At 52.2% G+C, this 57671-nt stretch carries 49 protein-coding genes and 1 pseudogene (1 of these 50 running past the window's edge); 23 read left to right on the plus strand and 27 right to left on the minus strand.

Annotated elements, in window-relative coordinates:
* The first annotated feature begins 34 nt into the window (after window positions 1-34).
* Window positions 35-814: an AraC family transcriptional regulator gene (locus SK35_RS12360; protein WP_048214153.1), complete on the plus strand. Its 780-nt coding sequence runs from the start codon at window positions 35-37 to the stop codon at window positions 812-814.
* A 119-nt stretch (window positions 815-933) separates the two neighbouring features.
* Here the strand turns inward: SK35_RS12360 and yncL are convergent, their stop codons facing one another.
* Window positions 934-1029: a stress response membrane protein YncL gene (gene yncL / locus SK35_RS12365; RefSeq protein ID WP_071524268.1), complete on the minus strand. Its 96-nt coding sequence runs from the start codon at window positions 1027-1029 to the stop codon at window positions 934-936.
* Window positions 1030-1221: 192 nt separating this feature from the next.
* Here yncL and SK35_RS12370 point away from each other — a divergent pair, with 192 nt between their 5' ends.
* A complete protein-coding gene (locus tag SK35_RS12370) occupies window positions 1222-1395 on the plus strand; it encodes a GhoT/OrtT family toxin (RefSeq protein ID WP_003020198.1) in 174 nt (57 codons plus the stop codon).
* Window positions 1396-1414: 19 nt separating this feature from the next.
* On the opposite strand, the gene SK35_RS12375 is transcribed toward SK35_RS12370, so the two are convergent.
* The 3 genes from SK35_RS12375 to SK35_RS12385 are packed head-to-tail and all read right to left on the minus strand — an operon-like array spanning window position 1415 to window position 7867.
* Complete coding sequence (locus tag SK35_RS12375) at window positions 1415-3577, minus strand: virulence factor SrfC family protein (protein WP_048214154.1); 2163 nt, start codon at window positions 3575-3577, stop codon at window positions 1415-1417.
* Window positions 3574-6555: a virulence factor SrfB gene (locus SK35_RS12380; protein WP_048216312.1), complete on the minus strand. Its 2982-nt coding sequence runs from the start codon at window positions 6553-6555 to the stop codon at window positions 3574-3576. Before SK35_RS12380 ends, SK35_RS12375 begins: the two co-directional genes overlap by 4 nt.
* A gap of 4 nt (window positions 6556-6559) precedes the next feature.
* Window positions 6560-7867: an SrfA family protein gene (locus SK35_RS12385; RefSeq protein WP_048214155.1), complete on the minus strand. Its 1308-nt coding sequence runs from the start codon at window positions 7865-7867 to the stop codon at window positions 6560-6562.
* 282 nt (window positions 7868-8149) lie between these two features.
* Here SK35_RS12385 and SK35_RS12390 point away from each other — a divergent pair, with 282 nt between their 5' ends.
* A complete protein-coding gene (locus SK35_RS12390; protein ID WP_048214156.1) occupies window positions 8150-9748 on the plus strand; it encodes an ABC transporter substrate-binding protein in 1599 nt (532 codons plus the stop codon).
* Between the two features lie 17 nt (window positions 9749-9765).
* Window positions 9766-9999 (plus strand): YdcY family protein, encoded by a 234-nt coding sequence (locus SK35_RS12395; protein WP_003020183.1) that lies wholly within the window; start codon window positions 9766-9768, stop codon window positions 9997-9999.
* Between the two features lie 64 nt (window positions 10000-10063).
* On the opposite strand, the gene SK35_RS12400 is transcribed toward SK35_RS12395, so the two are convergent.
* A complete protein-coding gene (locus SK35_RS12400) occupies window positions 10064-10513 on the minus strand; it encodes a DMT family transporter (RefSeq protein WP_048214157.1) in 450 nt (149 codons plus the stop codon).
* A complete protein-coding gene (locus SK35_RS12405) occupies window positions 10510-11028 on the minus strand; it encodes a GNAT family N-acetyltransferase (RefSeq protein WP_048214158.1) in 519 nt (172 codons plus the stop codon). Before SK35_RS12405 ends, SK35_RS12400 begins: the two co-directional genes overlap by 4 nt.
* Before the next feature lie 37 nt (window positions 11029-11065).
* Here SK35_RS12405 and SK35_RS12410 point away from each other — a divergent pair, with 37 nt between their 5' ends.
* The 4 genes from SK35_RS12410 to SK35_RS12425 all read left to right on the plus strand — a co-directional run bounded on the left by SK35_RS12410 (window position 11066) and on the right by SK35_RS12425 (window position 14407).
* Window positions 11066-11641, plus strand: a complete 576-nt coding sequence (locus SK35_RS12410) for a helix-turn-helix domain-containing protein (protein ID WP_048214159.1) — start codon at window positions 11066-11068, stop codon at window positions 11639-11641.
* 58 nt (window positions 11642-11699) lie between these two features.
* Entirely contained in the window at window positions 11700-12734 is a 1035-nt protein-coding gene (locus SK35_RS12415) for an NADP-dependent oxidoreductase (RefSeq protein ID WP_048214160.1), read from the plus strand.
* 252 nt (window positions 12735-12986) lie between these two features.
* Window positions 12987-14048 carry a 7-bladed beta-propeller protein YncE gene (gene yncE, locus SK35_RS12420; RefSeq protein ID WP_003833093.1) on the plus strand — a complete coding sequence of 354 codons (1062 nt, stop codon included), beginning with the start codon at window positions 12987-12989 and terminating at the stop codon, window positions 14046-14048.
* A gap of 137 nt (window positions 14049-14185) precedes the next feature.
* Window positions 14186-14407 carry a YgdI/YgdR family lipoprotein gene (locus SK35_RS12425; protein ID WP_003020157.1) on the plus strand — a complete coding sequence of 74 codons (222 nt, stop codon included), beginning with the start codon at window positions 14186-14188 and terminating at the stop codon, window positions 14405-14407.
* 41 nt (window positions 14408-14448) lie between these two features.
* On the opposite strand, the gene ansP is transcribed toward SK35_RS12425, so the two are convergent.
* Together ansP and SK35_RS12435 are read right to left on the minus strand one after the other, a co-directional pair.
* Window positions 14449-15891, minus strand: a complete 1443-nt coding sequence (gene ansP / locus SK35_RS12430) for an L-asparagine permease (RefSeq protein ID WP_003833088.1) — start codon at window positions 15889-15891, stop codon at window positions 14449-14451.
* 279 nt (window positions 15892-16170) lie between these two features.
* Entirely contained in the window at window positions 16171-17712 is a 1542-nt protein-coding gene (locus SK35_RS12435; RefSeq protein WP_048214161.1) for a methyl-accepting chemotaxis protein, read from the minus strand.
* Window positions 17713-18227: 515 nt separating this feature from the next.
* Here SK35_RS12435 and SK35_RS12440 point away from each other — a divergent pair.
* From SK35_RS12440 to SK35_RS12470, 6 genes and pseudogenes are all read left to right on the plus strand, one after another.
* Window positions 18228-19226 (plus strand): LLM class flavin-dependent oxidoreductase, encoded by a 999-nt coding sequence (locus SK35_RS12440; RefSeq protein WP_048214162.1) that lies wholly within the window; start codon window positions 18228-18230, stop codon window positions 19224-19226.
* Window positions 19226-20347 (plus strand): amidohydrolase, encoded by a 1122-nt coding sequence (locus tag SK35_RS12445; protein ID WP_048214163.1) that lies wholly within the window; start codon window positions 19226-19228, stop codon window positions 20345-20347. The genes SK35_RS12440 and SK35_RS12445 overlap by 1 nt, the downstream gene beginning before the upstream one ends.
* A 25-nt stretch (window positions 20348-20372) precedes the next feature.
* A pseudogene (locus tag SK35_RS26870) lies at window positions 20373-22631 on the plus strand (NtaA/DmoA family FMN-dependent monooxygenase).
* A 10-nt stretch (window positions 22632-22641) separates the two neighbouring features.
* Window positions 22642-23151 carry a GNAT family N-acetyltransferase gene (locus SK35_RS12460; RefSeq protein ID WP_003833076.1) on the plus strand — a complete coding sequence of 170 codons (510 nt, stop codon included), beginning with the start codon at window positions 22642-22644 and terminating at the stop codon, window positions 23149-23151.
* A 9-nt stretch (window positions 23152-23160) separates the two neighbouring features.
* On the plus strand, window positions 23161-24087 hold the full coding sequence (locus tag SK35_RS12465) for an amino acid ABC transporter permease (protein ID WP_048214165.1): 927 nt from the start codon (window positions 23161-23163) through the stop codon (window positions 24085-24087).
* On the plus strand, window positions 24071-24844 hold the full coding sequence (locus tag SK35_RS12470; protein ID WP_048214166.1) for an amino acid ABC transporter ATP-binding protein: 774 nt from the start codon (window positions 24071-24073) through the stop codon (window positions 24842-24844). The genes SK35_RS12465 and SK35_RS12470 overlap by 17 nt, the downstream gene beginning before the upstream one ends.
* A 35-nt stretch (window positions 24845-24879) precedes the next feature.
* Here the strand turns inward: SK35_RS12470 and SK35_RS12475 are convergent, their stop codons facing one another.
* Window positions 24880-25869, minus strand: coding sequence for a zinc-dependent alcohol dehydrogenase family protein (locus SK35_RS12475; protein ID WP_048214167.1), 990 nt, complete (start codon window positions 25867-25869; stop codon window positions 24880-24882).
* 89 nt (window positions 25870-25958) lie between these two features.
* On the minus strand, window positions 25959-26888 hold the full coding sequence (locus SK35_RS12480; RefSeq protein ID WP_048214168.1) for a LysR family transcriptional regulator: 930 nt from the start codon (window positions 26886-26888) through the stop codon (window positions 25959-25961).
* Between the two features lie 112 nt (window positions 26889-27000).
* Here SK35_RS12480 and SK35_RS12485 point away from each other — a divergent pair, with 112 nt between their 5' ends.
* The gene (locus SK35_RS12485) at window positions 27001-27618 is read left to right on the plus strand and encodes a glutathione S-transferase family protein (protein WP_048214169.1); all 618 of its coding nucleotides are present in this window, start codon (window positions 27001-27003) and stop codon (window positions 27616-27618) included.
* 69 nt (window positions 27619-27687) lie between these two features.
* Here the strand turns inward: SK35_RS12485 and SK35_RS12490 are convergent, their stop codons facing one another.
* Complete coding sequence (locus SK35_RS12490) at window positions 27688-28998, minus strand: MFS transporter (RefSeq protein WP_008784815.1); 1311 nt, start codon at window positions 28996-28998, stop codon at window positions 27688-27690.
* Window positions 28999-29072: 74 nt separating this feature from the next.
* On the minus strand, window positions 29073-30269 hold the full coding sequence (locus SK35_RS12495; protein ID WP_032943493.1) for an L-talarate/galactarate dehydratase: 1197 nt from the start codon (window positions 30267-30269) through the stop codon (window positions 29073-29075).
* 321 nt (window positions 30270-30590) lie between these two features.
* Between SK35_RS12495 and SK35_RS12500 the strand changes: the two genes are divergently transcribed.
* The gene (locus SK35_RS12500; protein ID WP_187426956.1) at window positions 30591-31595 is read left to right on the plus strand and encodes a LacI family DNA-binding transcriptional regulator; all 1005 of its coding nucleotides are present in this window, start codon (window positions 30591-30593) and stop codon (window positions 31593-31595) included.
* Between the two features lie 34 nt (window positions 31596-31629).
* Complete coding sequence (gene pptA, locus SK35_RS12505) at window positions 31630-31857, plus strand: tautomerase PptA (protein WP_048214171.1); 228 nt, start codon at window positions 31630-31632, stop codon at window positions 31855-31857.
* Window positions 31858-31894: 37 nt separating this feature from the next.
* Here the strand turns inward: pptA and SK35_RS12510 are convergent, their stop codons facing one another.
* Window positions 31895-33871 carry an alkyl/aryl-sulfatase gene (locus SK35_RS12510; RefSeq protein ID WP_048214172.1) on the minus strand — a complete coding sequence of 659 codons (1977 nt, stop codon included), beginning with the start codon at window positions 33869-33871 and terminating at the stop codon, window positions 31895-31897.
* A gap of 214 nt (window positions 33872-34085) precedes the next feature.
* Window positions 34086-34658, minus strand: coding sequence for a flavin reductase family protein (locus SK35_RS12515; RefSeq protein WP_048214173.1), 573 nt, complete (start codon window positions 34656-34658; stop codon window positions 34086-34088).
* A gap of 157 nt (window positions 34659-34815) precedes the next feature.
* On the opposite strand from SK35_RS12515, the gene nhoA reads away from it, so the two are divergent.
* Window positions 34816-35661 carry an N-hydroxyarylamine O-acetyltransferase gene (gene nhoA / locus SK35_RS12520; protein WP_048214174.1) on the plus strand — a complete coding sequence of 282 codons (846 nt, stop codon included), beginning with the start codon at window positions 34816-34818 and terminating at the stop codon, window positions 35659-35661.
* A 58-nt stretch (window positions 35662-35719) separates the two neighbouring features.
* Here nhoA and SK35_RS12525 read toward each other — a convergent pair whose 3' ends face one another.
* The 7 genes from SK35_RS12525 to SK35_RS12555 form a co-directional block, all read right to left on the minus strand.
* Window positions 35720-36613 (minus strand): PhzF family isomerase, encoded by an 894-nt coding sequence (locus SK35_RS12525; RefSeq protein ID WP_048214175.1) that lies wholly within the window; start codon window positions 36611-36613, stop codon window positions 35720-35722.
* Window positions 36614-36712: 99 nt separating this feature from the next.
* A complete protein-coding gene (gene narI, locus SK35_RS12530) occupies window positions 36713-37393 on the minus strand; it encodes a respiratory nitrate reductase subunit gamma (protein WP_003833047.1) in 681 nt (226 codons plus the stop codon).
* The gene (narW, locus tag SK35_RS12535) at window positions 37390-38085 is read right to left on the minus strand and encodes a nitrate reductase molybdenum cofactor assembly chaperone (protein WP_048214176.1); all 696 of its coding nucleotides are present in this window, start codon (window positions 38083-38085) and stop codon (window positions 37390-37392) included. Before narW ends, narI begins: the two co-directional genes overlap by 4 nt.
* Window positions 38085-39629, minus strand: coding sequence for a nitrate reductase subunit beta (narH, locus tag SK35_RS12540; protein WP_008784807.1), 1545 nt, complete (start codon window positions 39627-39629; stop codon window positions 38085-38087). The genes narW and narH overlap by 1 nt, the downstream gene beginning before the upstream one ends.
* On the minus strand, window positions 39626-43366 hold the full coding sequence (locus SK35_RS12545) for a nitrate reductase subunit alpha (protein ID WP_048214177.1): 3741 nt from the start codon (window positions 43364-43366) through the stop codon (window positions 39626-39628). Before SK35_RS12545 ends, narH begins: the two co-directional genes overlap by 4 nt.
* A gap of 96 nt (window positions 43367-43462) precedes the next feature.
* The gene (locus SK35_RS12550) at window positions 43463-44848 is read right to left on the minus strand and encodes a NarK family nitrate/nitrite MFS transporter (protein ID WP_008784805.1); all 1386 of its coding nucleotides are present in this window, start codon (window positions 44846-44848) and stop codon (window positions 43463-43465) included.
* A gap of 212 nt (window positions 44849-45060) precedes the next feature.
* Window positions 45061-45639: a TetR family transcriptional regulator gene (locus SK35_RS12555; RefSeq protein ID WP_048214178.1), complete on the minus strand. Its 579-nt coding sequence runs from the start codon at window positions 45637-45639 to the stop codon at window positions 45061-45063.
* A 117-nt stretch (window positions 45640-45756) separates the two neighbouring features.
* Here SK35_RS12555 and SK35_RS12560 point away from each other — a divergent pair, with 117 nt between their 5' ends.
* Window positions 45757-47241 (plus strand): MFS transporter, encoded by a 1485-nt coding sequence (locus SK35_RS12560; RefSeq protein ID WP_048214179.1) that lies wholly within the window; start codon window positions 45757-45759, stop codon window positions 47239-47241.
* 3 nt (window positions 47242-47244) lie between these two features.
* On the opposite strand, the gene SK35_RS12565 is transcribed toward SK35_RS12560, so the two are convergent.
* The 3 genes from SK35_RS12565 to yddG form a co-directional block, all read right to left on the minus strand.
* Window positions 47245-47625, minus strand: coding sequence for a GFA family protein (locus SK35_RS12565; RefSeq protein WP_088732456.1), 381 nt, complete (start codon window positions 47623-47625; stop codon window positions 47245-47247).
* A gap of 143 nt (window positions 47626-47768) precedes the next feature.
* Window positions 47769-48854, minus strand: coding sequence for a porin OmpD (gene ompD / locus SK35_RS12570; RefSeq protein ID WP_048214180.1), 1086 nt, complete (start codon window positions 48852-48854; stop codon window positions 47769-47771).
* A gap of 461 nt (window positions 48855-49315) precedes the next feature.
* A complete protein-coding gene (gene yddG / locus SK35_RS12575) occupies window positions 49316-50197 on the minus strand; it encodes an aromatic amino acid efflux DMT transporter YddG (protein WP_048214181.1) in 882 nt (293 codons plus the stop codon).
* A 288-nt stretch (window positions 50198-50485) separates the two neighbouring features.
* On the opposite strand from yddG, the gene fdnG reads away from it, so the two are divergent.
* The 4 genes from fdnG (at window position 50486) to SK35_RS12595 (ending at window position 55812) form a co-directional block, all read left to right on the plus strand.
* The gene (fdnG, locus tag SK35_RS12580; protein ID WP_095533095.1) at window positions 50486-53533 is read left to right on the plus strand and encodes a formate dehydrogenase-N subunit alpha; all 3048 of its coding nucleotides are present in this window, start codon (window positions 50486-50488) and stop codon (window positions 53531-53533) included.
* 13 nt (window positions 53534-53546) lie between these two features.
* The gene (gene fdnH, locus SK35_RS12585) at window positions 53547-54431 is read left to right on the plus strand and encodes a formate dehydrogenase N subunit beta (protein ID WP_003833024.1); all 885 of its coding nucleotides are present in this window, start codon (window positions 53547-53549) and stop codon (window positions 54429-54431) included.
* On the plus strand, window positions 54424-55080 hold the full coding sequence (fdnI, locus tag SK35_RS12590) for a formate dehydrogenase-N subunit gamma (RefSeq protein WP_003020054.1): 657 nt from the start codon (window positions 54424-54426) through the stop codon (window positions 55078-55080). The genes fdnH and fdnI overlap by 8 nt, the downstream gene beginning before the upstream one ends.
* Window positions 55081-55209: 129 nt before the next feature.
* Window positions 55210-55812, plus strand: coding sequence for an inorganic diphosphatase (locus SK35_RS12595; protein WP_003833020.1), 603 nt, complete (start codon window positions 55210-55212; stop codon window positions 55810-55812).
* A 39-nt stretch (window positions 55813-55851) separates the two neighbouring features.
* Here the strand turns inward: SK35_RS12595 and SK35_RS12600 are convergent, their stop codons facing one another.
* The 3 genes from SK35_RS12600 to SK35_RS12610 form a co-directional block, all read right to left on the minus strand.
* Entirely contained in the window at window positions 55852-56136 is a 285-nt protein-coding gene (locus SK35_RS12600) for a HigA family addiction module antitoxin (RefSeq protein ID WP_003833018.1), read from the minus strand.
* Window positions 56136-56414: a type II toxin-antitoxin system RelE/ParE family toxin gene (locus SK35_RS12605; RefSeq protein ID WP_048216313.1), complete on the minus strand. Its 279-nt coding sequence runs from the start codon at window positions 56412-56414 to the stop codon at window positions 56136-56138. The genes SK35_RS12600 and SK35_RS12605 overlap by 1 nt, the downstream gene beginning before the upstream one ends.
* Before the next feature lie 220 nt (window positions 56415-56634).
* Window positions 56635-57671, minus strand: partial view of an ABC-F family ATP-binding cassette domain-containing protein gene (locus tag SK35_RS12610; protein ID WP_048214182.1) — the 3' portion only. Its footprint extends 679 nt past the window's final position; 1037 of the gene's 1716 nt are visible here — the last part of the coding sequence; its start codon lies off the right edge, out of view — the gene reads right to left on this strand; it ends in the stop codon at window positions 56635-56637.

Genomic DNA, 57671 nt, shown 5'->3' on the forward strand with positions numbered 1-57671 from the left:
ATCAGGACTTTAAATATCAAATATCAGACAGATAATGAAAATTGCCCCTGATGATGCTTTTGATGCGGATAGCTTTGATAAACCGGTAATCGGTATTGCTGCCGATATGGGGGTACATGATTCCGGGCGGCACAGTCATCTTCGTCATCAGCTACTTTTTTCGGCAGCGGGAAGTATTACGATTGAGCTGGAGCAGGCCCTGTGTCTGCTACCGCCACGTCGTGCGGTTTGGATCCCGGCAGGCACGGTACATCGTGCCATAATGCGTGGTGTGATGGCTTATCGCTCTTTGTACTTTTCTACCGCATTGCCGTTATCTGAGTTACCGCTGCAGATAGTCGAAGTTAATCCGCTGTTTTTTGAAGTGATAGAACGTATGGCCTTCTGGCCATGGGAAATGCCTGCCGCACAGCAGTCCAGCCTCATTACCGTTTTTTGTGAGGAAATGCGTGCCGCCCGCACTGAAAACTGGACATTGCAGTATCCCTCAGATCCGCGGCTTAACGTGTGGCTCAAGGGATTACGCATGGGGGAATTGCCACCACGACTGAATCAATTGTCCCGACAGGTTGGGGCATGCGAGAGGACGATCAGCCGAATATTTATCAGGGATACCGGGATGAATTATCAGGACTGGCGGCAGCAATTTAGGCTGTTAAAAGCCATGGAGATGTTGGCTGACGGAGGCCATATCAGCCAGGTCGCGCAATATCTGGAGTTTGTCAGCGACAGTGCTTTTATTGCGTTCTTCCATCAACATACCGGCACAACACCTGGCCGATATTCGGGCAATATAATGCCGCAGAAGGATTAGGGGTATTACATATTAAGGATAATTTACCCAGTAATAGCAGAGTGGGAAGATCGTTTACTGATGGCAGAGAGAAGATCCTCTCTGCCAGCGGACGCTGCAATTAATCAAGAAGAGTTACATCAAGCAAACCAGCCGAACCTTGCGGATATCAGACTGAAAAGTCCTACAGCAGCAAATATATTTATCAGCACCACAGTTTTACTGGAAACATTCATTTTTGCCACCTTTCGTTTTAACCCTTATGGGTATAGTACGGCTTATAACTATCCGCAATAGTACGAATTCTGAACATAATGAAAATGGGTTGTTTTACAGCCGTTTTTCTTAAATTAATTAATAAAACTTGATGTGAGTCATGAAAAAGAGCATATTGCGCGCGATTTTCCCTTCTGGCCAGGATGCCTTAAATGTCCCTATACCAAAAAATGTTGGTTTTTTATGCGGTGATGGCCGTCATCACGGCAATCATCACCTGGTTTCTTTCCCGCGATAAAAAGCGGATCCGCTTTCTTAGCGCGGTATTAGTCGGGGCGACCTGGCCGATGAGTTTTCCCGTTGCGCTGATGTTTTCTCTTTTCTGATGACGGCGTATTCGCCGTTTCAGGAGAAAAGCAGGGCATTTAATCGTTTTTTGTCGGTTTCAGAGACATCCTGTGGGTGCTGATATCCCGCATTCTCATTCGCACGGGTGTACAAGGCAACCAGCCAGTCGTAAACGTAACGGCTTGCACCATGCGAGGGTTGTTCATCCAGCTTCGTCAGGCGTAACATCGGCGATTGCTTCGGCGCGCTAAAAATAGCCGATCCTTTTTGGATCCTGCTGGCAGGGCGCTGTTCCTCAGCAACGTCGGCAAATCCAAGCCAGGTAATAAAATCACCAATATCGGCGTGTAACTGCGCGGCACAGAAATTTTCGCGCTGCATAATGCGCTGTAAGCGTTGTGGCATCTCCAGGCGATAGCTGGTGGTGACGAGAATGTCGGCAACCTGCCTTAACGTACGGGGATCGAGTCGTAAACGGCGGGCATTATTTTCATCGCGACACCACTGGCGCACGTGGTTAATCCACATTTTGTGTGCCTGATATCCGGTCTCCTGACTTTCCGGCGAGTGTAGTGTGTCACGCACCTCGGCAAACAGGTCAATCTCTTCATTAAATAAACCGCTTACCTGCTCCTCGCGAGGTTGCTGAATACGCAGCAGCGACTCAAAAATGCGCATCGGCGGGAGCAAACCATCCAGCAGTTCGCCATGTTTTGCCGCTTGCGCCTGTAACTGGCGGATCACCGACTCGTGGCTATCCGATTCAGCTTGAGCGGGATTAATCCAGCTTTTCAGAGTTTCGCGGATGCGCTGTTGATGCTGCTCGCGTAGAGAAGTCAACCTGGCCTGGCGCTGCTGTGGTGAGGTTGCCTGAGTCAGCCATTCGACAAGACGTTGTAAGCTATGTTTATCCAGCGCCTGCAACGTACCCCAATGCAGCCCGGGCTTGCCCATTAATTGCTGCACGGATTCATCAAGGTTTTGCTGGGTACTAAAACGCGCATCCTGCGGGGTAATGGCCCAAACCACGCCCGGTAATGCGGCATCATGAACAGGTTGGGTATCGTTGACCCAGCCCAACAGCTTGCGGGTGATGGCGGGCGTCTGGGCGCGGGCAGAGACCGCGTTGCAGATTAAGAGCACATCCGGTTGCAGGTGCTGGCGATAATGTTCCAGCATCCAGCCTAATTTTGCCTGCCACAGTGGATGAGGATGAGCATCCGGGGCGAGGGGGATATCGAGCAGATCGACATTCTCCAGCACCGCGTCTTCAACCGTCAGGACCAGCTCGCGCGTGAGCAGCGCCAGTGACGACAAAGAAAGGCTGACCGCATTGAGCAACTGATGATTGTCAATGGGATGAACCACCACATCGCTTTGCGCCTCATTATTGCCGGTCAATGCCACCTGGGTCAGGAAACTTTCGGCCGGTAAACCAAAATGATCAACCAGCAGGCTCAGCGGGGCCGCTAATTCTTGCGCGTGTCCGGTTTGTTGCAACGTGTGCGCCAGCGCCAGCCACTGCTGCGTCAGCTCTGGTTGTTCTCCCCACAGTAACGCCCAGGCGTTTGCCCGGGTAGTCAGATCCAGTGCGGGCAGCAACGTGGCAAACTGATACCATAGTGCATCGTCAATTTGCTGCTGGTTTGCCGGTACGCAGGAGCGCCAGAAACGACCAATTGCCGCAACATCATGTGCGGTAATCCCCGGCACCGGGTGACGCTGACGCAGCGTTTGCCATTTTTCCAGGCGCGCCTCAATAATCGATTTCTCGACCTGTCGGTTGTCCGGGAGCGCGCTGAACTGGGCGATAAATAGCTGTACCAGTTCGGCTTCACTGAGTAACCGCAGACGCAACGGCCATTCGCTATCATGCGGATTTTCATCGCGCGTAAAACGGATCGCCATATTGGTTGGTGCATGGCCCGGATTAATATGCGAGAAATAATCAAAGCTGCGATCCGGGGTAACAATATTCACTTTGCCAGTGGCATTGCAGCACAATGCCGCCAGCAGATGTGCTTTTGCCGATTGTGAGTGTCCGTATAACCCTATACATCCTTGCGATGAAAAGGTCGTCTTCAGCGCAGATTCACTCACTGCGGCTAGCGTAAGCTGTGCCAGCAGGGCATCCGCTTCATCATCAAGACGCACCGCACGTTGACGGGTATCAGCGACCCACTCGATGGCGGTCTGCGCGGTATTTAACATCTTACTCATTTCAGGTACACGCTCCCGCTATCAATCCAGTAATGGCTTCCGCTATGGCGACGGTCTGCCAGCGTATTCAGTTTTAACGTTAAGGCATTGGCGGCAACGGGGGTGCCGTCCTGTAACCAGGCATCACTCAGGATGAAGAATTCCGGGCCACTTTCTTTGCTGCCGCCGCGTAGCTGCAGCCGAACATTCAACACGCCATCTCCGGCGATAGTTTTTGCCAGTTCGGCAGAGTTTATGCTGAGCGTATACAGCGGCGTGGCAGGCCAGCGGCTGTTTGCCAGTTGCCGGAATCCTAACGTCACGTTGCCACGTAACGGGAAATGCAACCGGGCATCCAGTTTCGCCCCGGGTTTATCCAGATCAATATCGTGATACCAGATGTTCTCATCACGCAGGGTATTGACCGTATTATCCAGCACACCGAGGAAGCGTACGGTCGAGTAAGCGCCGATATCGGCAGCTTTAAAGTTAAAACGTGGCAAACGCAAATCCAGCGCCAGGCTGCACAGCATAGCGCCTACAGCAGCGGTGGATTTAGGGTTACCAATCCGCCCCTGTTGGCTGAACGGATACCACTCATGCACGCGGTAGTTATCCATCCAGATCATACGGTTAACCGGAACAGGTTGCAGATGGCGGATCAACGCCTGTACACCCGGTAAACAGGCGGGCCTGCCGGTCACTAATAAGATATCGCAGCGATAATGTGAAATGGCCTCACAAACCGCGTGCAGCGGGGAAGTCAGGGTAAATTGCCCCGCCAATAGTGCTTCTTGTAACTGCCTGAACTGTACCTGTAACGGCACGCTCAGAACATCAAACGCTGGCGACTCTGCTGGCAACGCATGGTCGATAGCCTGTTGGATGTAGTTCATCACGTTGCGCGTGGGTTGTTGACTCAGGAGTTCGCCAAAGGTGGCATGTAGCCCGGCGACCGGATCGTTAATATCGCTTTGTTCCCAGGCAGAGAGGACCGCATGACCAAGCGGCATAAAGAGCTGCAACGCCGTTTGTTGACGTAAAATCGCCTGGGTATCAATGCGCCCGGAATCGCCAAACAGCGTGGCCAGCAATGCGGCGGCGTCGGTCACGCCAGCCTGTTGTAAGCGGGTTTGCAGCGCAGGCAACACGCAGCGCTGAATCACGTCCAGCAGCATGTCATCGCCCGCAACTTTAAAACCTTCACGGAACAGCAGATGCGGGGTAATTTTGACATTCGCGCCAACGCCGTCATCAAGCTGGTAATGAACGACAGCCATATCCGTTGTCCCGCCGCCAATATCGATCGATGCCACGCGCAGTGCTCGACCTTTAGTCTCACCAGGCTCCGGCAAACGGTCCGGGCGGGCAAGGGCGTTAAAGAACGATTCGGTGTGGCCATCGTAGTGTGAGATAGCCTCGTTATACAGCCACACCAGTTGCCCGCAGCTGGCTTCATCCCATTCCATCTGAATTTCAGGTACGGGAACCACACTCTTTTCCTGCTGCTTACGGGTGGTGAAGTCTTCATCCTGCGGGTGCCAGCCCATCGCTTTCCAGACCAGGGCAATAGCTTCAAACATGCGCAGGCGGAAAATCTCGCGCTCCTGTTTGGGCATCGCCGACGGTAGGGTCAGGATCAGCGTCCGCAACTGACGAGGAGACGCCGGGAATCCGAGGCGCAAACGCGTCGCTACGCTGTTAATTTGCCCCAGCGCCTGGGCCAGTATTTCGCACAGCATATGTGTCATCAGCGTGCTGCGGCTGTATTGTGGTGAGAACACTGGCAGACGATCGTCCTGCGGCAGGCTGAACAGCGGTTGCCCGTCATCGTTCATCAGGTTCATCAGCGGGAAGGCGGTAGCCAGCGGTTCGCGCTGGGTTTTGCCATTCATCTGGCTAAAGCGCCAGTCATGTAACACCGGCGTTTCATCCCACAGATAGCGGCGCGGGCTTGAGATCCCACTGTTGCCCTCGGTGCCCATACGCTGCATCGCCAGCTTACGGGCTTCATCACCCACACGCACAATCGACGGCCAGATAAAGGCGTCATCACGTCCGCTCTCAACGGAAAAGTGCTGCTTACCAAAGCGCGCTTCGGAAAACTCCAGCCGACTGGTGAATAGCGGATCGTTGAGGAACTGTGGCTCGCTTAACGAACGGACCTGCAATTCAGCGGTCTGACGCAGCCCGTCATTGGCATCCCCGTGATCTTCAATCAGGACACCACAGGTATGGGTATTACCGATATCCAAAATAAGATCGACGGGAATGGCGGGTGTGCTAAGGGTGTGCGTAACCAGTTTCACTTCCGGGACGGAAAGCTGCTCACCTAACAGGGTCAGCACATTCAGCCAGTGCGCCTGGTATTCAAAGTTACGCAGCGCCTGCTGGATCTCTTGTTCTGAGCGGTTCTCATGTTGGGTGACATGGTGCATAAAAGATTCGCGCAACCAGCCGTCAATCCAGGTCTGGTCAAGGAAATCAGCAATTTCGTTGTCATGCCAGGCCAGCGCAAACCGTGTACCGTTAAGCAGATCATTTTCGTTGGGGGTTAACGCCGCAGGGGCATTTTCCGTAAGTTGGCTGTCCAGCGCTACGGTAACACGGTGGGTGTTGCCCGCGCTGTCCGGCTGCGGCAGCTTTCGCACCTGCACGCGTGCCCAGTTATCCGGACCTTCAACAAACGTACGCGGCGGGTTAAAGCGCAAAAACGGCAGCGGCAGCCAGACGCCGTCGAGCACGTCCAGCGAATAGTGCAGCGTCTGAGTACTTTCCGGCTTCACCACTTCGGGTTGCGCGCCGGTGCTGCCCGGTAGGGTATAGCGTCCTGACGTCAGATCGAAGTCTAGTCTCAGTAGCGGACCGTTTGCCGTTTTGCGCACAAAGCGTCCGTGGTGCGCAGATTCCTGCGGCGTGAGGCCGAAATCCAGGAATTGCACACCGCTATTGGCGATGAGCGTCACGCTCTGTTTGTAATCACACAGATTCACCAACATAAAATCAGGCACCTATCTTTTTGATCGTCAGAGGGATTTCCGCGTGATCGTCATAACGCGCGGTACAGGCGGCGACGTCATTGGTTCCCGCTTTACAGGTAATTTCAGGCATCGGATAACGTGAACCGTCGGTACAACGGGCATTGCCGCGACTCTTAATCATTAATTCACCCGACTGGTGCAAACCAGAGAAAATCTCGGCACGACAAACAATATTGTCACCATGAACCACGCGCGCAGTGCCTTTATTGGCCTGAATCTGATAGCGCAGCGACGGCGCTTTGCCGCTCACCGGATCTTTAACATCGACCATGACGCGCCAGTTACCGTTGAGAAAACGCGTCGTTCCTGCCTTCATCTGGTTGGCATCCATCACCAGCGCATCTTTTGGAATTGCGGCGATCACCACCGGTCCTTCGACAGGTTTCTCTTTCTTCGCAGTTGGGGTCACTTCAGCACGATGCAGGGGCAGTGCAGATGTCAGTGCTGGCAGCGGTGCCATATCAACCTTAGCGACTTCAATAGCGGCTACTGCGGGTACGGGCTGGGTGGTCTGTTGCTTCCACAGCAGCGGCCCAACGATGGCTGCAATAATCACTGCGGCAACGGGGAGGCTCCACAGCGGCAGGCGGCGTATGGGCTTCTCCTGTACCGGCGACGCAGTGACTTCAGGTTCGTTAACAATAACCGGGGGTTGAGGTTCAGGTTCAGCCGGTTTTGGCTGATCAACGACCGGCGTCAGTAAGGGGACATCGGCCTCGGCAAAGGTAATTTCCGGTGCGATTTCTTCTTCCTGTTCTGGCTCTGCTACGGTAACCACAGGAGGAACATCGGCAATGCGCAGGCAGTCGAGCACATCGGCGCGGGAATTTTCATTCAGATTGACGAAGCCCCAGAACGTAATAACGGGTTTGCCATCAACCAGAAACACGTGATTTTCACCGGGAAATTGGATGGCTTTTTCAAGCAGCGAGCCAAACAGCTGTAGGGAGGTTTTCCCCGATTGCAGACTTTTACGGCTCAGGGACTCCGCATTTTCCAGCGTGCTCCCCAGATAGCGCAGCGCACGAAAACGTGCTTCTTCATCAGCGGCTTTCCACGCCACGGCTTTCCCTTCTATCGGGGAATACCAGTCAACCCGATCGCCGTTGTCGTTAATTTGTGGGATCGCCAGACAATCCACCATCGCCTGCTGTTTACGCAGACGAAGCGTTTCACGAATTTGCAATGCTGAATCAAACACGGCCTGACCACCGCCGCCCACGGCCTGATAGTCATCCAAATTGCCGCTGCGCAAGAGAGTTTTTGCCACGTTGTTACCCCTTAGACTTCTTCACGTATCTACTTTACGTTTTATAAAAACGAGCAAACGGCGAAAGAGAGGCAAAAAGGGGCTAATTTTCATGGCATAGAGTGCCGGGAAAAATCTTGACGTTTTGAAAAAGACTTAAGGGAAATTAATTCGCTTGGAGTGATGAATTATTCAGCGAAATACACCGGATTAGAATAACCTGATAGTGATTTGTTATTGGTCAGTTTTTGTCAGCTATGCTCTGATATCCCTGTTAATAATAAAATAAGAAGGCTTATAACCATGATTGCAAGGAAAACGTTACTCGCGCTGGCTCTCAGCGCTGTCTTACCGTCAGGCGCTGCGTTCGCGGCCAATACTGACACCATCATCTATTGCTCTGAAGCATCTCCGGAGTCATTTAACCCGCAAATCGCCAGTTCAGGTCCTTCATTTGTGGCCAGTTCACAGGTGCTCTACAACCGACTCATTAACTTTGATCCGGTAAAAAATACCCCGATACCGTCTTTGGCAACAGACTGGACGATTTCTCCGGACGGTAAGACTTATACGTTTACCCTGCGTCAGGGCGTGAAATTCAACAGTAATAAATTCTTTAATCCGACTCGCGACTTCAACGCAGATGACGTGATTTTCTCGGTATTACGGCAGAAAGATGCTGATCATCCGTATCACAAGGTTTCTCAGGGAAGCTACGAATACTTTAACGATGTTGGTCTGGATAAACTGATTAAAGAAGTGAAGAAGGTCGATGATTATCACGTTCAGTTTGTCCTCAATGAACCTAATGCCGCGTTTCTTGCCGACTGGGGTATGGATTTTGCCTCCATCCTTTCTGCGGAATATGCCGACGCGATGCTGAAAAAAGGCACCCCGGAAAACGTCGATAACTGGCCGATTGGCACCGGGCCTTACGTGTTGCAACAGTACAAGCAGGACTCGCAAATCCGCTATCTTGCCAACCCTAACTACTGGGATGGCGCCGTTCCAACGAAGCACCTGATCTTCTCAATCACGCCAAACGTCCAGACGCGGCTGGCAAAACTGCAAACCAATGAGTGCCAGATAATCCCGGCGCCAGCCCCCGTACAGTTTGACGAGATTAAAAAGAATAAAGATTTGACGCTGCATTCGGTTGAAGCGCTGAACGTCGGATATCTGGCGTTTAATACCGAGAAAAAACCGTTTGATAACGTACTGGTGCGTCAGGCGCTAAACTACGCGACTGATAAAAAGGCCATTATTAACGCCGTCTTTTTAGGTTCCGGTACGGTGGCAAAATCGCCGATTCCGCCGAATATGATGGGCTTCAATAAAGATCTGCAGGATTACGCTTACGACCCGCAAAAGGCAAAAGATCTGCTGAAGCAGGCGGGGCTGGAAAACGGCTTTGAAGCGACGCTGTGGTCAATGCCGGTTCAGCGCCCTTACAACCCAAACTCCCGACGGATTGCTGAGATGATCCAGAGCGACTGGGCAAAGGTGGGCGTGAAGGCGAAAATTGTGTCGTACGAGTGGGGGGAATATCTCTCCGGAATGCGTAAAGGTGAGCATGACACCGCGTTGTTTGGCTGGATGTCAGACAACGGCGATCCGGATAACTTCGCCGATGTGCTGCTGGGCTGCGACAGCATAAAAACCGGATCTAACGCCGCGCGCTGGTGCGATAAAGAGTATAATTCGTTGGTTCAAAAGGCGAAGCTGGTGAGTAAACCGGAAGAGCGCGCCGCGCTTTACCAGCAATCGCAAGAGATTTTCTACCAGCAGGTTCCGTGGATAGCTCTGGCAAACGGTAAAACGTTCTACGCTACGCGCAGCAACGTCAGCGGATACAGCGTCAGCCTGATGGGCAGTGATTTTTCAAAAGCAAAATTAAATTAATGAGTTAAGGAGAGGTTATGTCGCATCTGGATGAGGTCAGCGCACGTGTTGATGCCGCCATTGAAGAGAGCGTCATTACGCATATGAATGAATTGCTGATTGAGCTCAGCGATGATGTCGCGTTGAGCCGGGAAGACCGCTATACCCAGCAACAGCGTTTGCGTACGGCTATCGCACATCATGGCCGTCAGCATAAAGAAGATATGGAAGCCCGTCGCGAACAGTTGACCAAAGGCGGCACAATCCTCTGATATTTCCCTTATCCGACCTACAGGCACGTTCTGTAGGTCTGATAAGCGAAGCGCCATCAGGCAATTAAAATGGACGTCTCGCCACCAGCCACGCCCCGATGACCAACAGCACCGCGCCACAGACCGGGCCTACCAACGCCCGCAGCGGCACGCCGTGACTACGTAGAATATCCAGCACCAGTCCGCCGATTAACTGGCTAGCCACCAGCACCGCGATAGTGGTAGCGGCCCCCACATTTTGGTACCCACTGATACTGGCAAAAACAAAGAACGATCCAAGCAATCCGGGGATGAGCGTCCACCAGCGCACGCTGGAAACCAGTTCTCCAAATCCCGCAGCTCCTTGCTTAAACCACAGTATGCTGACAAACAGCACAATCCCGACCAGCGAGTTAAGCAACATGGCGATTAGGATCGTCGAGGACGTCTGGGTGATGCGTACCATCAAGGTATTTTGCACCACCAGACCAATACCTGCGGCAATCAGAAAGGAGAGGGTCAGCGTCTGGTTCATCTACAGGCATCCGGATCGCGGCGATCGTCTAGCTGTAACTGCATGAAGGTCAGATCCAGCCAACGGCCAAACTTGGTGCCAACCTGCGGCATTTGCGCGGTGGTTTTAAAACCCAGCAAGCTGTGCAGATGCAGTGATGCCTGATTCTGAGACTCAATACCTGCCACCATCACATGCTTGCCGCATGCGCGGGCTTCGTCTATCAGTCTGCTGAGCAGTGCCCGTCCTAGCCCTTTTCCCTGATGTTCAGGATGAACATACACCGAATGTTCAACGGTATGACGGAAGCCATCAAAGTTACGCCAGTCGCCAAAGGAGGCGTATCCTGTAACAACGCCATTCTCTTCACTCACCAGCACCGGATACCCCATCAATTGGCGGGCTTCATACCAGGAAATACGGTTTTCGGCATCGACCGTTTGATCGTTCCAGATAGCCGCCGTATGCAGTACCGCATGGTTGTAGATTTCTGCAATGGCGGCGCAGTCTTCTTTGCTGGCAAATCGAATTGACATGTTGAACCTCAGGGCTTGTTCACTATAGTATTACAATATGAATACTATTGAAGACAGCATAAATCAACGGATCAGTGCAAGAATTCGCATCGAGCGGGAATCTCGCGGTTGGTCACTCACGGAACTTGCCGAGCGCGCGGGTGTGTCGCGGGCCATGATCCATAAAATAGAACGCGGCGAGAGTAGTCCAACGGCTACGCTGCTGGGCAGGCTTTCCGGCGCGTTTGGCATTAGCATGTCTACCCTGATTGCGCGGGCTGAAATGCAAGAGGGCAAGCTGCTGCGATTCGTCGATCAGCCTGTTTGGCACGATCCACAAAGTCACTATCTGCGCCGCCATGTTTCACCGCGCAGCGATCTGCCTATCGATCTGGTGCAGATCGAATTACCCGCCGGGAGTGATATCCCGATGCCAGCCTCTTCCTATGTGCAGGCCAGACAACTTATCTGGTTACAGCAGGGAGAATTAGTCTTTGTCGAAGGGGACGTACGCCATGAAATGCAGGCAGGTGATTGCCTGGAACTTGGCCCGCCGAATGACTGTCGGTTTATCAATGAAGCCGCGCAACCCTGCGTTTACCTGGTTGTGCGGTTAAATCACGTCGTCAGCTAATTAGCAGGAACGGGCTGCTACTATTGATGGATTCATGCCAAAAGCAGAGGAGCACATCATGGGTCAACAGACTAATCGTAACCGTCGTTGGGTACTGGCTTCCCGCCCACATGGCGCGCCAGTCCCAGAGAACTTCCGTCTTGAAGAAGATGAAGTCGCAACACCGGGCGAAGGCCAGATGTTGTTGCGCACCGTTTATCTTTCCCTTGATCCCTACATGCGTGGCCGCATGAGCGATGAGCCATCTTACTCACCACCAGTAGAGATTGGTGGTGTTATGGTGGGGGGTACCGTAAGTCGCGTGGTGTCATCCCACCATCCGGACTACCAGCCAGGCGAATGGGTATTGAGCTACAGCGGTTGGCAGGACTATGACATCTCCGACGGTAACGGGCTGGTGAAGCTTGGCGATCATCCCGAGCATCCTTCCTGGGCGCTGGGAGTTATGGGTATGCCGGGGTTTACCGCTTATATGGGCCTGCTGGATATCGGTCAGCCAAAAGCCGGGGAAACGCTGGTGGTAGCTGCCGCAACCGGGCCGGTTGGCGCAACGGTCGGGCAGATCGGTAAGCTTAAGGGTTGTCGGGTGATAGGTGTGGCGGGTGGGGCAGAGAAATGCCGACATGCCACCGAGGTCTTGGGTTTTGATGTCTGTCTCGATCACCACGCACAAGATTTTGCGCAACAACTGGCAAAAGCCTGCCCGCAGGGTATTGATATTTATTACGAAAACGTCGGTGGAAAAGTATTTGATGCCGTTCTGCCATTGCTCAATACCTCAGCGCGGATTCCGCTTTGTGGCCTGGTCAGCGGTTATAACGCAACGTCGCTTCCGGCCGGACCTGACAGATTACCGCTGTTAATGGCAACGCTGCTGAAAAAGCGTATCCGCATGCAGGGTTTTATCATTGGTCAGGATTATGGACACCGTATTCATGAGTTTCAGCGGGAGATGGGGCGCTGGGTTAAAGAGGGCAAAATCCACTACCGCGAGCAGGTGACCGACGGTCTGGAAAATGCGCCACAAACCTTTATCGGTCTGCTGACCGGCAAAAACTTCGGCAAGGTAGTGATTCGTCTTGCTGAGGATTGATGCGTAAAGGTGGAAGACGGTGAATGCCTGTAACCAGGCCTGCTTCGTACAAAATGTAGGCCTGGTAAAATACCAATGTCGTTATCTGGTATTCATGGAGAAAATAAGAAGGTTACTACCCGAAAGCGAATAAACACTCCACATTGAGATAAATAATGATTACTATTCTCATTCTTAAAAAGGCAGAACCATGATTTTGCTCATTGAAGCTATGTGAAGCAGTAACAAACGAATTTATCAAAGGGAGTCGTCATGTCTTTACGTCATCTGTTTTCGCCGCGTCTGCGTGGTTCTTTACTGTTAGGTTCACTGCTCGTTGCATCATCTTTTACTACGCAGGCTGCAGAAGAACTGCTGCGCAAAGCCGTCGGCAAAGGCGCCTATGAAATGGCGTACAGCCAGCAAGAGAACGCGCTGTGGCTGGCGACCTCACAGAGCCGCAAACTGGATACCGGCGGGGTGGTTTATCGTCTTGACCCGGTCACCCTCGAAGTGACCCAGGTGATTCATAACGATCTCAAACCATTTGGTGCCACCATCAACAACGCCACGCAAACGCTGTGGTTCGGCAACACGGTAAACAGCGCGGTTACGGCGATGGATGCCAAAACCGGTGCGGTGAAAGGACGTCTGGTGCTGGATGCGCGTAAACGTTCTGAAGACGTTCGCCCGCTGCAGCCGCGTGAGCTGGTCGCCGATGATGCCACCAACACGGTATACATTAGCGGTATTGGTAAAGAGAGCGTGATTTGGGTGGTGGACGGTGAAACGATCAAGCTGAAGGACACCATCCAGAATACCGGCAAAATGAGCACCGCTCTGGCTGTCGACAGCAAGGCTAAACGCCTGTACACCGCCAATGCCGACGGTGAATTCATTACCATTGACACCGCCACTAACAAAATTCTCAGCCGCAAAAAACTGCTGGATGACGGGAAAGAGCATTTCTTTATCAACCTGAGCCTGGACACAGCGGGCAACCGCGCCTTTGTCACCGACTCTAAAGCGGCGGAAGTGCTGGTAATCGATACCCGTAATGGCAATGTACTGGCAAAAGTAGCCGCGCCGGAATCCCTGGCCGTGTTGTTCAACCCAACGCGTAATGAAGCCTACGTGACTCATCGCCAGGCCGGTAAAGTGAGTGTGATCGACGCGAAAAGCTATAAAGTCGTCAAAACATTCGAGACCCCAACGTTCCCGAATAGCCTGGCGCTCTCCGCCGATGGTAAAACCCTGTACGTCAGCGTGAAACAGAAATCTACCCGCGAGCAGGAAGCCACTCAGCCGGACGATGTTATTCGTATTGCGCTATAAAACATCCGGAGGGGGAAACCCCTCCTGTCATTTCTCTAAACCCCACGATACGCCTCGTTACACCCCGCCAGTAGCCCGAGCCACTTCAGGGACTTACACTACGCCCTCAACGGCTAACTGAATAACACGGGAATACCATGAAAAAGCCATTTATCTGTCTTTGTGCAGGCGTAATGCTCTTTACCCTTGCAGGATGCACCACCGATTACGTCATGACGACCAAAAGTGGACAAACCATCACCACCCAGGGTAAGCCAAAACTGGATAAAGATACGGGAATGACCAGCTATACCGATCAGGATGGAAATGCGCGGGAAATTAACAGCAATGATGTAGCGCAGTTGATTGAAGCGAACTAAAAATGAAGGCCTGAAGGGTTAACCAGTCAGGCCTTCAGCCATTACGGCGCGGTGCGGTGGATTTCCGCGACGCGTTTACGCACGCCGAACCAGCCTGCAACCAGCAGGATGGCAATCAACGGTAATGACGCGATGGTGTAGGTGCCGTTTGGATAGTCAAACGCCATCAGCACCAGCACGCTCAGCAGGAACAGTAGGGTTAGCCATGAGGTAAACGGAGCGCCCGGCAGTTTAAAGCTGACGTCTGCCGTTTTACCTTCTTTTATGGCCCGGCGCAGACGCATCTGACAGACCATGATAAATCCCCACGATGCAATAATGCCCAACGACGCGAAGTTCAACACGATCTCAAACACCTGCGACGGTACCAGATAGTTCAGAAATACCCCAACAACATACACCACCAGCGTGGCGAGGATCCCCGCCCAGGGTACTTGTTGACGGCTCATTTTAGCCATGAATTTAGGCGCCGATCCGCCCATCGACATGGAACGTAAAATACGCCCGGTGCAATACAACCCAGAGTTAAGGCTGGAAAGCGCCGCGGTTAGCACCACAATATTCATGATACTGCCGATATACGGCACGCCCAGTTTGGAGAAGAAGGTAACAAACGGGCTTTGCCCCGCCTGATAGGCATTCCACGGCAGTAACAGAACCAGCAGCACGACAGAACCCACATAGAACAGACCAATACGCCAGATAACGCTATTGATCGCTTTTGGCACCATGGTTTGCGGATCTTTGCATTCTCCAGCAGCGGTACCCACCAGTTCAATGGAGGCAAACGCAAAAACTACCCCCTGAACCAGTACCAGCGCCGGCAGCAGACCATGTGGGAAGAATCCACCGTTGTCGGTGATCAGGTGAAAACCGGTGGCGTTACCATCCAGCGGCTTTCCAGTACCTAAAAAGACGGTACCCACCACCAGGAAAATCACAATCGCCAGCACTTTGACCAGCGCAAACCAAAACTCCATCTCCGCGAACCACTTCACGCCGATCATGTTCATGGTGCCAACAATGGCCAGCGCGCCGAGGGCGAACACCCACTGCGGTACATCACCAAATGCGCCCCAGTAATGCATATACAGCGCCACCGCGGTGATATCGACAATGCCGGTCATCGCCCAGTTGATGAAGTACATCCAGCCAGCCACATAGGCGGCTTTCTCACCTAAAAATTCGCGAGCGTAGGAGACAAAGCTGCCGCTGGAAGGGCGATGTAAAACCAGTTCACCAAGCGCACGCAGTATAAAGAACGAAAAAATACCGCACACCAGATAGACCAGCGCCAAAGCAGGACCCGCCATTTGCAAGCGTGCGCCAGCCCCTAAAAACAACCCGGTACCAATTGCGCCGCCAATGGCGATCATTTGTACCTGTCGATTACCCATCGCTTTGTGATACCCCTCTTCGTGGGCATTCAACCAGCGTCGTTTCGCCGCATGTTGTTCCGCGGCTTGCGTGTTGTTTGTGTTCATTACTTTTCCTGTTGACCTGACAAAAATACAAAATCCTTTTTGCCGCACCAGTTGCGGCGAAAACAGCGTTACCCTTCATTGTGTTACGGGGAAAACTGCCGGCCGAGCATCCTACATTCAATTGTTCGGTTCCGCAAAGCCCCGATAACAAGAATTCAGCATTTTTGTACAGCCAGCACTGGCGCGGTGTGGCCTCGATTCAGCCAATAAAAGAGAAGGGCGTAAATACGTGGAGAGGTGTGCGCTTATCGAGACATTCACCCGATAAGCGCTGTAAGGTTATGCTGATACGCCAAAGACCTGAACGGCCTGCTGTAAGCGCGATGAACGTTGAGTCAGATCGGCGGTAGCATCGGTGACACGCTCCACCATCTCAGCGTTATTGTGTGTCATGGTGCCAACGCGTGAAATCGAATCGTTAATCAGATCCAGCGCCTGGGTTTGCTCACGCGTCGCCAGACTAATATCTTTGATCATCATCGACATCTGCAGGACATCGCCAATCATCCCAGTGAGATGCGTTTCCGTTTGCTCCACCATTTTGACGCCGCTGTTAACGTTAGCGACATTCTTCTCAATCAGCTGTTTGATCTCTTTTGCTGCCGACGCCGAGTGCTGCGCCAGATTACGGACCTCTGCCGCCACAACGGCAAAACCACGCCCGGACTCCCCGGCTCGCGCGGCCTCAACCGCGGCATTGAGCGCCAGAATATTAGTCTGAAAAGCAATGCTGTCGATAACGCCGATGATGTCGACTATCTGCCCGTTGTCACGCGATATCGCCTGCATCATGGCGATAGTTTGTTTCATAATATCGCCGCCTTCTGCCGCATTGGCGCTGGTTTTATCGGCCATGGTCATAGTATGAGCCGCAGTCTCAGCAGTTTGCTGTACCGCGCTACCAATTTCTTCAATGGCGGCAGCGGTTTGTTGCAGGTCGGCGGAGGTTTCTTCTGAACGCTTGTGCAGCGCCGTACCTTCTTTTGATACCCGCTGACTGATGGCGCGAATACCGGATATTTGCGTACTGACATCATCGACCAGGGAATTCAGATTAAGCCCGGACTGATTAACCAGACGCATCAGCATTCCGATCTCATCCACCCGATTTAAATGACAGTTATCAGGTTTTCTCCCGGATACCACTTTCTTCATTTGCGTCAGTAGCGTATTAACTGGCTGACAAATTTGATACTTAAGGTAAATAGCAAGCATCAGAAATAAGAACAATAACCCTCCCGCCTGAATAAATGGATTAACAGGAGTGAAGAGAAATAGCACAGAGAGCAGGGCGATTACCCCTAAAGAATAATTGACGCGCTGGCTAATGCTCAGCCATTTAAACATTGATGCCCATGACAATATTCCGCGACGAATGAAAATACCTTTAAAAAGACGAAACCCTTTAAGCTGCTGATTATTAATTTTTTGATATAAGCTTTCGCTTTGAGTTATTTCATCGCGCGAAGGAACGGTACGCACCGAGATGTAGCCGGTGAGTTTTTCATTGTGCCAGACCGGCGTAACGTTGGCGCGAACCCAGTAATGGTCGCCATTTTGTCGACGGTTTTTCACCATCCCCGTCCAGCTGTCTCCCTGCTGTATCGTGTACCACATATCGGCGAACGCCGCGGGAGGCATATCGGGATGGCGAATAATATTATGTGGTTCGCCCATTAACTGCTGTTCGTTAAATCCGCTGGCATCAATAAACGCGGAGTTGGCGTAGGTAATATGACTTTCTTTATCCGTCGTAGAAAGCAGCGTCGCTTTATCGTTAAGTGCGTGCTCAATTTGTGTAACGGGCATGTTACTTTTCATAGAGGTCCCATGGTGCTATGTATAATCCATACAAAAATCCCCGCAATAAAATCGGGGGATATTAAAATCTGTTTTAAACCGTTTTAATAAGAAACGTTGCATTCTCTACTAATCATCAATTCTGTGGAAGTAGTTAAAATAAAAATTTCTATGTACATCATTCATCCTGTGTCATAAAAGTGAAACAATTAATACAAGCGTATAACGTGACAAGTCGTTTAAACTGACTTAACGTAAATCGCGTTAAAAAACCTTTTCGTAAAAAGAAAACTGGCATCAAATGATTTTGATGTTATTACCGTGATGCCAACGACCCTATTATATTTTGTAGGCTATTAATTGCGGGTATTTTTCAGTTGAGCGTTACGACCTGTACTGGGCGATCCAAATTTTAACCCTGGCAGCAACAGGAGTTGTTATCTACTTTTTAGCTGAGCAAATGTGAATTAAATGTTTCAGTATGGCTATTTGATAAATTAATAATAAAGACATGTTAACAAACATAGGCTCGTAACATGTCATATCGCCTGAGTATTCTGGATAAAAGCCCCATCGGGGAAGGTGAAACTGCCGCGACCGCGCTTTCCCGTACGTTGCGCCTGGCGCAACTGGCAGAAGAGTGGGGGTACCATCGTTTCTGGATCGCGGAACACCATAATACGGCACAGCTGGCCAGCCCATCGCCGGAGCTGGTGATCGCCTGGATCCTCGGGCAAACCCAGCATATCCGCGTAGGTTCCGGCGGCGTAATGCTGCAACATTACAGCCCGTACAAAGTGGCGGAAAACTTCAATCTTCTGGCATCGCTGGCTCCTGGACGTGTCGATCTCGGCGTAGGGAAAGCCCCTGGCGGCTTACCGCTGTCGACCCAGGCGTTACAGCATGGGCTGCATCAGGCAGAAAAAGGCAGTTTTGCCGACCAGCTTTCTTTGCTTAACGATTGGCTGGCGCTGAGCGGAACGGAAAGCGGGGAAACGGTATTCCCGACGCCAATTCCACCGATTTCACCGGAAAAGTTTGTACTGGGAGCCAGTGTGCAAAGCGCGCAGTTAGCAGCGCAATCCGACTGGGATTTCATCTTCGCAGCGCACCTCAATGGTGACAAAGCGTTATTGCATGACGTTTTGTCCTTCTGGCAGACCCACAGTGCACGCCCGACGATAGTCGCCGTGCAGGTAATTGTGGCTGACAGTTACGACTCCGCTGCGCAACTGGCGGAAAACGTACAAATCTGGGGCGTGGAGCTGGAAGATGGTCAACGTGTCACGGTAGCCAGCGAAGAACAGGCGCTGGCGTTTGCCGCTCAATCTGGCAGCCCACCACGCAAAATCGCGCGTCGTGAGCAGGCGTTGCTACATGGCACCGCTCAGGAGGTGATGGCAAAGCTGAATGCTCTGCATACGCAATTTGGCATTGACGAGTTCATTATCGACACGCCAGTGGCGCAAGGGCATGCGCGTCTGACATCGCTGCGTTTGTTGGCGCAAGCCCATAACGCCGTGGAGGTGCTCTGATGACTCTCGGCTCAACGCTTATCGACTGGCGTCGTGAACTACATCAGCATCCGGAGCTTTCCCTGCAGGAGGAAGCAACCACGGCGCGCATTCACGCCTGGTTGCACGCTGCGGACGTCGACATTCTGCCGTTCGAGCTGAAAACCGGTCTGGTCGCTGAAATTGGTCAGGGAGAAGATGTCATCGCGCTGCGGGCGGATATCGACGCGCTACCGATAGAAGAAAGCGCCGACGTTCCGTTTCGCTCCCTCACGCCGGGCGTGATGCATGCCTGCGGGCATGACGTCCATACCAGCGTCATGCTTGGTGCAGCACTGCTGCTAAAACAGCAGGAAATAACCTTACCGGGGCGAGTCCGTATTTTGTTCCAGCCAGCTGAAGAGAGTTTCGGCGGCGCAAAAACGTTGATCCGCGCCGGTGCGCTGCAAAACGTAGCGGCTATTTTCGGTATGCACAATGAGCCCGGTTTGCCGGTGGGCGAATTTGCCACACGCGGCGGCGCATTTTATGCCAATGTCGATCGCTTCGTGCTGCGCATTAATGGCAAGGGCGCACATGCGGCGCGTCCGCATGAAGGTAAGGATGCCATCCTGCTCGCCAGCCAACTGGTAACGGTGCTGCAAAGCGTTGCCAGTCGCGACGTTAACACGCTGGATTCGGTGGTGCTCAGTGTGACCCGTATTCAGGGAGGAAACACATGGAACGTTCTGCCGGAGTCCGTTGAGCTGGAAGGGACACTCAGAACGCACAGAACCCAGGTACAGCAGCAGGTTAAGACTCGGGTTAATGACATTGCCGCCGGATTTGCCCACGCCTTTGGCGCACAAATCGACGTAATCTGGCATGCGGGACCAACCGCGTTGGTAAATGATGATCGTTGGGCCGATATTGCCACCGCGGTGGCGAAACAGTCAGGCTATACCACCCACCATGCCGACCTGCATATGGGCGGGGAGGATTTTGCCGTCTACCTGCAAAATACACCTGGCGCATTTGTCAGTATTGGCAGCGCCAGTGAATACGGATTACATCACCCGGGATTTAATCCGGACGAGCGTTTAATTGAACCTGCCGCGCACTACTTTGCGCAGTTAGCAAAAACGGCATTCGCACACCTTTAAGTTTACCTGTTGGGTAGGGGTTATTATGGCTGAAAATCGGCAACTACGGCTCGGCACTATTCTACATGGCGCATCGGGAAATATGTCCGCATGGCGCCATCCGGTGGCTCAGGCTGATGCCAGTATTAATTTTGATTTTGTCAAAGAGACAGCGCTTATTGCGGAAAAAGGGAAACTGGATTTTATTTTTGTCGCCGATGGTCTGTATATTAATGAAAAATCAATCCCGCACTTTTTAAATCGTTTTGAGCCGCTGACGGTATTATCCGCTCTGGCCAGTATCACCCAGAATCTGGGGCTGGTTGGCACAGTGTCCACATCATACAGCGAGCCGTTTACGACCGCACGGCAGTTCGCTAGCCTGGACCATCTCAGCCAGGGGCGCGCCGGGTGGAACGTGGTTACGTCGCCTCTGGAAGGATCGGCAAAAAACTACTCTCGCGCTCAGCATCCAGAGCATGCCCAGCGTTATCGTATTGCTGATGAATATTTACAGGTAGTGAAAGGACTGTGGGATTCCTGGGAAGAAGATGCTTTCACCCGTAATAAAACAAGTGGAGAATTTTTTAATCCGCAAAAGCTGCATACGCTTAACCATCATGGAGATTATTTCCAGGTCGCTGGGCCATTAAATATTGGGCGTACACCACAAGGCCGTCCGATTATATTTCAGGCGGGAGCTTCAGCAGATGGCAAGAAATTAGCGGCGCAGCACGCTGATGCCATTTTTACCCATCAGGAGTCGCTGGCAGAGGCTAAAGCGTTCTATCAGGATGTAAAAAGCCAGCTGGAAGTCGCCGGACGACATCCCGATCAACTGCATATATTCCAGGGCGTCAGCGTTATTGTTGGCGACAGCGCAGAGGACGTTGAGCAGCAGTATCAGACTACCGCTGCGCTGGTCTCCGTTACTGACGCGCTGAACTATCTTGGCCGCTACTTTGAACATCATGATTTTGCCCAATATCCGCTGGACGCACCGTTCCCGGATCTGGGCTCTCTCGGACAAAACAGCTTTCGCAGTACGACTGATGAGATCAAGCGCAACGCACGCGAGCGTGGTTTAACACTTCGTCAGGTTGCTCTGGAAGCGGCCAGTCCACGTCCGCGTTTTAGCGGCACGCCACAACAGGTTGCTGACGGCCTGCAGCAGTGGTTCGACGAAAAAGCCGCAGACGGTTTTATCATCCAGGGTGGCACGCCGGATACCTTCCCGCGTTTTGTCGAACAGGTTGTCCCTGTGCTTCAGGCGCGCGGCCTGTTCCGCCATGAATATCCCGGTACGACCCTGCGCGCAAGCCTGGGATTAGCGACACCTGCAAATCAATTCGCACAATAAGAGAAAAACGCTATGCAGAAAAAATCAGTATTTCTCGCGCTGTCACTGGCTTTCAGCGCGACCGTTTGGGCAAATGAGGTGACGATTAACGGCACCGGCGTAAGCCTGGAAGCCAATAAAGCGCCAATCAATACAGCAAAAAACCCGCAGGCGATCGCACAGTTGCCCGCAAACCTGCACCTGGCGGTACCGGGCAAATTCACCGTGGCGATTGCCGGGCTCAGCCAGCCACCGCTGACCGTCTTTGCCGATGACAATAAAACGCTGATCGGCAGCGAGGCGGATATCGCGCGTCTGGTGGCTGACAGTTTGGGGCTGGAACTCAACGTTGTACCTACGTCATGGGAAGACTGGCCGCTGGGCGTCACTTCCGGCAAATACGATGCCGCGATCAGCAATATTACCGTCACCAAAGCACGCAAAGAAAAATTCGATTTCGCGACGTATCGGAAGGACTCTCTTGGCTTTTATGTCAAAACCGGTAGCAAGCTGAAGAAAATCGAGCAGGCGGAAGATATCGCAGGACTACGCATTATCGTCGGTTCGGGGACTAACCAGGAAGCCATTCTGTTGGCCTGGAACGATGAGAACGTGAAGAAAGGGTTACAGCCGTTTACGCCGGTGTATACCAAAGATGATGCCGCGCAAACCCTGGCCCTACAGTCGGGCCGCGCCGATGCCTACTTCGGTCCTAATGTAATCGGCGCGTGGAAAGCTGCACTCAACGGTAAAACGCAATTAGTGGGTAGCGTTGATGGCGGTTGGCCAAAAGCGGCACATATCGCTGTGACGCTGAAAAAAGACAGCGGTCTGGTTCTGCCGGTACAAACCGCCCTCAACGGCGTGATAGGCAACGGCGACTATGACAAGGTGCTGAATCGCTGGGGAGAAGGGGTGGAACGAATTCCACAATCTGAAATCAACCCGGCCGGTTTAGGCGACTAAGGAGGTCATCGTGAGCGATCAATTTCGCGTGCTCTCACCGGAAGCCAGCGAGCTGCAGCCCATTTTGAACGGTCTGTTCGGTGAATATGCCGCCCGCTATGGCGATTACTTTTCTCGCGACGCTGAAGTGGAACTGACCGAATGGTATCTGGCGCCGCAGGGACTTTTTGTGGTACTGGAGCGCCGCGGCGAAATTATCGCCACCGGGGCTTACAAACCTTACGATAAAGATACCGCCGAGATTAAGCGCATCTGGACAAAAAGCAGCCTGCGTCAGCAGGGGCTGGCGGCGCGCGTGGTGCAGGAACTGGAACGTAGAGCGCTGCTCGCAGGCTACAGCCGGATTTATCTGACCACGGGATTTCGCCAGCCGGAGGCCGTCAGACTTTATTTAAGCCAGGGCTACGATCCGCAATTTGATACGACGCGCGATCCCGAAGAGTACAGCCTGCCGCCGTTTGATGGACGGCTGCGCTTTACCAAACTGCTGACTATTGCCGGTCAGGCCAGAATCGCCTGAGGAGAGAAAATGAAAACGACAGATAGCATTAGAGTCGTACCGGCACGTTATCCCATGCGTACCGTAGGCGCGGTCATTGCCTTATTTGCCCTTGCGGTAATTCTCCAGTCCGTGGCGTTTAATCCGCGCTGGGAATGGAGCGTGTTTGCCCGCTGGTTCTTTGATCCGGTTATCTTGTCCGGCCTCGGGCAAACGCTGTTACTGACGCTGATCGGGACGCTGTTGAGTATTGTCATCGGCGGTCTGCTGGCGTTGGCGCGGCTTTCATCTTCCTGGCTGTTGAACGGTCTGGCATGGGGATACATCTGGCTGTTTCGTTCGTTACCGCTGATTGTGGTGCTGATCGTTTTGTACAACTTCTCCTATCTGTACGACACGTTGACGATTGGTATTCCGTTTACTCCCATTCAGTGGGGAAGTTTTGAGACCATCAATGTACTCGGTCAGTTTTCCACTGCGGTGGTTGGCCTGACGCTGGTGCAAAGCGCCTATACCGCTGAAATTATTCGGGGTGGATTTTTAGGGGTCGATCACGGTCAGTACGAGGCAGCGGCAGCACTGGGCTTACCGGCAGGGCGACGTACGCTGCGGATTATTCTGCCGCAGGCGCTGCGCACCATTTTGCCTGCTGGATTCAATGAAATCATCAGCCTGGCGAAAGGGACGGCGATGGTATATGTGCTGGCAATGCCGGAGCTGTTCTACACCATCCAGATGATATATAACCGCACGCAGGAAGTGATCCCGCTGCTGATGGTGGGTGCGGTGTGGTATCTGGTGATCACCAGCGTCCTGTCGTTAATTCAGCACCTGGTTGAACGTGCGTTGGCACGCAGCGAACGACGTTCAGCGATCAACACAACCCGGGTGAGGCGTGCAGAAAAACGCAGTCGTCAACGTCCACAGCAGGAGGCCGTCCATGTCCCACTCGCCTGAAGGCCATATTTCTATTACCGGCGTCAGCAAATACTATGGTCGCCACAAAGCGCTGGATAATGTGTCGCTGGAGATCCCTCCCGGTACGGTAACGGTTATTCTTGGCCCGTCCGGTTCAGGGAAATCCACACTCCTGCGGGCCATCAACCATCTGGAACGCGTCGATGAGGGGTTTATTCAAATCGATGGCGATTACATTGGCTATCGTCGGCAGGGAGACAAGCTGTATGAGCTGAAAGAGGCGGAAATTTTGCGCCAGCGCGTTAACGTCGGCTATGTGTTCCAGAACTTTAATCTGTTCCCGCACTTAACGGTTCTGGAGAATCTGATTGAAGCGCCCATTGCGCACGGACTGGCAACGCGTAAAGCCGCCCCCGAGCGGGCATTAACTCTGCTTGATGCGGTAGGGTTACGGAATAAAGCCGATGCCTGGTCGCGTCACTTATCCGGAGGTCAGCAGCAGCGTATCGCTATTGCCCGTGCGCTGGCGCTAAATCCGCGCGTCATGCTGTTTGATGAGCCTACATCTGCACTGGATCCTGAACTGGTCGGTGAAGTACTGGATGTCATTAAAGCGCTGGCGAAGTCGGGAACCACGCTGGTTGTGGTAACACACGAGATTGGCTTCGCCCGGGAAGTGGCGGATCAGGTGGTGTTTATGGTCGATGGCAAAATCGTCGAGCAGGGCAGCAGCGAGCAGGTGCTGAATCATCCACGCCACAGGCGCACTCAGCAGTTTTTGTCGAAAGTGCTTTGAGACACATTGCGGCACAAGGCTGTGCCGCACAGGGGTTATACAGTGACGACGATTTTGCCTACCTGGCCGTTGGTTTCCATGTATTGATGTGCTTCGACGATATCATCAAAGGCAAAGGTTTTATCAATCAGCGGCTTGAGCTGCCCGGACTGCAATCCTTCAAAGATAAACCGTTTCGCTCGCGAAAGTTTTTCTGCGTCCGTGGTGATTTCGAAAATCTCATAGCCGCGGAAGGTCAGATGGCGACCGAGTATCTCAATGACCGGGATAGAAAGGTCACGTGAATCAAGCGAACCATACTGGAAAAAGAGCCCACCGGCTGGCATCACTTGGGCAATTCTTGCCACCGCTGGGCCACCGACCGGATCGAACACCACGCGGGTTCCTTTGCCCTCAGTAATCCGCTGAATCTCGGTCACCAGATCCTGCTCCTGGCTTGCAATAACCTCTGCCGCGCCCAGTTGCAGCAGCTGATCACGTTTCTCACTGGTCCGTGTCATCGCAATCGGTTTTGCTCCCCGCATGTTAGCAATCTGAATTGCCGCCAGTCCGACGCTGCTGGAAGCAGCATTGATCAGCACGTTATCACCGGGCTTAATATCCGCATATTCAACCAGCGCACCGAAAGCTGTCACATACATCATCCAGCTGGCAGCAGCCTCGGTAAAGCTTAGATTTTGTGGATGCTTTACGACCGCGTGAGCGGGGGCATTAACGACTTCACCATACATTCCATATTGATGAAAGCTGAATGCCGGGATGACGCTAACGTAATCGCCAGGTGCAAACTCACGTACGTTGTCTCCCACTGATTCAATGACTCCGGCAGCTTCATAACCCAACCGTGCCGGGAAATTAGGTTGGTAAATATACTGTCCGGTGCGGTACATAACTTCCGCACGGTTGATACCAATAGCCCGCACGCGGATCTGAACCTCATTTGCATCAGGCGCGCAAACCTGCATCTCCTGAATATTCAGGACTTCAGCGCCACCAATTTGATTAAAAACTACGACCTTAGACATAGCAGACCTCAGTAAATTGTTCTGTATTGGGTCTGCACAATTTAACGCCTCAGATGAGAGTGAAAAACCGCTGTTGCGGAACTTCACTATTACTTATTTTGTAATAATCCCTGAAGCCGTGGTTTTTGTTGGCTAAAAAGTTCGCATAACCAGTCAATGAATACCCGAACCCGAGGGGCGAGATGACGTCTGTCCGGGTAAAGCACCGAAACTGGTTTTGATTCTCCGGTATAATCGGCCAGCACCTCAACAAGCTGGCCTGACTGAAGATAGGGGGCAAGGACAGCATGAACGCCACGTATAATGCCGAGTCCAGATAAGCAGCCGGTCAACAGAATATCGGAGTTATCAACGCTTATCCGCCCTGCGGGGGTGAACGATTCGGTTTTACCTTTATTGACGAAGGTCCACTCCAGCGCTTCGCGGTGACGCTCGCTGAAAAAGTTAAGTGCCTGGTGTCGGGATAAATCCTCTGGCGTCTGCGGTACGCCATGTTGTTGCAAATAATCCGGTGACGCACAGGTCACCATCTTTACTTCACTGAGTCGCCTGGATATCAGAGAAGAGTCTTGTAACTCGCCGATACGGATCATGCAGTCGATACCTTCGGCAAGCATATCGATTCTACGGTCGGTGGAGGTGAGCACCATCTCGATGTCAGGATACCGCGACTGGAAATCTTTCAGCGCAGGAACTAACACGGAGTGCGCCAGCGACAGAGGTGCATTAACCCTGAGTTTTCCGCGTGGCGGGCGAGTTGGCGAGAAAGAAGCCATGATGTCATCAACGTCACTGAGCAGTATTTTTGTGCGTTGGTAAAAAGCATCACCTTCTTCTGTCAGACTCACTTTACGAGTCGTGCGGTTAAGCAACTTTGCCCCCAGATCGTCTTCAAGATGTTGGATAGCTTTGGTGACCGCAGGGCGGTGCAGGTGTAACACATCTGCGGCTCTGGCAAATCCACCTTGCTCAACAACCTGTACAAAAATGTTCATGTATTCAAACATACTGGAACGCATTGCTTATTCTCCCCCGGTATTCGACCATTGTTATTATGAAAGTAATAATCATGCCTGCATAGGTTGCCGAATGCTGCTCTACACTTAGGGTTTTAACGTTGGGGGTTGCAGCATGATTAAGGTCTACGGGGTACCGGGCTGGGGATCGGCCATCAGTGAAGTGATGCTCACACTGGCGGAGATCCCTTACAGCTTTATTGATGTGGAAGGTTTTGACAGCGATGGTCCTTCGCGGGAGTTGCTTAAAACAATGAATCCGCTATGCCAGGTGCCCACGCTGGTACTGGAAAATGGCAGCGTGATGACGGAAACGGCGGCGATCGCGCTGATGATCCTCGATCGTCGCCCTGAACTTTCACCACCCGTTGGACACGCCGAACGCCAGCAGTTTCAGCGTCTGCTGATATGGTTGGTGGCAAATGTCTATCCCACGTTTACCTATGCCGATTATCCTGACCGATGGGTACCGGATGCCCCGGCGCAGTTGAAAAAGAACTGCATTGAGTACCGTAAATCCCTCTATATGTGGCTGAACAACCAGCTAAGCGCCGAGCCGTACGCATTTGGGGATCAGCTAACACTGCTGGACATTTACATTGCCGTTATGCGCACCTGGGGACCAGGGCATGACTGGTTTCAGGACAACACGCCGAATATTAGCGCCATCGCCGATGCAGTTTGTCAGCATCCGAGGCTGCGTACCGTACTGAAAAGCAATAAGATTATTTGAGTAAAAAACGCTGTTCCGCAGGAGTGCAAATCCCGGAACAGCGGGCGAACTATCGCCATAAGTTTTAAATTACGCGACAGAAGGGGTCAGCGTAATACGATCCAATGGACCCACGATAAACAGATAAGAAATCAAGCCAATCAGCCCCATCGAACCGACGTACAGAATGGCGTAATCAAAAGACTGGGTATTCGCCAGAATGATGCCGATCACCAGTGGCGTGATGATACTGGCCATATTGCCGCACATATTGAAAACGCCACCTGCAATACCGAGCACTTCTTTTGGCGAGGTATCGCTAAGTACGCACCATCCCAGATTGCCAAAACCTTTGGCGAAAAACGCCAGACTCATCGCCGCGATCACCACAAATTCTGACGAGGTGTAGTTGGCGATAACGATGACGCAGGAAAGCAGCATTCCGCAGATAACCGGCAGCTTACGGGCAATCGTCAGGCTGTAGCCGCGCTTTAAAAGCCAGTCGGAGAAAACACCGCCTAATAATCCACCGATAAAACCGGCAATGGCAGGGATACTGGCGACAAACCCCACTTTGAGGATCGACATGCCTTTCGCCTGATACAGATAAGTAGGGAACCAGGTCAGGAAGAACCAGGTAATGGATGTCACGCAGAACTGTCCGATATATACGCCAATCATCATGCGGTTGACGCAGACGCTTTTAATTTGCGCAAAGGTAATCTTCTGTGGTTCTTTTTTATTACCCAGCGACGGTTCACCACCGCCTTCCCGAATATAGTCAATTTCCTGCTGGTTCACCTTTGGATGATGCATTGGATCTCTGACTTTGACCAACCAGAAGATGCCAAGAATAACGCCTATTGCCCCAATGTAATAAAACACAAAGTGCCAACTGAGATTATGCAAAATAATCGTCATTAGCGGCGTAATAATCCCTAACGAGATATATTGCGCGGCCTGATAGACAGAGGTAACAAAGCCCCGTTCGTTATTAGGAAACCACTGCACGCTTAATCGGCTATTGGCCGGAAAGGCCGGAGCTTCAATCGCACCCATCAGTAATCGTAAGATAATCAATACGACAAGCGGGCTGGCGTATAGATAAATGGTGCCCTGAAACATAGTCACCAGCGACCAGCCAATCAGTGCGCAGCCGTATACCAGACGTGAGCCATAGCGATCCAGCAGCCAGCCGCCGGGTAGTTGCATAATGACATAAGAAATACCGAAGGCAGAAAAGGCCAGCCCCATTGCTTCAGGATCAAAACCTAATTCTTTGCTCATAATCGGCGCCACGACGGATAACGTCGCGCGATCGGCGTAATTAAATACGGTCGCAAGAAACAGAAATATCAGAATGCCGTAACGCACTTTTGTACGCTTTATTATCGTGTTCATCACCCACTCCTTTCATAAGGTTGAGAGCGTTTTTGTAGGGGAGGATGGCGGGTATTGCTTACCCGCCAAATTAATTAAGGACGTTTGCCAAACTCGCAGGTTAATTGCGTCCAGCGGCGCGCCTGCTCGCTGATGCTGAAGCCCAGACCGTGACGATCGGAAACCCACATCCGGCCATCGCGCAGCTCAAGTTGTTCGTTAAATAACGGGTTCAGCCATTCGAAATGCTCCAGCCATGGTTCAAGTGGATAAGCGGCGGACAGATGCAGGTGAACTTCCATAGCGAAGTGCGGAGCCAACTTGCGACCATGTTTAGCCGCCAGGTCCATAATTTTCAGGAACGGTGAAATCCCTCCCACACGCGGTGCATCGGGCTGCACAAAATCGCTGGCATTGCCGAGGATCAGCTGTTCATGTTCGCGGAAGCTGGTCAGCATTTCACCGGTGGCAATCGGGGTATCAAGCGCGGCGGCCAGTTGGGCGTGGCCTTCAACATCGTAGGCGTCCAGCGGCTCTTCAATCCAGATTAGATTGAACTGCTCCATTTTACGTCCCATACGGATGGCGGTTTCCCGATCCCACTGCTGATTGGCATCGACCATTAGCGGGAAGTCATCCCCCAGCGCTTCACGCACCGCGGTCAAGCGGCGAATATCCTCAGCGCAGTTTGGCTGACCAACCTTGAGTTTGATACCACCAATGCCGTTTTCACGGGAAATAACCACGTTTTTTAGCACCTGATCCAGCGGCGTATGCAGGAATCCGCCGGAGGTGTTGTAGCACTGCACGGAGTCCCGATGCGCGCCAAGCAGTTTTGCCAGCGGCAATCCTGCACGCTTGGCTTTCATATCCCATAATGCGATATCGATAGGGGAGATGGCTTGTACCGCCATGCCGCTGCGCCCCACGGAAGCGCCAGCCCACAGCAGTTTGGTGTAGATCTTGTCAATGTCGTTTGGATCTTCGCCTAACAGGTTATCGGCAATTTCTTTGGCATGCGCATAGATTCCCTGGCCGCCAGCCCGCTTGGAGTAACTAAATCCCACGCCTTCAAACCCGTCGCGGCTGCGGATCTCGGCGATGATTATGGCGACTTCAGTTAGCGGTTTCTGGCGACCGGTGAGCACTTTGGCATCGCTCACGGGTGTTGCCAGAGGAAGGAAAGCCAGAGACAGTTTTACCCATTCAATACGGTCACCGGTTTCTGCTGCGGTTTTAGCGTTAGCCGATTTGGCATAGGTCACGGCATCGGAATTGGCACTTAAAGACATATTGTTCTCTCCTGGTGATAACAAATGATTGCGCTAACATTAAAAATGATGGCGCAATCACTGCGCCAGTGAATTGACTGCGATTTGAACAATTGCTCACAAATTCAGAGAGAAAAGGGGGGTAAATTATAAACGACGTCACATTCCAGTACTTTATGGAGAAATGCACAAATCATTGTGATTGCGCTATCATTTTGGATGGCAGCTTAATTAACTAAGCTGCTGTTTTCCCTGCGTTATTACCGATCGACGCTGGCAATAGCCAAAATCATGATGAATAATGCCAGCATAAATCGGCAATTTTTGACAAGGGCATCGACAGTGAAAAATCCCAAACCACCGCGCGCTCCCACGCTGGAAGATGTTGCCCGTACCGCGGGATTGTCACCCATGACGGTGAGCAGGGCGTTGAATACCCCGCAGCTGGTGCGCCCGAAAACGGTTGAAAAAGTGATGCAGGCGGTGCGCGCCACCGGCTATATTCCCAACGCACTGGCTGGGGGACTGGCGTCGCGTCGCAGCAAGCTTATCGCCGTGGTTATTCCGCAAATTAACAACAATATGTTTGTCGATACCATCCAGTCATTAAGTGATGAACTGGCAGAACGCGGATACCACATTTTGCTTTGCGTGTCGGGTTATACACCGCAAACTGAGGCAGAGCTGGTGGCGACGCTGCTTTCTCGTCGCCCGGATGGTGTAGTACTCACCGGTATTCATCATACCGCTGAGCTGAAAAAAGTGATTCTTAATGCGGCCATCCCGGTCGTGGAAATCTGGGATTTAACCCCAACACCCATCGATATGCTGGTCGGTTTTTCGCATGAAAAGGTCGGGCAAGCGGTGGCAGACTATCTGCTGAATAAAGGCTATCGACGTCCGGGGTTGTTATGGACTGCCGATCGCCGGGCAGGCCAGCGTAAACAAGGACTTTGCGATGCGTTGAGTCGTCATGGTATTACTGCTGACGCACAGGTGGACGTCCCACTTCCGGCCTCTCTGGCATTGGGACGCTCTGGATTAACGCAGCTATTGGCGGATCGCGAGTTTGATGTCATTGTCTGTAGCTCTGATACGCTAGCCCAGGGGGCGATCATGGAGGCCGAAAGTCGCGGTATACGCGTGCCGCAAGAGTTGGCGGTAATCGGTTTTGGCGATCTGGATTTTGCTGCCAGCAATCGGCCCGCCATCACCACCGTCAGCGTCGACAGACGGGCCATCGGGCAACGTGCTGCCTCACTGCTTGCCGATCGTATCGAACAAATTCCGCGTGAAGACGATATTATTGATGTCGGTTTTCATCTGGTAGAACGAGAGTCCGCATAAGTTACCTGCAACCCAAAACAATAAGGAATCTGCTATGCCGCACGTTGATATTAAATGTTTTCCTCGCTCTCTTACCGACGAACAGAAAACCGCCCTGGCGGCGGATATTACCGAGGTTATTATTCGTCATTTGCAAAGCAAAGACAGTTCAGTCAGCGTGGCGCTCAATGAAGTTGAGCCAGAGGCGTGGCAGGCCGTGTGGGATAAGGAAATTGCGCCGCAGATGGCGAGATTAATTAAAAAACCTGGCTACAGTATGTAAGAAAAAACGGGCGGAAATCCGCCCGTTTTCGTTGTGCTTATGGTGTAACGATGTTGAACCAGAATTCGAACTTATCCATATAGCCAAGCATGGCATCAAGCTTGGCGCCGTCACCGGTTATCTTCACGTCACCGCTGTCTTGTGCCTGTTTCAGCGTCACTTCCTTGAGGATGATTTTGTTCAGCGTGTCGCGATTTAGCGTGATAGTGGCGTCGGCATCTTTCGCTTCGGCATTGGCGGTATGGTTCAGGACGCCATTCTCCAGCTCAAGCTTATATTTACCGCCATCACTGCCAAGATCGATGTTAAACACCGACTTCGCATCACCCGCTTTTTGTCCGTTAATATGCACTGCCAGATAATCGAAGAACATTTCCGGCGTCATAGCACGAACGGTATCCGGGCTGGCGGTATTCGGGGTTGGGCCTTTGACCACGCCGTTACGCAGCTCTTGCGCGCCGGTCAGGTAGAAGTTACGCCACGGGCCGGATTCAGCCTGATAACCCAGTTGCTCAAGCGCATCTGCTTCCAGATTACGTGCAGCCTGGTTATTCGGATCGGCAAACACGACTTTGCTTACCACCTGTGCCACCCAGCGGTAGTTGCCCTGGTCATAGTCGGCTTTTGCTTTCTGCAAAATGGCGTCCGCACCACCCATGTAGTCGACAAATTTCTTCGCAGACTCTTCCGGTGGCAGCTCATCCAACGTTGCCGGGTTGCCGTCAAACCAGCCGAGATAGAGCACATAGGTCGCTTTTACGTCATGGCTCACGGAACCATAGTAACCGCGGTTAGCCCAGGTATGTGCCAGTGAGTCCGGCAGCTTAAAGTTGGCAGCGATTTCATCGCGGGTCAGACCTTCGTTAGCCATGCGTAGCGTCTGGTCGTTGATGTAACGATACAGATCGCGCTGACTTTTCAGCAGGCTGACCACCTTGTCATTACCCCAGGTTGGCCAGTGGTGCTGCGCCATCAGCACTTCGGCTTTATCACCCCAGCGCACAATCGCTTCGTTGATGTATTTGGACCACGGCAGCGGCTCACGAATTTTGGCTCCGCGCAGGGAGTAGGTGTTGTGCAGGGTGTGGGTAACATCTTCTGCGGATTCAATCAGTTTCTTCTCTTCGATGTACCACAGCATTTCCGACGGTGCTTCGGAACCTGGGGCCAGCATGAAGTCATAGGTCAGGCCGTCGATGACCTCTTTTTGTCCATCTTTCTCAATGATATTTGTTGGCGCAATCAGGGTAACGGTTCCCGCGGAGGTCGTGGTTCCCAGTCCCGCGCCGACCTGGCCTTTGGCATCAGGTTTGAGTAGGTTGCCGTACATGTAGCTCGCGCGGCGGCTCATGACGTTACCGGCCATGATATTCTCAGCGACCGCGGCTTCCATAAAGCCGGCTGGCGCATAAACTTTCACTTTGCCTGCTTTCACGTCGGCTTCATCGACAACACCGCGTACGCCGCCGTAATGGTCAACGTGGCTGTGGGTATAAATTACCGCGACAACCGGTTTTTGACCGCGGTTTTTAAAGTAAAGATCCATCCCGACTTTGGCCGTTTCTGCCGAGACCAGCGGGTCAACAACGGTGATGCCTTCTTTACCTTCAATAATGGTCATGTTTGACAGATCGAGGTTACGAATCTGGTAAACACCATCCGTTACTTCAAACAGCCCGCTGATGTTGATCAACTGAGATTGACGCCACAGGCTCGGGTTTACCGTATCCGGGGCTTTATCGCCTTCTTTGATAAACGCGTATTGCTGCGGATTCCAGATAACATTTCCCTGTTCGCCTTTGATCACTTCCTGCGGGAGTGGAGCGATAAAGCCTTTGTGGGCGTCGGTAAAGTCGGTGTTATCGGAGAAGGGCAGTTGATTGTAAAGCGCGTTGTTGGCTTGTTGCGTGGCGGCTGTAGCGTCTTTGGGGGCTTCAGCCGCCATAAGGGGAACAGAAAACGATGTGAGTAACCCAGCAAGTATAAAACTTTGTGCGATTCTATTAAGTTGCATCGTAAAACCTCTCTGACACTTCAAAAGTACAGTTGGGGGATGCTGCTTTGACGGATAGCGTTTTGATTAGGTATTTGCGTTAGTGCAAGATTAACTATAATTCACATAAATAATTCAGCAAGGAAGGGCGAGTAACTTATCTAACTGGTTTTCCAGAAGTTTTAAGAAAAAAGTTGCGGATGACAGAGCAGAGCCGCCATCCGTTAGCATACTATCATTCACCAGCAGTAATAATTTTCCCGCTGGAGACAAATGTTCCGGCCCCAAGGTGATGCAGAGTATTGAGCTTGCCATCATCAAACTGCCAGCGTCCTTCCACGAAGGCTCGCTCATCAGCGGCGGCAGAGACCACTTCCCCAAACAGGGTGTCATACTTCTCCTGTGCCGCCGTGGCTGGCAACAGGCGACACTCCATCCAGGCCAGACATTTCGCTTCTATCAGCGGTAAACCTAGCACGGGTCCTTGCACCACGGGAATGCCGTAACAGTTGAATTTATCTTCCACGCGACCGGAAACGCTGCCTACGGCCCAGGTCCAGTTGACGGCGGCGATACCCGGAATAACGATGCCGAATTTACCGCTACGTTCAATGAGATCCCGCGACCAGGCGGTCTTATCAACAACAATTGCTACCCGCGGCGGCTCAAATTCCACGGGCATTGACCATGCCGCAGCCATCACATTTCGCCGCTCGGTATGCTCATCCCGGCTGGTTATCAATATCGTTGGGCCATGATTGAGTAGCCGGCTGGCATGTTTTAATTCGATCGGACGAAAATGGCTCATGGATGCTCCTTGGCTGAGAGATAACACACCACAATAAACATAGATATTAACGGTATTAGCGATTTTGTCGCCTCACAGGAATTAACAACGCACAAAATCGACAGCGTAAAACGAAAAATACGTTATAAGTACTGCATTAATCGAACAGGAACTCCGTATGACGCCTTTTTTAACCGCTTACTTTGCCCGTATTGGCTGGTCAGATTCGGCCAACGTCAACATTGAAACCTTGCAAGCGCTGCATTTACTGCATAACGCCGCGATTCCATTTGAAAACCTGGACGTATTACTGCCAAGAGAGATGCAGCTTGACGATTTGTCGCTGGAAGAGAAGCTGGTAACGGCGCGTCGTGGCGGTTATTGCTTTGAACAGAACGGCGTGTTTGAACGCGCGCTACGCGAAATCGGTTTTAACGTACGTAGCCTTCTCGGTCGCGTGGTACTGGCAAATCCGTCAAGCCTGCCGCCGCGCACGCATCGTCTGTTGCTGGTTGAATTGCAGGGAGAGCAGTGGATCGCCGACGTTGGTTTCGGCGGACAAACGCTGACGGCGCCGATTCGTCTGCAGGCTAACACTGAGCAGAAGACGCCACACGGCGAATATCGGCTGATTCAGGAAGGTGAAGATTGGATCCTCCAGTTCCGTCATCACGATCACTGGCAGTCAATGTATCGTTTCGATCTGGTCGTACAGCATCAGAGCGATTATCTGATGGGCAACTTCTGGTCCGCACACTGGCCGCAATCACATTTTCGCCATCATCTGCTGATGTGCCGTCATCTGCCCGACGGCGGGAAATTAACGTTAACCAATTTTCACTTTACCCATTATCAGGATGGACATGCGGTAGAGCAGATTAATTTGCCTGACGTCGCCAGTTTGTATGCGTTGTTGCAAGAACGATTTGGACTGGGTGTGGATGACGTGAAGCATGGATTTACCGAAGATGAGCTGGCGACGGTCATGGCGGCGTTTGATACGCATCCGGAGGCGGGGAAATAGGGGCATCGGAATTAATGCCGGATGCGGCGTCATCGCCTTATCCGGCCTACGGGAACAATTAAAAATCTATCGCCCATTCTGCGTGAAACAGGATCACCGCCGAACCGGTAATGGTGACTTTTTCCGGCTGCTTTTCACGGATAGTCACCGTCACATCAACAATCCCGTCGCGCCCGAGCGCACGGCCCTGATGCCCCTGAACACGTAACGTTTTCCCATCATGCGCCATCAACCCATGGTGGACCAGCCACGCGCCCATTGGACCGTTGGCATTGCCGGTAACCGGGTCTTCCACAATACCAATAGCAGGTGAAAACATGCGGCCATCAGTGGCGTTTTCGCCCTCGCGGATTTGAAAAGGGAAAAAGCCGTTACAGCCAATTTGCTGGCTGATGGCGGTCAAAGCCGGTAAATCAGGGGAAAGGGCGTCAAGGTCCACCTCGGGTTTCAGTGGAATCATCACTTTCGAATGTCCGGTCGTGGCAACCTGAATGGGTAAGCCTGCCAGCATATCGTCTTCGCTCAGGTGCAGCGCATCGAGAATCGCAGTACGAACAGCACCCTCCAGCAGAGGTTCAAAACCCGGTTCACCTTGCTCAAGGCTAATGCGATAGTCGTTCCCGGTATCGTCAATATCCACCCGATGACGTCCGGCCAGCGAGGTTTGCCAGACCGTGCAGTTGCCCAGACCCAGCACCTTGGCCCGCACATAATGCGCTGCGACGGTAGCATGCCCACAGATAGGAACTTCGACCGTCGGGGTGAAATAGCGGATGCGAACATCGCTGTCGTCACTGGTCAGCAGAAATGCGGTTTCTGAATGACGCAGCTCGCGAGCGATGAGCTGCATCTGCGCGTCACTCAGTCCATCAGCATGTAAAACCACACCTGCTGAGTTGCCGCGAAAAGGGACCGAGGTAAAGGCATCGACGTGGTAAACCTGTGGTTTCATTAGTGTTCTCCCTGAAATGGAGAAGCATCATAACGTACAAAAAGCGGGATAGCGATGCAGGCCCGGTAAGCGCAAGCGCTACCGGGCATCAGAGTTCAATTATCGGCGGGAACGCACTATCTGATAGCGGCGAGTGAAGTACTCAAACGGCGCACTCCATACGTGGACCAGACGGGTGAACGGGAATAGCAGGAAGATAGTCATCCCCAGAACCAGGTGCACACGGAAAATCAACGCCACGCCATCCAGATGTGCAGATGCACCGCCCTGGAAGGTCACCACTGACTGCGCCCAACCAACCAGTTTCAGCATTTCACTGCCGTCAGGATGCTGTGCGGAGAACGGGATGGTGGTTAAGCCGAGGATACACTGAATCAGCAGAACGCAAAGGATCAGAATATCAGCGGTGGAAGACGTTGCACGAATGCGCGGGTTGGTCAGACGCCTCACCAGCAAACCTGCGCCACCAACCAGCGTCAGTACGCCACAAAGCCCACCGGCAATCATCGCCATCTGTTGTTTCACCGCAATCGGCAGGAACCAGGCATACATCCAGTGCGGCGTTAGCATGCCGAACAGGTGACCGAAAAAGATCCCCAGAATGCCGATGTGGAACAGGTTTGACCACAGCACCATGCCGCGTTTGTCCAGCATCTGGCTGGAAGAGGCGCGCCAGGTGTATTGCCCGTAGTCATAGCGTAGCCAACTGCCGAGGATAAATACCGTACCGCACAGGTACGGGTAGATATCGTAAAAAAAGACGTTCAGGTACTGTATCATTTCGGGCCTCCCGCGCTGACGTCGACATACTGCGGCGCAACGTCCTGGCTAAAGCGTCGTTGATAGTTTTGTAACGGTGAACTGTCGCAGGCGGTGGCGTTATCCTCGATAAACTTCACCTGTTCCTCTTCCCACACCGCATCCAGCGCCTGACGGGTATCATCGCGGGTTTCAGCACCAACCTGCTTAGTGACACTGTCACTTGAAAGAGGGCTTCCGGCAAGCAGCAGCAGTGCGTCAAACAGTTGATACCACGGCGTATCGCGCTGTTTTAAGCGCCCGCCCAACAGAGCCAGAATCGGTGCAACGTTCTGCAGTCCTTCTTTGGCCTGGTCCTCCGGCAACACGCTCAAATACTCCAGATACAACGGCAGGTGATCCGGTAGTTCGCGGCAGTCGAGCTGTAGCCCGACCTTTTCATACTGCGCCAGCAGATCAACCATCGCCTGACCCCGGTCACGGGACTCGGCGTGCACGTGCTCAAACAGCAGCAGAGAGGTGGCCCGGCCCCGGTCAAAGATTTCGCACCATTCCGCTTGTTTATCCAGCAGTGGCGCATTGAGCAATCCCTGGCTAAATTCGGTAAGCATGGGGGCATCGCTGGCCACAAGCGCCAGCGCGTCGTCTTTATACTCCCACAGCAGCTCGTCGGGATATTCCATCAGCAGGCCGATAACCTTCAGGATTTGCATTATTCACCCTCCGCTTTATCGCGCACTTCGGTGATGTCGATAGCATCGATACGGCTACTGTTAAAGAGGTTGAATTTGGTATCTGAGCCATGGCAGCCGTCACCGAAGGTAAATCCGCAGCCGTTTTTCTCCGGGAAGGCATCACGCGCCATTTCACGGTGGCTGGTCGGGATCACAAAGCGGTCCTCATAGTTGGCGATGGCCAGATAGCGATACATCTCTTCAACCTGCTCAACGGTCAAACCTACTTCCTCAATCGCGCGGGTGTCCGTCACGCCTTCCACTGTTTGCGCACGCATATAGTGGCGCATGGCCATCATACGTTTCAGCGCGCGCAGCACCGGACCGGTATCACCCGCACTGAGCATGTTGGCGAGGTACTGAACCGGAATTCGCAGCGACTCAACCGCAGGCAAAATGTTGCCATTGTGCGGCAGTCCGCCCGCGTCGGCGACCGACTGAATCGGTGACAATGGCGGTACATACCAGACCATCGGCAGGGTGCGATATTCCGGGTGCAGCGGCAGCGCTAGCTTCCAGTCCATCGCCATTTTGTAGACTGGCGAACGTTGGGCCGCTTCGATGACGTTGTGCGGAATACCTTGTTTTAACGCCTCTTCAATGACCGCCGGATCGTGCGGATTGAGGAACACATCGCACTGACGCTCATAGAGATCGGTTTCATGCTCGGTGCTGGCCGCTTCTTCGATGCGGTCGGCGTCGTACAGCAATACGCCGAGATAACGGATACGTCCAACGCAGGTTTCCGAACATACCGTCGGCTGGCCGGACTCAATACGCGGATAGCAGAAAATGCACTTCTCTGACTTACCGCTCTTCCAGTTAAAGTAGATTTTTTTGTACGGACAGCCGCTGATGCACAAGCGCCAGCCGCGACATTTGTCCTGGTCGATCAGCACAATGCCGTCTTCTTCACGCTTATAGATAGCACCGCTTGGGCAGGTGGCGACACAGCTTGGGTTCAGGCAGTGTTCACAAAGTCGCGGTAAATACATCATGAAAGTGTTTTCGAACTGACCGTACATCTCCTTCTGCATCTTCTCGAAGTTACGGTCGCGGGCACGTTTTGAAAATTCGCCGCCAAGCAGTTCTTCCCAGTTTGGACCCCAGATAATCTTGTCCATCCGCTTACCATCGATCAGCGAACGCGGACGCGCGGTGGGCTGATTCTTGCTTTCCGGCGCGCTATGCAGATGCTGATAATCGTAGGTAAACGGCTCATAGTAATCATCGATTTGCGGGATCACCGGGTTGGCGAAAATTTTGGTGATGACGCCCATCTTACCGCCCAGACGCGGTCTTATCTTGCCGTTAACATCGCGAACCCAGCCGCCTTGCCACTCTTCCTGATCTTCCCAGTTCTTTGGATAGCCAATCCCCGGTTTAGTCTCGACGTTGTTAAACCACGCATATTCCATCCCTTCACGCCCGGTCCAGACGTTTTTACAGGTGACGGAGCAGGTGTGGCAGCCGATGCACTTATCCAGATTAAGAACCATGCCTACCTGTGAGCGTATTTTCATTTTTTCGCCTCCTGTACCTGATCGCGACCTTCATCATCCAGCCAGTTAATATTTTTCATTTTTCTAATCATGATGAACTCATCGCGGTTAGAGCCGACCGTACCGTAATAGTTGAAGCTGTATGCCAGCTGCGCATAGCCACCTATCATGTGCGTGGGTTTCGGGCAGACGCGGGTCACCGAGTTATGGATCCCGCCGCGCATCCCGGTCACCTCTGAGCCAGGGATATTCATGATTCGCTCCTGAGCGTGATACATCATGGTCATTCCCGGTGGCACGCGTTGACTCACCACTGCACGCGCGGTGAGCGCACCGTTGGCGTTGAAGGCTTCAATCCAGTCGTTATCCTCAATGCCCAGCTCTTTGGCATCGGTTTCACTGATCCAGACAATCGGTCCGCCGCGCGACAGCGTCAGCATCAGCAGGTTTTCGCTATAGGTGGAATGGATCCCCCATTTCTGGTGCGGCGTCAGGAAGTTGAGCGCTTTTTCCGGGAAGCCGTTAGGCGGAACCTCGCGCATTTCACTGACGCTGCGGGTATCGATAGGTGGACGATACGCCACCAGACTTTCACCAAACGCTCGCATCCACGCATGATCCTGATACAGCTGCTGGCGACCGGACAGGGTACGCCATGGGATCAGCTCGTGGACGTTGGTATAGCCTGCGTTATAGGAAACATGTTCACTTTCCAACCCGGACCAGGTGGGGCTGGAGATGATTTTGCGCGGCTGCGCCTGGATATCGCGAAAACGGATCTTCTCGTCTTCTTTGTTCAACGCCAGATGCGTATGGTCGCGTCCGGTCATCGCCCCCAGCGCTTCCCAGGCTTTCACCGCCACCTGACCGTTTGTTTCCGGTGCCAGGGCGAGGATCACCTCAGAGGCATCCAGCGCGGTGTCAATCAGCGGTCGGCCTTTTGCCGGGCCTTCGCGCTTGGTGTAGTTCAGCTTGCCGAGGAAATCGACTTCCGCCTGGGTATTCCACGCAATGCCTTTCCCGCCGTTACCGAGTTTGTCCATGAGCGGGCCAAGTGAAGTAAAGCGTTCGTAGGTGGCGGGGTAGTCACGCTCCACAACGGCGATATTCGGTGCCGTTTTGCCCGGGAGGAGATCGCATTCGCCTTTGCGCCAGTCCTGAATGTCAAACGGCTGCGCCAGCTCTGCCGGAGAGTCGTGTTGCAGTGGTTGCAACACCACATCCGTTTCTTGTCCAAGGTGTCCGACGCAAACCTCAGAAAATACTTTGGCGATGCCTTTATAAATTTCCCAGTCGCTCTTCGATTCCCATGCCGGGTCGACCGCCGCAGACAACGGGTGAATAAACGGATGCATATCCGAGGTGTTCATATCGTCTTTTTCATACCAGGTCGCGGTTGGCAGAACGATATCGGAGAACAAACAGGTGCTGGACATACGGAAATCGAGCGTGACCAGCAGATCGAGCTTGCCCTCTATCGCCGCGGCCTGCCATTCAACCTCTTCAGGTTTAATACCCTCGCTTGAACCGAGCGCTTCCCCCTGGATCCCGCTTTCGGTACCCAGCAAATATTTGAGCATGTATTCATGCCCTTTACCGGAGGAGCCGAGCAGGTTAGAGCGCCAGACGAAGAGGTTGCGCGGATGGTTGTGGCCGTTATCTGGCTGTTCGCAGGCAAAACGAATATCACCTGACTTCAGCGCCTGTGCGGTGTATTGCGCAGGAGATAGCCCTGCTTGTTCGGCTTTTGCTTTAACGGTCAAAGGGTTGAGGTTAAGCTGCGGTGCAGACGGCAGCCAGCCCATCCTTTCTGCACGTACGTTAAAGTCAATCAAATGTCCGCTAAACTTCGACGCGTCGGCCAGCGGAGAGAGGAGTTCCTGCGCGGTGAGTTTTTCATAACGCCACTGGCTGGAGTGGTTATAGAAAAACGAAGTGCTGTTCATCTGACGCGGTGGTCGGTTCCAGTCCAGCGCAAAGGCCAGCGGCAACCAACCGGTTTGCGGTCGTAATTTCTCCTGACCCACATAGTGCGCCCAGCCGCCGCCGCTTTGTCCCACACAACCACAGAACACCAGGATATTAATCATCCCACGGTAGTTCATATCCATGTGATACCAGTGGTTGACGCCAGCCCCGAGAATGATCATCGAACGGCCATGCGTTTTGTGCGCAGTATCAGCAAACTCACGGGCGATCTGTTCGATATGACGGCGTGGCACCCCGGTAATTTGCTCGCCCCAGGCCGGGGTGTAGGCTTTCACTTCGCTGTAATCTTGCGCGCTATGAACGTCATCCAGACCACGATCGAGGCCATAATTCGCCAGCACCAGATCATAGACGCTCACCACCGGGCAACGGCTACCGTCAGCGAGGGTAAGATGTTTTACCGGCAGTTGACGGATCAGCACCGGTTCTTGTTTTACACTGCGAAAATGTGGGTTTTCGTTGCCGCCAAAATAGGGGAATGCCACGCCGGTCACTTCATCATGCTGACCAAGCAGCGAAAGAGAAAGTTCAGTTTCAGCGCCAGCCGCCAGTGGTTCCAGGTTCCATTTGCCTTTTTCCCCCCAGCGAAAACCGATAGATCCGTTCGGGACAACCAGTTCGCCAGCGCTGTTAAAGGCTACCGTTTTCCACTCTGGATTGTTGCTTTCGCCCAGACCATCGACAAGGTCTGAAGCACGCATCATGCGTCCAGGCACGTAGCTGCCATCTTCGCGGGCATCCAGTAAAACCAGCATCGGCATGTCGGTATAGCGACGACAGTAATTGAGGAAATAATCGCTGGGATTGTCGAGGTGGAACTCTTTCAGGATGACGTGGCCCATCGCCATTGCCAGCGCGCTGTCTGTCCCTTGTTTGGGTGCCAGCCACTGATCGCACAGTTTAGCGACTTCCGAGTAATCCGGCGTAATGGCAATCGTCTTGGTGCCTTTGTAGCGTACTTCTGTGAAAAAGTGCGCATCCGGGGTACGGGTCTGCGGCACGTTAGAGCCCCAGGCGATGATATAGCTGGAGTTATACCAGTCGGCGGATTCAGGAACGTCGGTCTGCTCGCCCCAGGTCATCGGTGACGCGGGCGGTAAGTCGCAGTACCAGTCATAGAAACTCAGACAGGTTCCGCCAATTAGCGAGAGATAGCGTGTGCCGGCGGCATAGGAAACCATCGACATCGCAGGGATCGGGGAGAAGCCGACCACGCGATCCGGGCCGTAGGTTTTCACCGTCCAGACGTTGGCAGCAGCAATCAGCTGATTAAGCTCTTTCCAGTTGGAACGGATAAACCCACCGCGCCCGCGTACCTGCTTGTAGCTTTGGCATTTTTGCGGGTCGTTCATAATGGATTCCCAGGCCAGCACCGGATCGGGCTGGCGGGAGAGGGCGTCGCGCCACAATTCGATTAAGCGTTTACGCACCAGCGGATATTTCAGGCGGTTAGCGCTATAGAGATACCACGAGTAGCTGGCGCCGCGTGGACAGCCACGGGGCTCATGATTTGGCAGGTCAGGACGAGTACGCGGGTAGTCGGTTTGCTGCGTTTCCCAGGTCACCAGCCCGTTTTTAACGTAGATCTTCCAGCTGCATGAGCCGGTACAGTTAACGCCGTGGGTAGAACGCACAATTTTGTCGAACTGCCAGCGCTGACGATAGCTGTCTTCCCAGTCCCGGTTGGTGTGCATCACTTGCCCGTGCCCCTCGGCAAACGTATCGCCCTTTTGTTTAAAGTAGCGAAAGCGGTCTAACAGTTTACTCATGACATAACTCCTGCTTCGATAATATTGCCGACGGTGAATCGAACTCCAGGCCTAATCCGGCCAACCTAAATGTCCGATCCTGCGGTATCCATTTTGTTATTTTTTTTGTGATTTACGGCCATAGACCAACCAGGTCACCAGCACGCAGACGATGTAAAACACGAGGAATATTTTCATTGCGCCTACTGGCGAGCCGGTCAATGCCAGCGATGAGCCAAACGCTTTAGGAATGAAGAAGCCCCCCACAGCGCCAATGGCGGAGATAAACCCCAGAGCGGCTGCAGTATCGGTTACCGCTTCCCGCTGAGCCTGTTCTTCAGTACCACCATGCAGCTTCACCCGATAAATTGTGATTTTGCGAAAGATCACCGCAATCATCTGGAAGGTTGAACCGCTGCCCAGACCCGCGGTCAGGAACAAGCCCATAAACACCAGGTAAAACGCGATAAAGCTACCTTCGCCCGAGCCGGGCAAAGTGAGAAACAGCAGGGCGCTGAACAGTGCCATAAAGATGAAGTTAATTAGGGTGACACGCACACCACCAAACTTGTCAGAGATAACACCACCCGCCGATCGTGCAAGCGCGCCGATGAAGGGGCCGAAGAACGCCAGTTGCAGGATATTCACGTCGGGGAACTGGGTTTTCGCCAGCATGGCAAAGCCTGCCGAAAAACCGATAAATGAACCGAAGGTGGCGAGATACAGCAGACTTAATAACCACAGGTGAAAACGTTTAAGTACAGGTAACTGGGAGGCAATTGAAGCCTTCGAGCTGGCAATGTCGTTCATTCCCATGCCCGCTGCCACGGTGGCTATCAGCAGTAACGGCACCCATATCCATGCTGCATTGGCCAGCGACAATAACGAGCCGTCAGCTTGCGGTACGCCCTGTACGCCCAAAAAGGTAAATATGGGCAGAAAGATCACCAGTGGCGCGATCAACTGCATCACGCTGACGCCGAGGTTGCCGAGACCACCGTTAACGCCTAACGCGCTGCCTTGCTTCGCTTTGGGGAAGAAAAAGCTGATATTGCCCATGCTGGAGGCAAAGTTAGCGCCTGCAAATCCGCACATCAGCGCAATGATTATAAATACTCCAAACGGAGTAGCGGTATTTTGCACGGCAAATCCGAGCCAGACGCAGGGAATAACCAGAATAATCGTGCTAAAAATGGTCCAGCGACGACCACCAAATATAGGTACCATAAAGGAGTAGGGTACGCGTAATATTGCACCAGAAAGAGATGGCAATGCCGTTAATAAAAACAGTTGGTCGGTGGTGAAATTAAAACCAATTTTATTCAGATTGACGGCTACGGCACTGAACAGCATCCAAACGCAAAACGCAAGAAGCAGGCAACTCACTGATATCCAGAGGTTTCTGCGCGCAATGTGCTTACCTTTATTTTCCCAAAAGCCGGGGTTCTCTGGTTTCCAGTCCGTTAAAAGATAACGATTATTTTTCTCATTTGATGATGACATATTATTCTCCATGCACATGCCGTTCATGAAAAAGAAATAAACGCATGCAGCGCCGCGCGGCTTCTTTTTAGAAACTATTGAAAAGTTTTAGGAATATTGACTGAAAGAATAGATAAAAAAGCGCAATAACGCGGCGTGATGGGAGAATTACACGTTGCTTAAGTGTTACTAATTGTAAACATAAAAGATGCATTGTTAATCCATCTATTACATCAAATAAATAACTCCTGCGTTATCATACGATCAAGATGACGATCGAATGCAGGATCGGCCATTTCCTCAATACCTAATATGTACATACCATCCAGGCCGCAGACTAATGCGATTAAGCGCCATGCGACGTCGGCGGCATCAGGCGCGGATGAGAACTCACCGGCTTTCTGTCCTTGTGTAATGATGTTGGCGGTTTCTTCGTGCCACATTCGCATGGTCAACAGGTAGGCGCTTTTAATTTCCGGATCTTTACCCGCAACAACCTGTGCTTCACGCCATAGCTTAATATAGGGTTCCAGACCACCATCTTCACTGCCTAGCATCGCATGCAGTCGCTCACGGAAACTGGCGTCTTCGCTGACCAGTTCGGCATCAAGTAGAGTGCGGATAAGGCGCACAAATGCCTGGGATTTGAGTTCGCCGGCAGAGGCGAAATGGTGATGTACCTGGCCCGTCGCGACGTGAGCTTCTGCAGCAATGCGTCGAACCGTCATGGCGGAAAATCCTTCTTCAAGTGCGACATGCATTGCTGCTTGCAGAATCACTTCCCGACGTTCATCCCGATTTAGATAGCTCATCATTCCTCCTGTACCCGTATAGATCGCAGTCTAACAAAAAGTTGGACATATGTTCAATTTTCCGTAGGATCGCTAAAGCTGGACATGTGTCCAGTTTTGGTTTCGTTAGGGAGTTTTATGTTTCGTCAGTGGTTAACGTTAGTCATTATTGTGCTGGTCTACATCCCTGTTGCGATTGATGCAACGGTGCTGCACGTTGCCGCGCCCACGCTGAGTATGACGCTGGGTGCCAGTGGCAACGAGCTGCTGTGGATCATTGATATTTATTCCCTGGTAATGGCCGGTATGGTATTGCCAATGGGTGCGCTGGGCGATCGCATCGGCTTTAAACGTCTGCTGCTGTTAGGCGGTGGATTATTTGGTCTCGCATCGCTGGCGGCCGCTTTTGCTCATAGCGCAAGCTGGCTGATTGCCACCCGGGCGGTATTGGCGATTGGCGCGGCGATGATTGTTCCGGCAACGCTGGCGGGTATTCGCGCCACGTTCTCTGAGCAACGGCATCGAAATATGGCGCTCGGCGTCTGGGCAGCGGTCGGTTCCGGCGGTGCGGCGTTTGGCCCATTGGTTGGCGGGATGCTGCTGGAGCACTTCTACTGGGGGTCCGTATTCTTAATTAATGTGCCAATTGTCCTGGTGGTAATGGCCTTAACCGCACGCTTAGTGCCACGCCAGGCCGGACGTCGCGATCAATCGTTAAATTTTGGTCATGCGATAATGCTGATTGTTGCCATTCTGCTGTTGGTTTACAGCGCTAAAACTGCGCTGAAAGGGCATACGGCGACCGTTGCCATCGCCCTGACGCTGTTAACCGGCGCTTTACTGTTGTGGCAGTTTGTCCGTATCCAGCTTGCGGCAGCTCGCCCGATGATTGATATGCGTCTGTTCACGCATCGCATTATCTTGAGCGGTGTAGTGATGGCGATGACCGCGATGATAACGCTGGTGGGTTTTGAGTTGCTGATGGCTCAGGAACTACAGTTTGTTCACGGTTTAACACCATATCAGGCTGGATTGTTCATGCTGCCTGTGATGCTGGCAAGTGGTTTCAGCGGACCGATTGCCGGTATGTTGGTTTCACGCCTTGGATTACGTTGTGTGGCAACGGCGGGCATGGCACTGAGCGCCGTCAGTTTTTACGGCCTGGCGATGACGGATTTCAGTAGCCAACAGGTACAAGCCTGGATTTTGATGGCTTTGCTCGGTTTCAGCGCCGCCAGTGCGCTCCTGGCTTCAACGGCGGCTATCATGGCAGCAGCGCCGGCGGAAAAAGCCGCGGCCGCTGGCGCCATCGAGACAATGGCTTATGAACTGGGGGCAGGACTTGGGATCGCTATCTTTGGCTTACTGCTGAGCCGTAGCTTTTCTGCATCGATTCTGCCGCCAGCCGGACTGAATCCGCAGGAAGTAGAACGTGCCTCATCGTCAATGGGGGAGGCGGTACAACTGGCGCACTCGCTCCCGTCGTCACTGAGTGAGGCATTGCTGACGGCTGCCAGAGAAGCGTTTACCTGGTCACATAGCGTGGCCTTAAGCAGCGCCGGCAGCATGCTTATCATATTAGCGATAGGAATGTGGTTCAGTCTGGCAAAGGTACAACGTTAATAACTAGTGAGCTAAATGACAGGGGTAATCCATCTCTTCGACTTCTTTCCCACTGAGTCGAGCGTATTGCCCCGTCAGTCTCCAGAACGCAGGCTGTGTTTCCGTATAGATCTCTGCCGCTAATATCAGGCGGCGGCGATCTACCTCATTAAGTTCCAGAAGTGTCCACGGAATAAAGTAGCGATCGCTGTCCGTCAACGTAAACCACAGTGGGCATCCGCAGCCGGAACAGAAGAACCGTTCACCACGGTTTGAAGAAGGAAAGTGCGAAGGTTCTGCCGATTCTGGCGACATCAGCGGGTGAGCGCTGGCTTCCAGATACATGGCGATGCCGCCTGACCATTTCTGACACAGCGTACAGTGGCAGGCATAGACATCCAGCATTTCGACGTCAACGGTAAAATGACTCTGTCCGCAAAGACAACGACCAGTGAATGTCTGCACGGCATACTCCTTATGACCGAGTCTACATTAAGAGAAAAAGCCAGCCCTTGAAGGACTGGCTTTGTATTCAGACTACAACAAAATTAGAACTGGTAGTTCAGACCAACAGCTACGATGTTGTCAGTTGACACTTTCGCTGCATTGGTGAAGTTGTTGTCATCCAGCAGGTTGATTTTGTAATCAACGAAGGTGGACATGTTTTTGTTGAAGTAGTAGGTAGCACCCAGGTCTACGTATTCAACCAGATCCTGGTCGCCGTAACCGTTGATGTCTTTACCTTTGGATTTCAGGTAAGCGATGGACGGACGCAGACCGAAGTCGAACTGGTACTGAGCAACAGCTTCAAAGTTCTGCGCTTTATCTGCAATACCAGTAACACCGGAGCCACCATAGGTGGTCATGTTGCGGGTTTCGGAGTAGGTGGTTGCCAGGTAGATGTTGTTCGCATCATATTTCAGACCAGCAGCCCATACTTCAGCGTTTTTACCGGAAGCCATGAAACCGCCGTTACCTACAGACTGTTTGTCGGTACGGTCAGATTTCGCATAGGTAGCACCTACGCCGAAGCCTTCATATTCATAAGTAGTAGACAGACCGAAGCCGTCACCGTTAGCTTCTTTCAGGTTGTCACGGTCATTTTTGCCCTGGTACTGAGCAGCAAAGTTCAGACCTTCAACCAGACCGAAGAAGTCGGTGTTACGGTAGGTTGCAACGCCAGTAGTACGGCCAGTCATGAATACGTCAGTCTGGGTCCAGGTATCACCACCGAACTCAGGCAGGACGTCGGTCCATGCGCCGATGTCGTATGCTACGCCGTAGTTACGACCGTAGTCGAAAGAACCGTATTCAGCGAATTTCAGACCAGCGAATGCCAGACGAGTTTTGTCGCTGTTGGAACCACCGGTGGATTCAGTACGGTTACCTTTGAATTCATATTCCCACTGACCAAAACCAACCAGCTGGTCATTGATCTGAGTTTCGCCTTTGAAGCCCAGACGCGCGTAGGTTTTGTCGCCATCGCTGCCGTTGTCGTCAGAGAAGTAATGCTGAGCGTGAACTTTACCGTAGATATCCAGTTTGTTTGCGTCTTTGTTATATACCTCAGCTGCGTTTACCGCACCTGCCGCCAACAGGCTAGTCACTGCCACTGCAACTAATTTAAGTTTCATTCTAAATAATCCTTATAATTTTTTCTTGGTGTGTTTCCTAAACCATTGCTAAACGAAGGGGTTCGTCAATGGCAAACTATTTTTAAATGACGCAGTGGTATAAGTTCAATAATAAGTTTCATAATATTGCGAAATATTTGAATTTGTGTGATCCAGATCTACATAATATAGCTGATTGTATTAATCTTTATATGTGACAAATCTGAATGGGTATATTTACGTAGGGGACTATTGTGCCGTCTATGGTTTAAATGGCGTTAGTCACGCAGGTATAATATATACATACTGAGGAATATAGATAAGCATGCAATATTTTCGGGAGTTAATTAATCACCAATTATTTAACATTAAATTAAACAAAAATAAACATAAACCACAAGTGGAATGAACATTTATTATTCATTAATTTGATTACAGTGTAGCCGGGTTTTAGATTTGCGCGATAAAACCCGGATTTTTTTTCAGGCGCGGCGTGTTGCCAACCAGCAAAGTAACGAACCCGCACAAACCATCAATGCACCCTGCCAGAAAGACAGCGACAACGGGGCGCTGAGTAACACAGCAGCCAGAGCGGAGGATAGCACTGGGGTAAAATAGGAACCTACGGCCATGATGGTCACGTTGCCATGCAAAATGCCAATATTCCACGCCGCATAGGCAAATCCTAACGTTAATGCCGCTGAGAACATTTTAATAGTCACCGAAGTGCTGAAATTCATTTCTGGTTGCGGAGTCATAAAATAGTAAACCCACAAACTTGCAGCCGTTAGTAAAACAAATACGGTAATACCGTTAAAGCCTTTTGCGTATTTATTGGTCACCGTGCAATACGTTGCCCAGATAAATGCGCCAAGAAAGGCGAGGAAATAGCTCAGCGGGCTGCTGGCAACGTTGTTTATAATTTCACCAGGATTAAGGCCATTTTCGCCACCCAATACCCAACAAACCCCGGTCAATGCGATAATTAATCCAGGGATTACCAGCCAGGTTGTTTTTTGACCATTAAATAAAATAGCAAACAATATTGTCAGACTCGGCCAGAGATAATTGACCATACCGACTTCAATAGCCTGGTGACGAGTAGCCGCATAACCGAGAGCCAGCGCTAAACATATTTCATAGGTAACAAAAAGCACGCTACCCGCGATTAAATAACGCACAGGAATTTTTCTGATATTCGGAAAGCCAACGGTAAAAATCAGCAACAGGCCACTTAACGAAAAAATCATTGCTGCGCCACCCGCAGGACCCAGTCCTTCACTTACCCCACGCATTAGCCCGACCATCGTGCTCCAGAGCACGATGGCAATGAGCCCAATTAACGTCGCTTTTTGTTTTGTCATTCTGATTGTCTGTCCATGGTGCTGGCAAAAATTCAAGCTGAAATTTATAGCACTTTTACACCGTAGCGCGCTAACTAATTACCTTTCACCTACCCCCTTATGGGTACAAAGGTTAAACAAAGTGCACTATTTAGTAGCGGAACCGTTTCGTTATTGATTTGACGCAAAAAAAATATGGATATAGCTGATAGTTTCGTCGCGAAGTTGTACATGTCATCTTTCAATTATGCCGCGCTGGCGCGATTTGAGAGATGTCCTGTACGAATCCCTGCAAAAAAGAGGAAAGCAATGGACGTCAGCCGCAGACAATTTTTTAAAATCTGCGCGGGCGGTATGGCGGGAACAACAGTAGCTGCTCTGGGTTTTGCACCCAAAATGGCACTGGCTCAGGCGCGAAACTATAAGCTGTTACGCGCCAAAGAGATCCGAAACACCTGCACATACTGTTCCGTAGGTTGCGGGCTATTAATGTATAGCCTGGGAGATGGAGCAAAAAACGCCAAAGAGTCGATTTACCATATTGAAGGGGATCCGGATCATCCGGTGAGCCGTGGGGCATTATGCCCTAAGGGCGCAGGATTACTGGATTACGTGCACAGTGAAAACCGTCTGCGTTACCCGGAATACCGTGCACCAGGTTCCGACAAATGGCAGCGTATCAGCTGGGATGAAGCATTCACCCGTATCGCGAAGCTGATGAAAACTGACCGTGACGCCAACTTTATTGAGAAGAATGAGCAGGGCGTAACGGTAAACCGCTGGCTTTCAACCGGGATGCTGTGTGCATCTGCGGCAAGTAATGAAACCGGTATGCTGACGCAAAAATTTGTGCGCTCACTCGGCATGCTGGCAGTAGACAACCAGGCGCGCGTCTGACACGGACCAACGGTAGCAAGTCTTGCTCCAACATTTGGTCGCGGTGCGATGACCAACCACTGGGTTGATATTAAAAACGCTAACGTCGTGATGGTGATGGGCGGTAACGCCGCTGAAGCACATCCAGTGGGATTCCGCTGGGCGATGGAAGCCAAAAACAACAATGATGCCACGCTGATTGTTGTTGACCCTCGTTTTACACGTACAGCTTCGGTGGCGGATATCTATGCGCCAATTCGTTCCGGCACGGACATTACGTTCCTGTCCGGCGTCTTGCTGTACCTGATTGAAAACAACAAAATTAACGCTGAATACGTTAAGCATTACACCAATGCCAGCCTGCTGGTGCGGGATGACTATGCTTTTGAAGACGGTCTGTTCAGCGGGTATGACGCGAAAAAACGCCAATACGATAAATCGTCCTGGAACTACCAGTTCGATGAAAACGGCTACGCGAAACGCGATGAAACGTTAAGCCATCCTCGCTGTGTCTGGAACCTGCTAAAACAGCACGTTTCCCGCTACACGCCGGATGTGGTGGAAAACATTTGTGGTACGCCGAAAGAAGACTTCCTGAAAGTCTGCGAAGTGCTGGCTTCCACCAGTGCAGCCGATCGCACCACCACGTTCCTGTACGCGCTGGGTTGGACTCAGCATACCGTCGGGGCACAGAACATCCGCACCATGGCGATGATCCAGTTGCTGCTCGGCAACATGGGGATGGCAGGTGGCGGTGTCAACGCCTTGCGCGGTCACTCCAACATTCAAGGGCTAACCGACTTAGGTCTGCTCTCTACCAGCCTGCCGGGCTACCTGACGCTGCCGTCAGAGAAACAGACAGACCTGCAAACCTATCTGGCCGCAAACACGCCAAAAGCGACATTGGCCGATCAGGTTAACTACTGGGGCAACTATCCGAAGTTCTTCGTCAGCCTGATGAAATCTTTCTACGGCAATGCAGCGCAGAAAGAAAATGACTGGGGCTTTGAGTGGCTGCCGAAGTGGGATCAGTCCTACGACGTCATTAAATACTTCAACATGATGGATAGCGGGAAAGTCACCGGCTACATCTGTCAGGGCTTTAACCCTGTTGCGTCCTTCCCGGACAAAAACAAAGTGGTGCAGAGCCTCAGCAAACTGAAGTATCTGGTGGTTATCGATCCGCTGGTGACCGAAACTTCAACGTTCTGGCAGAACCACGGTGAATCAAACGACGTTGATCCGGCGTCGATTCAGACCGAAGTCTTCCGTTTGCCTTCTACCTGCTTTGCAGAAGAAGACGGTTCCATCGCCAACTCCGGCCGCTGGCTGCAGTGGCACTGGAAAGGTCAGGATGCCCCTGGAGAAGCACGCAACGACGGCGAGATCCTTGCCGGTATTTACCACCGTCTGCGCGACATGTATCGCACTGAAGGCGGTAAAGCTGTAGAACCCGTTCTGAAAATGAGCTGGAACTATAAGCAGCCGGACGAACCGCACTCCGAAGAAGTGGCGAAAGAGAACAACGGCTATGCGCTGGAAGATCTCTATGATGCCAACGGCGTGCTGGTTGCGAAGAAAGGTCAGTTGCTCAACAGCTTTGCGCTGCTGCGCGATGATGGTTCTACGTCATCATCCTGCTGGATTTATACCGGTAGCTGGACCGAGCAGGGCAACCAGATGGCCAATCGCGATAACGCCGACCCGTCAGGTCTCGGGAATACGCTGGGCTGGGCCTGGGCATGGCCGCTAAACCGTCGCGTGCTGTATAACCGCGCTTCGGCGGATCCGCAGGGTAAACCGTGGGATCCAAAACGCATGCTTATCCAGTGGAACGGTACGAAGTGGACGGGGAACGATATCCCGGACTTCAATACCGCGGCACCGGGCAGTGGCACCAATCCGTTTATCATGCAGCCGGAAGGGCTGGGGCGTCTGTTTGCTATCGATAAGATGGCGGAAGGTCCGTTCCCGGAACACTACGAGCCGATGGAAACGCCGCTGGGCACTAACCCGCTGCACCCGAATGTGATCTCCAACCCGGCAGCGCGTCTGTACGAAGCGGATAAACTCCGTATGGGCACGAAACAGGACTTCCCGTACGTCGGGACGACCTATCGTCTGACCGAACATTTCCATACCTGGACCAAGCACGCATTGTTGAATGCGATTGCCCAGCCAGAGCAGTTTGTTGAAATCAGCGAAACGCTGGCGGCAGCGAAGGGGATCAACAACGGCGATCACGTGAAAGTCAGCAGCAAACGTGGATTTATTCGCGCAGTTGCCGTGGTCACTCGTCGTCTGCGTACCCTGAACGTCAACGGTCAGCAGGTAGAAACGGTTGGGATCCCAATCCACTGGGGCTTTGAAGGAGTCGCGCGTAAAGGCTTTATCGCCAACACCCTGACGCCGAATGTCGGTGATGCAAACTCGCAAACGCCGGAATACAAAGCGTTTTTAGTTAACATCGAGAAGGCGTAAGGGAGGCGAACATATGTCTATGGAAACGCAGGACATCATCAAACGGTCCGCAACAAACTCCATCACGCCGCCGCCTCAGGCCCGTGATTACAAAGCAGAAGTCGCGAAGCTGATCGACGTTTCCACCTGTATAGGCTGTAAGGCCTGTCAGGTGGCATGCTCAGAGTGGAACGATATCCGCGATGAAGTTGGCCACTGCGTCGGGGTTTATGACAACCCCGCCGATCTCAGCGCCAAGTCCTGGACGGTGATGCGATTTACCGAAACCGAACAGAACGGCAAGCTGGAGTGGTTGATTCGTAAAGACGGCTGTATGCACTGTGAAGATCCGGGCTGCCTGAAGGCGTGCCCGTCTGCCGGGGCCATCATCCAGTACGCCAACGGGATTGTCGATTTCCAGTCAGAGCACTGCATTGGCTGCGGCTACTGTATTGCCGGGTGTCCATTTAATATTCCGCGCCTCAATAAAGAGGATAACCGGGTGTATAAATGTACGCTGTGTGTGGACCGCGTCAGCGTCGGGCAGGAACCTGCCTGCGTGAAAACGTGTCCGACCGGGGCAATACATTTCGGCACCAAGCAGGAAATGCTGGAAATGGGCGAACAGCGTGTGGCAAAACTGAAAGCTCGCGGTTTTGAACATGCCGGTCTCTACAACCCGGAAGGTGTGGGCGGCACGCACGTCATGTACGTTCTGCATCATGCCAACCAGCCTGAACTGTATCACGGTCTGCCAAAAGACCCGCAGATAGATACCTCTATCAATCTGTGGAAAGGGGCGCTGAAGCCGCTGGCCGCTGCCGGATTTATCGCCACCTTCGCCGGACTGATTTACCACTACATTGGTATTGGTCCGAATAAGGAAGTGGACGACGACGAGGAGGATCATCATGAGTAAGTCGAAAATGATTGTGCGCACGAAGTTTATCGACCGCGCCTGTCACTGGACGGTGGTGATCTGCTTCTTCCTGGTAGCGCTGTCGGGGATTTCATTTTTCTTCCCGACTCTGCAATGGCTGACGCAAACCTTCGGTACGCCGCAGATGGGACGCATTTTGCACCCGTTCTTCGGCATACTGATCTTCGTGGCGCTGATGTTCATGTTTGTACGCTTTGTGCACCACAACATCCCGGATAAGAAAGATATTCCGTGGCTGAAAAACATTGTGGAAGTACTGAAAGGCAATGAACACAAAGTGGCAGATGTGGGCAAATACAACGCCGGGCAGAAAATGATGTTCTGGTCGATTATGAGCATGATTTTCGTGCTGCTGATTACCGGTATCATTATCTGGCGTCCGTACTTTGCGCAGTTCTTCCCGATGCAGGTCGTGCGCTATAGCCTGCTGATCCATGCGGCGGCGGGGATTATTCTGATGCACGCCATCCTCATCCATATGTATATGGCATTCTGGGTGAAAGGATCGATTAAAGGCATGGTTGAAGGGAAAGTGAGCCGTCGCTGGGCGAAGAAACATCACCCACGTTGGTATCGCGAAGTTGAAAGACAAGAAGCGAAAAAAGAGAGCGAGGAAGGGGTTAACTAATCTCTGATGTTCCCTCTACGCAATGGCGCTACATCGGTAGCGCCATTTTTTTGCCAAAAAAACGTCATGTTTCTGTCATCTGCTGAACGTAAGGTGTTGTCTTTCCGATAATAGAAGAGTTAAAAGACAATGCATCTGGTGAAAAAATTACTCGCAGTCAGCGTGTTTCTTTGTGCTTCAGCTCAGGCGCAGAACATCCTCGAATTTCCTCAGCCGGAGAACAACCCGGAAGAGTTTTATGCCGTAACCGAAATTCCGGCAGGTGGAATGATTAAATATGAAACCGACGCCAAAACCGGTTTTATCGTTGCCGATCGCTTCCAGTCAATGCCGGTTGCCTATCCCGCCAACTACGGTTCACTCACCCAGTCTTTAGCCGGTGACGGTGACCCGCTGGACGTCATTTTTTATACCCGTGCGCCGCTTGCTCCGGGAACGTTGATTAAGCTGCGCGCTATTGGCGTACTGAAGATGATCGACGGCGGTGAAAAGGACGACAAAATTGTCGCCGTTCCGGCCAGTAAAATTGACCCCACTTATGACGACATCAAAGAGTTAAGCGATCTGCCCAAGATTGAAGTTCAACGTCTGGAATCTTTCTTCCGCGTGTACAAAGATCTGCCGGAAGGGCGCAAGAAGGTCGAATTAAACGGTTTCAATGACGCCGCTACGGCAAAGCAAGAGATCAAACAGGCCTGGGATGCCTGGAAAGAGAAAAAACCTCAGCAATAAATGGTATGCCGGATGACAAAAGTTTATCCGGCATTTATATCACTGTACCGCCAGCTTACGCAGACGTGAAATATCCACGCTTTTTTGGGCCTCTGCCAGACTCCAGGTATTTTGCAGGTTTAACCACATTTCGGGTGAACTGCCAATCACTACGGAGAGTTTAATCGCCATCTCAGGCGTCAGAGCCGCTTTCCCGGTTAATAGTCGACTTGCCGTTGAAGGTGCAATCTCCATAGCTCTGGCAAACTCGCGCAGGCTGACATTGAGTTCTTCCAGCGCTTCCTGAATGATATCCCCAGGACGGGGATGATTTGCCATCTTCATCAATGATAGTCCTCGTAATCCAGTATGTACGCGTCGCCATTGACGAATTCAAACGTAATACGCCAGTTACCTGAAACAGAAATTGCCCATATGCCGTCGCGTTCACCCACCAGAGGATGTAGCTTATAACCGGGCATATTGATCTCTGTAACCTTGCTTGCCGCATCAATAACGGCAAGTCTGTGTCGTAATCGTCGGACATGTTTCGCCATAACGCCTGATGTTCGTCCATGAAGAAACAAATCGCGCAATCCCTTGTGCCTGAAGTTCATGATCATCCGTATCATCCTTGTTCCTTCAAGAGGAACACTACCATCAATGTTCCGTTAAGCGCAACACCAAGATTGCGATATTTAAAATTGTGCGGCGAATGTGCAAAAAGAAAAAGGGAGAAGGGGAATAACTGGAAAGCGTCACGCAAGAATTGCCGGATGCCTGGCCTACACGCGCATTTTGCTGATGTAGGCCGGATAAGCTTGCGCCATCCGGCAATAAAGATTACTCAAGTTGTGCGTTCAGACGTTCAATCTCCTTGCGCCATTGCGCCTGTAACAACGGTTTTTGATGTTTCGGCTTGCGGGCGAGATCGTCGGCCAGACGCTGCTCAAGATCGAGAAGTTGTTCCAGCAATCTATCGCTGTCACCGCTTATTTCAGTTTTCTCTTCGGCCACCGTTTTGGGAACGGTTATCTCCGCGGACGTTTCCCGAATACGCGCATTGACCGCCTCCAGATCGTGCCATTCACTGAGTTCGCCATTGTCGATTAACCAGAACCGGTTGCAGCTTTGGCTGATAAGCTGCCGGTCGTGACTGACCAGCAACACGCCGCCGTTATAGCTTTGTAGCGTTTCTGCCAGCGCCTCTTTGCCTTCCATATCCAGATGGTTGGTCGGTTCATCGAGCATCAGCAGACTGTAGCGCGCAAGCGTCAACCCAACAAACAGTAACCGGGAGCGCTCACCGCCGCTTAACGTGCTGACTCGCTGCGCATGACGAACCCACGGAAATCCCGCGCTAATCAACGCCATCTTGCGAATCTCTGGCTGCGGGGCAAACGCTTCCAGCGCGTCAAACAATGAATCGTTATCGGCAAGCTGATGCAGCGTCTGGTCGTAATAACCCAGGGTAACGCGCGGGTGTAACACCAGTGAAGGCGATGCCAGCTGTGACTGAAACTGTTGCCAGATAAGCCTTAATAGCGATGATTTCCCGCAACCGTTACGCCCGACAATCGCCACGCGATCGCCGCTTTTTAACCGGATACCGGCAATGGAAAACAGTGTATCTGCACCGGGAGCAGGGGCTACAGACAGATTGGTCATCTCCAGCAAACGATCTGCACGCAGGGCATCACCCTGCAATGTTAGTGTCCACTGACTTCCTGACGTCACTTCTGTTTGCACCTCTTTCAGGCGCTGTACCTGTTTTTCCATCTGCTTGGCCTTGCGGGAGAGATCTTCGTTGTCGTAGACCCGCCCCCAGGTTGCCAGCCGTTTGGCGCTGGCAGTCACCCGGTCTATCTCTTTTTGCTCAG

The sequence above is a fragment of the Citrobacter sp. MGH105 genome (assembly GCF_001037485.2).
Taxonomy (GTDB): domain Bacteria; phylum Pseudomonadota; class Gammaproteobacteria; order Enterobacterales; family Enterobacteriaceae; genus Citrobacter; species Citrobacter portucalensis.

What these genes read in the sequence shown, in the direction of transcription:
- SK35_RS12360 (WP_048214153.1), top strand. Translation starts at nt 35, where the DNA reads ATGAAAATTGCCCCTGATGATGCTTTTGATGCGGATAGCTTTGATAAA.
- yncL (WP_071524268.1), bottom strand. Translation starts at nt 1,029, where the DNA reads ATGAATGTTTCCAGTAAAACTGTGGTGCTGATAAATATATTTGCTGCT.
- SK35_RS12370 (WP_003020198.1), top strand. Translation starts at nt 1,222, where the DNA reads ATGTCCCTATACCAAAAAATGTTGGTTTTTTATGCGGTGATGGCCGTC.
- SK35_RS12375 (WP_048214154.1), bottom strand. Translation starts at nt 3,577, where the DNA reads ATGAGTAAGATGTTAAATACCGCGCAGACCGCCATCGAGTGGGTCGCT.
- SK35_RS12380 (WP_048216312.1), bottom strand. Translation starts at nt 6,555, where the DNA reads ATGTTGGTGAATCTGTGTGATTACAAACAGAGCGTGACGCTCATCGCC.
- SK35_RS12390 (WP_048214156.1), top strand. Translation starts at nt 8,150, where the DNA reads ATGATTGCAAGGAAAACGTTACTCGCGCTGGCTCTCAGCGCTGTCTTA.
- SK35_RS12395 (WP_003020183.1), top strand. Translation starts at nt 9,766, where the DNA reads ATGTCGCATCTGGATGAGGTCAGCGCACGTGTTGATGCCGCCATTGAA.
- SK35_RS12400 (WP_048214157.1), bottom strand. Translation starts at nt 10,513, where the DNA reads ATGAACCAGACGCTGACCCTCTCCTTTCTGATTGCCGCAGGTATTGGT.
- SK35_RS12405 (WP_048214158.1), bottom strand. Translation starts at nt 11,028, where the DNA reads ATGTCAATTCGATTTGCCAGCAAAGAAGACTGCGCCGCCATTGCAGAA.
- SK35_RS12410 (WP_048214159.1), top strand. Translation starts at nt 11,066, where the DNA reads ATGAATACTATTGAAGACAGCATAAATCAACGGATCAGTGCAAGAATT.
- SK35_RS12415 (WP_048214160.1), top strand. Translation starts at nt 11,700, where the DNA reads ATGGGTCAACAGACTAATCGTAACCGTCGTTGGGTACTGGCTTCCCGC.
- yncE (WP_003833093.1), top strand. Translation starts at nt 12,987, where the DNA reads ATGTCTTTACGTCATCTGTTTTCGCCGCGTCTGCGTGGTTCTTTACTG.
- SK35_RS12425 (WP_003020157.1), top strand. Translation starts at nt 14,186, where the DNA reads ATGAAAAAGCCATTTATCTGTCTTTGTGCAGGCGTAATGCTCTTTACC.
- ansP (WP_003833088.1), bottom strand. Translation starts at nt 15,891, where the DNA reads ATGAACACAAACAACACGCAAGCCGCGGAACAACATGCGGCGAAACGA.
- SK35_RS12435 (WP_048214161.1), bottom strand. Translation starts at nt 17,712, where the DNA reads ATGAAAAGTAACATGCCCGTTACACAAATTGAGCACGCACTTAACGAT.
- SK35_RS12440 (WP_048214162.1), top strand. Translation starts at nt 18,228, where the DNA reads ATGTCATATCGCCTGAGTATTCTGGATAAAAGCCCCATCGGGGAAGGT.
- SK35_RS12445 (WP_048214163.1), top strand. Translation starts at nt 19,226, where the DNA reads ATGACTCTCGGCTCAACGCTTATCGACTGGCGTCGTGAACTACATCAG.
- SK35_RS12465 (WP_048214165.1), top strand. Translation starts at nt 23,161, where the DNA reads ATGAAAACGACAGATAGCATTAGAGTCGTACCGGCACGTTATCCCATG.
- SK35_RS12470 (WP_048214166.1), top strand. Translation starts at nt 24,071, where the DNA reads ATGTCCCACTCGCCTGAAGGCCATATTTCTATTACCGGCGTCAGCAAA.
- SK35_RS12475 (WP_048214167.1), bottom strand. Translation starts at nt 25,869, where the DNA reads ATGTCTAAGGTCGTAGTTTTTAATCAAATTGGTGGCGCTGAAGTCCTG.
- SK35_RS12480 (WP_048214168.1), bottom strand. Translation starts at nt 26,888, where the DNA reads ATGCGTTCCAGTATGTTTGAATACATGAACATTTTTGTACAGGTTGTT.
- SK35_RS12485 (WP_048214169.1), top strand. Translation starts at nt 27,001, where the DNA reads ATGATTAAGGTCTACGGGGTACCGGGCTGGGGATCGGCCATCAGTGAA.
- SK35_RS12490 (WP_008784815.1), bottom strand. Translation starts at nt 28,998, where the DNA reads ATGAACACGATAATAAAGCGTACAAAAGTGCGTTACGGCATTCTGATA.
- SK35_RS12495 (WP_032943493.1), bottom strand. Translation starts at nt 30,269, where the DNA reads ATGTCTTTAAGTGCCAATTCCGATGCCGTGACCTATGCCAAATCGGCT.
- pptA (WP_048214171.1), top strand. Translation starts at nt 31,630, where the DNA reads ATGCCGCACGTTGATATTAAATGTTTTCCTCGCTCTCTTACCGACGAA.
- SK35_RS12510 (WP_048214172.1), bottom strand. Translation starts at nt 33,871, where the DNA reads ATGCAACTTAATAGAATCGCACAAAGTTTTATACTTGCTGGGTTACTC.
- SK35_RS12515 (WP_048214173.1), bottom strand. Translation starts at nt 34,658, where the DNA reads ATGAGCCATTTTCGTCCGATCGAATTAAAACATGCCAGCCGGCTACTC.
- nhoA (WP_048214174.1), top strand. Translation starts at nt 34,816, where the DNA reads ATGACGCCTTTTTTAACCGCTTACTTTGCCCGTATTGGCTGGTCAGAT.
- SK35_RS12525 (WP_048214175.1), bottom strand. Translation starts at nt 36,613, where the DNA reads ATGAAACCACAGGTTTACCACGTCGATGCCTTTACCTCGGTCCCTTTT.
- narI (WP_003833047.1), bottom strand. Translation starts at nt 37,393, where the DNA reads ATGATACAGTACCTGAACGTCTTTTTTTACGATATCTACCCGTACCTG.
- narW (WP_048214176.1), bottom strand. Translation starts at nt 38,085, where the DNA reads ATGCAAATCCTGAAGGTTATCGGCCTGCTGATGGAATATCCCGACGAG.
- narH (WP_008784807.1), bottom strand. Translation starts at nt 39,629, where the DNA reads ATGAAAATACGCTCACAGGTAGGCATGGTTCTTAATCTGGATAAGTGC.
- SK35_RS12545 (WP_048214177.1), bottom strand. Translation starts at nt 43,366, where the DNA reads ATGAGTAAACTGTTAGACCGCTTTCGCTACTTTAAACAAAAGGGCGAT.
- SK35_RS12550 (WP_008784805.1), bottom strand. Translation starts at nt 44,848, where the DNA reads ATGTCATCATCAAATGAGAAAAATAATCGTTATCTTTTAACGGACTGG.
- SK35_RS12555 (WP_048214178.1), bottom strand. Translation starts at nt 45,639, where the DNA reads ATGAGCTATCTAAATCGGGATGAACGTCGGGAAGTGATTCTGCAAGCA.
- SK35_RS12560 (WP_048214179.1), top strand. Translation starts at nt 45,757, where the DNA reads ATGTTTCGTCAGTGGTTAACGTTAGTCATTATTGTGCTGGTCTACATC.
- SK35_RS12565 (WP_088732456.1), bottom strand. Translation starts at nt 47,625, where the DNA reads ATGCTGGATGTCTATGCCTGCCACTGTACGCTGTGTCAGAAATGGTCA.
- ompD (WP_048214180.1), bottom strand. Translation starts at nt 48,854, where the DNA reads ATGAAACTTAAATTAGTTGCAGTGGCAGTGACTAGCCTGTTGGCGGCA.
- yddG (WP_048214181.1), bottom strand. Translation starts at nt 50,197, where the DNA reads ATGACAAAACAAAAAGCGACGTTAATTGGGCTCATTGCCATCGTGCTC.
- fdnH (WP_003833024.1), top strand. Translation starts at nt 53,547, where the DNA reads ATGTCTATGGAAACGCAGGACATCATCAAACGGTCCGCAACAAACTCC.
- fdnI (WP_003020054.1), top strand. Translation starts at nt 54,424, where the DNA reads ATGAGTAAGTCGAAAATGATTGTGCGCACGAAGTTTATCGACCGCGCC.
- SK35_RS12595 (WP_003833020.1), top strand. Translation starts at nt 55,210, where the DNA reads ATGCATCTGGTGAAAAAATTACTCGCAGTCAGCGTGTTTCTTTGTGCT.
- SK35_RS12600 (WP_003833018.1), bottom strand. Translation starts at nt 56,136, where the DNA reads ATGAAGATGGCAAATCATCCCCGTCCTGGGGATATCATTCAGGAAGCG.
- SK35_RS12605 (WP_048216313.1), bottom strand. Translation starts at nt 56,414, where the DNA reads ATGATCATGAACTTCAGGCACAAGGGATTGCGCGATTTGTTTCTTCAT.